General features: G+C 60.9%; 51 protein-coding genes and 4 pseudogenes (2 of these 55 cut by a window edge). 18 read left to right on the forward strand and 37 right to left on the reverse strand.

The window, feature by feature from the left end; translation table 11 throughout:
- Together ELQ88_RS33270 and ELQ88_RS34935 are read left to right on the forward strand one after the other, a co-directional pair.
- A protein-coding gene (locus ELQ88_RS33270) for an L-cystine transporter (protein WP_128873558.1) crosses the window boundary here: on the forward strand, positions 1-1,018 show its 3' portion. It extends 374 nt beyond the left edge of the window; only the last 1,018 of its 1,392 coding nucleotides appear in the window; its start codon lies beyond the left edge, outside the window; the stop codon is at positions 1,016-1,018.
- Positions 1,019-1,073: 55 nt separating this feature from the next.
- Positions 1,074-1,244: pseudogene (locus ELQ88_RS34935) on the forward strand (DUF3482 domain-containing protein); the annotation flags it as partial.
- 6 nt (positions 1,245-1,250) lie between these two features.
- Here ELQ88_RS34935 and ELQ88_RS33280 read toward each other — a convergent pair.
- Both ELQ88_RS33280 and ELQ88_RS33285 read right to left on the reverse strand, forming a co-directional pair.
- Entirely contained in the window at positions 1,251-1,784 is a 534-nt protein-coding gene (locus tag ELQ88_RS33280) for a hypothetical protein (protein ID WP_138969413.1), read from the reverse strand.
- A 346-nt stretch (positions 1,785-2,130) separates the two neighbouring features.
- On the reverse strand, positions 2,131-2,643 hold the full coding sequence (locus ELQ88_RS33285) for a dihydrofolate reductase (protein WP_138969414.1): 513 nt from the start codon (positions 2,641-2,643) through the stop codon (positions 2,131-2,133).
- A gap of 85 nt (positions 2,644-2,728) precedes the next feature.
- Here ELQ88_RS33285 and ELQ88_RS33290 point away from each other — a divergent pair, with 85 nt between their 5' ends.
- On the forward strand, positions 2,729-4,099 hold the full coding sequence (locus ELQ88_RS33290) for a DUF2868 domain-containing protein (protein ID WP_138969415.1): 1,371 nt from the start codon (positions 2,729-2,731) through the stop codon (positions 4,097-4,099).
- On the forward strand, positions 4,092-5,468 hold the full coding sequence (locus ELQ88_RS33295) for a GTPase/DUF3482 domain-containing protein (protein WP_138969416.1): 1,377 nt from the start codon (positions 4,092-4,094) through the stop codon (positions 5,466-5,468). The genes ELQ88_RS33290 and ELQ88_RS33295 overlap by 8 nt, the downstream gene beginning before the upstream one ends.
- A 154-nt stretch (positions 5,469-5,622) precedes the next feature.
- Here ELQ88_RS33295 and ELQ88_RS33300 read toward each other — a convergent pair whose 3' ends face one another.
- From ELQ88_RS33300 to ELQ88_RS33325, 6 genes are all read right to left on the reverse strand, one after another.
- Positions 5,623-6,183: a phosphonate degradation HD-domain oxygenase gene (locus ELQ88_RS33300; RefSeq protein ID WP_128873563.1), complete on the reverse strand. Its 561-nt coding sequence runs from the start codon at positions 6,181-6,183 to the stop codon at positions 5,623-5,625.
- A 138-nt stretch (positions 6,184-6,321) separates the two neighbouring features.
- Complete coding sequence (locus ELQ88_RS33305) at positions 6,322-7,347, reverse strand: putative 2-aminoethylphosphonate ABC transporter substrate-binding protein (RefSeq protein WP_128873564.1); 1,026 nt, start codon at positions 7,345-7,347, stop codon at positions 6,322-6,324.
- 32 nt (positions 7,348-7,379) lie between these two features.
- A complete protein-coding gene (locus ELQ88_RS33310) occupies positions 7,380-9,104 on the reverse strand; it encodes a putative 2-aminoethylphosphonate ABC transporter permease subunit (RefSeq protein ID WP_128873565.1) in 1,725 nt (574 codons plus the stop codon).
- A complete protein-coding gene (locus tag ELQ88_RS33315) occupies positions 9,104-10,180 on the reverse strand; it encodes a putative 2-aminoethylphosphonate ABC transporter ATP-binding protein (RefSeq protein WP_138969417.1) in 1,077 nt (358 codons plus the stop codon). The genes ELQ88_RS33310 and ELQ88_RS33315 overlap by 1 nt, the downstream gene beginning before the upstream one ends.
- 229 nt (positions 10,181-10,409) lie before the next feature.
- On the reverse strand, positions 10,410-11,273 hold the full coding sequence (locus ELQ88_RS33320) for a LysR family transcriptional regulator (RefSeq protein WP_138969418.1): 864 nt from the start codon (positions 11,271-11,273) through the stop codon (positions 10,410-10,412).
- Between the two features lie 16 nt (positions 11,274-11,289).
- On the reverse strand, positions 11,290-13,554 hold the full coding sequence (locus ELQ88_RS33325; RefSeq protein WP_138969419.1) for a heavy metal translocating P-type ATPase: 2,265 nt from the start codon (positions 13,552-13,554) through the stop codon (positions 11,290-11,292).
- An 84-nt stretch (positions 13,555-13,638) separates the two neighbouring features.
- Here ELQ88_RS33325 and cadR point away from each other — a divergent pair, with 84 nt between their 5' ends.
- Positions 13,639-14,088 carry a Cd(II)/Pb(II)-responsive transcriptional regulator gene (cadR, locus tag ELQ88_RS33330; RefSeq protein ID WP_128873569.1) on the forward strand — a complete coding sequence of 150 codons (450 nt, stop codon included), beginning with the start codon at positions 13,639-13,641 and terminating at the stop codon, positions 14,086-14,088.
- A gap of 159 nt (positions 14,089-14,247) precedes the next feature.
- On the opposite strand, the gene ELQ88_RS33340 is transcribed toward cadR, so the two are convergent.
- From ELQ88_RS33340 to ELQ88_RS33350, 3 genes are all read right to left on the reverse strand, one after another.
- A complete protein-coding gene (locus tag ELQ88_RS33340; RefSeq protein WP_138969420.1) occupies positions 14,248-15,219 on the reverse strand; it encodes a thymidylate synthase in 972 nt (323 codons plus the stop codon).
- A 48-nt stretch (positions 15,220-15,267) separates the two neighbouring features.
- Positions 15,268-16,074, reverse strand: coding sequence for a prolipoprotein diacylglyceryl transferase (gene lgt / locus ELQ88_RS33345; RefSeq protein ID WP_128873645.1), 807 nt, complete (start codon positions 16,072-16,074; stop codon positions 15,268-15,270).
- Positions 16,075-16,156: 82 nt separating this feature from the next.
- On the reverse strand, positions 16,157-16,939 hold the full coding sequence (locus tag ELQ88_RS33350; protein WP_128873646.1) for a sulfite exporter TauE/SafE family protein: 783 nt from the start codon (positions 16,937-16,939) through the stop codon (positions 16,157-16,159).
- 133 nt (positions 16,940-17,072) lie between these two features.
- On the opposite strand from ELQ88_RS33350, the gene ELQ88_RS33355 reads away from it, so the two are divergent.
- Positions 17,073-17,819, forward strand: a complete 747-nt coding sequence (locus ELQ88_RS33355; RefSeq protein ID WP_138969421.1) for an NRDE family protein — start codon at positions 17,073-17,075, stop codon at positions 17,817-17,819.
- A gap of 132 nt (positions 17,820-17,951) precedes the next feature.
- Here the strand turns inward: ELQ88_RS33355 and ptsP are convergent, their stop codons facing one another.
- Both ptsP and ELQ88_RS33365 read right to left on the reverse strand, forming a co-directional pair.
- The gene (gene ptsP / locus ELQ88_RS33360; RefSeq protein ID WP_128873648.1) at positions 17,952-20,231 is read right to left on the reverse strand and encodes a phosphoenolpyruvate--protein phosphotransferase; all 2,280 of its coding nucleotides are present in this window, start codon (positions 20,229-20,231) and stop codon (positions 17,952-17,954) included.
- A gap of 22 nt (positions 20,232-20,253) precedes the next feature.
- Positions 20,254-20,733, reverse strand: coding sequence for an RNA pyrophosphohydrolase (locus ELQ88_RS33365; RefSeq protein ID WP_007945562.1), 480 nt, complete (start codon positions 20,731-20,733; stop codon positions 20,254-20,256).
- Between the two features lie 143 nt (positions 20,734-20,876).
- Here ELQ88_RS33365 and ELQ88_RS33370 point away from each other — a divergent pair, with 143 nt between their 5' ends.
- Together ELQ88_RS33370 and ELQ88_RS34940 are read left to right on the forward strand one after the other, a co-directional pair.
- Positions 20,877-21,533: an HAD family hydrolase gene (locus tag ELQ88_RS33370; RefSeq protein WP_138969422.1), complete on the forward strand. Its 657-nt coding sequence runs from the start codon at positions 20,877-20,879 to the stop codon at positions 21,531-21,533.
- 95 nt (positions 21,534-21,628) lie between these two features.
- Positions 21,629-21,706: pseudogene (locus ELQ88_RS34940) on the forward strand (outer membrane lipoprotein carrier protein LolA); the annotation flags it as partial.
- Here the strand turns inward: ELQ88_RS34940 and ELQ88_RS33380 are convergent.
- Both ELQ88_RS33380 and ilvA read right to left on the reverse strand, forming a co-directional pair.
- Entirely contained in the window at positions 21,702-22,127 is a 426-nt protein-coding gene (locus ELQ88_RS33380) for a DUF2269 domain-containing protein (protein WP_128873650.1), read from the reverse strand. The pseudogene ELQ88_RS34940 and the gene ELQ88_RS33380 overlap by 5 nt on opposite strands.
- A gap of 38 nt (positions 22,128-22,165) precedes the next feature.
- Positions 22,166-23,680 (reverse strand): threonine ammonia-lyase, biosynthetic, encoded by a 1,515-nt coding sequence (ilvA, locus tag ELQ88_RS33385; RefSeq protein ID WP_138969424.1) that lies wholly within the window; start codon positions 23,678-23,680, stop codon positions 22,166-22,168.
- Between the two features lie 323 nt (positions 23,681-24,003).
- On the opposite strand from ilvA, the gene rpiA reads away from it, so the two are divergent.
- The gene (gene rpiA, locus ELQ88_RS33395; RefSeq protein ID WP_128873652.1) at positions 24,004-24,678 is read left to right on the forward strand and encodes a ribose-5-phosphate isomerase RpiA; all 675 of its coding nucleotides are present in this window, start codon (positions 24,004-24,006) and stop codon (positions 24,676-24,678) included.
- Between the two features lie 346 nt (positions 24,679-25,024).
- On the opposite strand, the gene ELQ88_RS33400 is transcribed toward rpiA, so the two are convergent.
- From ELQ88_RS33400 to ELQ88_RS33415, 4 genes are all read right to left on the reverse strand, one after another.
- Positions 25,025-25,939, reverse strand: coding sequence for an SdiA-regulated domain-containing protein (locus ELQ88_RS33400; RefSeq protein WP_138969425.1), 915 nt, complete (start codon positions 25,937-25,939; stop codon positions 25,025-25,027).
- A gap of 194 nt (positions 25,940-26,133) precedes the next feature.
- A complete protein-coding gene (locus tag ELQ88_RS33405) occupies positions 26,134-27,063 on the reverse strand; it encodes an SdiA-regulated domain-containing protein (protein WP_138969426.1) in 930 nt (309 codons plus the stop codon).
- Positions 27,064-27,332: 269 nt separating this feature from the next.
- Positions 27,333-27,998 carry a fumarylacetoacetate hydrolase family protein gene (locus tag ELQ88_RS33410; RefSeq protein ID WP_128869373.1) on the reverse strand — a complete coding sequence of 222 codons (666 nt, stop codon included), beginning with the start codon at positions 27,996-27,998 and terminating at the stop codon, positions 27,333-27,335.
- Positions 27,999-28,034: 36 nt separating this feature from the next.
- Entirely contained in the window at positions 28,035-29,429 is a 1,395-nt protein-coding gene (locus tag ELQ88_RS33415; protein ID WP_128869372.1) for an FAD-binding oxidoreductase, read from the reverse strand.
- Between the two features lie 205 nt (positions 29,430-29,634).
- Between ELQ88_RS33415 and serA the strand changes: the two genes are divergently transcribed.
- Positions 29,635-30,864, forward strand: coding sequence for a phosphoglycerate dehydrogenase (gene serA / locus ELQ88_RS33425; RefSeq protein ID WP_128869371.1), 1,230 nt, complete (start codon positions 29,635-29,637; stop codon positions 30,862-30,864).
- Positions 30,865-30,938: 74 nt separating this feature from the next.
- On the opposite strand, the gene ELQ88_RS33430 is transcribed toward serA, so the two are convergent.
- Complete coding sequence (locus tag ELQ88_RS33430; RefSeq protein ID WP_138969427.1) at positions 30,939-31,364, reverse strand: DUF4399 domain-containing protein; 426 nt, start codon at positions 31,362-31,364, stop codon at positions 30,939-30,941.
- A gap of 135 nt (positions 31,365-31,499) precedes the next feature.
- Here ELQ88_RS33430 and ELQ88_RS33435 point away from each other — a divergent pair, with 135 nt between their 5' ends.
- A complete protein-coding gene (locus tag ELQ88_RS33435) occupies positions 31,500-32,087 on the forward strand; it encodes a transporter substrate-binding domain-containing protein (RefSeq protein WP_128869369.1) in 588 nt (195 codons plus the stop codon).
- Between the two features lie 127 nt (positions 32,088-32,214).
- Here ELQ88_RS33435 and ELQ88_RS33440 read toward each other — a convergent pair whose 3' ends face one another.
- Both ELQ88_RS33440 and ELQ88_RS33445 read right to left on the reverse strand, forming a co-directional pair.
- Positions 32,215-32,694: a DUF523 domain-containing protein gene (locus ELQ88_RS33440; protein ID WP_138969428.1), complete on the reverse strand. Its 480-nt coding sequence runs from the start codon at positions 32,692-32,694 to the stop codon at positions 32,215-32,217.
- A gap of 2 nt (positions 32,695-32,696) precedes the next feature.
- Positions 32,697-33,329 (reverse strand): 2OG-Fe(II) oxygenase, encoded by a 633-nt coding sequence (locus ELQ88_RS33445; RefSeq protein WP_138969429.1) that lies wholly within the window; start codon positions 33,327-33,329, stop codon positions 32,697-32,699.
- Positions 33,330-33,437: 108 nt separating this feature from the next.
- On the opposite strand from ELQ88_RS33445, the gene ELQ88_RS33450 reads away from it, so the two are divergent.
- Positions 33,438-34,190 (forward strand): DUF2059 domain-containing protein, encoded by a 753-nt coding sequence (locus ELQ88_RS33450; protein WP_138969430.1) that lies wholly within the window; start codon positions 33,438-33,440, stop codon positions 34,188-34,190.
- A gap of 132 nt (positions 34,191-34,322) precedes the next feature.
- Here ELQ88_RS33450 and ELQ88_RS33455 read toward each other — a convergent pair whose 3' ends face one another.
- Entirely contained in the window at positions 34,323-35,270 is a 948-nt protein-coding gene (locus tag ELQ88_RS33455) for an alpha/beta hydrolase (RefSeq protein WP_128870584.1), read from the reverse strand.
- A 97-nt stretch (positions 35,271-35,367) separates the two neighbouring features.
- Here ELQ88_RS33455 and ELQ88_RS33460 point away from each other — a divergent pair, with 97 nt between their 5' ends.
- Complete coding sequence (locus ELQ88_RS33460; protein ID WP_128870583.1) at positions 35,368-35,949, forward strand: DUF6436 domain-containing protein; 582 nt, start codon at positions 35,368-35,370, stop codon at positions 35,947-35,949.
- Between the two features lie 108 nt (positions 35,950-36,057).
- The gene (locus ELQ88_RS33465) at positions 36,058-38,469 is read left to right on the forward strand and encodes a penicillin acylase family protein (RefSeq protein ID WP_138969431.1); all 2,412 of its coding nucleotides are present in this window, start codon (positions 36,058-36,060) and stop codon (positions 38,467-38,469) included.
- 137 nt (positions 38,470-38,606) lie between these two features.
- Here the strand turns inward: ELQ88_RS33465 and ELQ88_RS33470 are convergent, their stop codons facing one another.
- Positions 38,607-39,572, reverse strand: coding sequence for a GlxA family transcriptional regulator (locus ELQ88_RS33470; RefSeq protein ID WP_138969432.1), 966 nt, complete (start codon positions 39,570-39,572; stop codon positions 38,607-38,609).
- 326 nt (positions 39,573-39,898) lie between these two features.
- On the opposite strand from ELQ88_RS33470, the gene ELQ88_RS33475 reads away from it, so the two are divergent.
- Complete coding sequence (locus ELQ88_RS33475) at positions 39,899-40,540, forward strand: HD domain-containing protein (RefSeq protein WP_138969433.1); 642 nt, start codon at positions 39,899-39,901, stop codon at positions 40,538-40,540.
- Positions 40,541-40,681: 141 nt separating this feature from the next.
- On the opposite strand, the gene ELQ88_RS33480 is transcribed toward ELQ88_RS33475, so the two are convergent.
- From ELQ88_RS33480 to ELQ88_RS33495, 4 genes are all read right to left on the reverse strand, one after another.
- Positions 40,682-41,575, reverse strand: a complete 894-nt coding sequence (locus ELQ88_RS33480) for an ABC transporter permease subunit (RefSeq protein ID WP_128870578.1) — start codon at positions 41,573-41,575, stop codon at positions 40,682-40,684.
- Entirely contained in the window at positions 41,572-42,492 is a 921-nt protein-coding gene (locus ELQ88_RS33485; protein ID WP_138969434.1) for an ABC transporter permease subunit, read from the reverse strand. The genes ELQ88_RS33480 and ELQ88_RS33485 overlap by 4 nt, the downstream gene beginning before the upstream one ends.
- Positions 42,489-43,631, reverse strand: coding sequence for a polyamine ABC transporter ATP-binding protein (gene potA, locus ELQ88_RS33490; protein ID WP_128870576.1), 1,143 nt, complete (start codon positions 43,629-43,631; stop codon positions 42,489-42,491). Before potA ends, ELQ88_RS33485 begins: the two co-directional genes overlap by 4 nt.
- 72 nt (positions 43,632-43,703) lie before the next feature.
- Positions 43,704-44,801 (reverse strand): polyamine ABC transporter substrate-binding protein, encoded by a 1,098-nt coding sequence (locus ELQ88_RS33495; protein ID WP_138969435.1) that lies wholly within the window; start codon positions 44,799-44,801, stop codon positions 43,704-43,706.
- 153 nt (positions 44,802-44,954) lie between these two features.
- Between ELQ88_RS33495 and ELQ88_RS34945 the strand changes: the two are divergent.
- Positions 44,955-45,032 (forward strand): annotated as a pseudogene (locus tag ELQ88_RS34945) (outer membrane lipoprotein carrier protein LolA); the annotation flags it as partial.
- 11 nt (positions 45,033-45,043) lie between these two features.
- Here ELQ88_RS34945 and ELQ88_RS33505 read toward each other — a convergent pair.
- From ELQ88_RS33505 to ELQ88_RS33520, 4 genes and pseudogenes are all read right to left on the reverse strand, one after another.
- Positions 45,044-46,141, reverse strand: a complete 1,098-nt coding sequence (locus tag ELQ88_RS33505; RefSeq protein WP_138969614.1) for a polyamine ABC transporter substrate-binding protein — start codon at positions 46,139-46,141, stop codon at positions 45,044-45,046.
- Between the two features lie 181 nt (positions 46,142-46,322).
- Positions 46,323-47,687, reverse strand: coding sequence for an aspartate aminotransferase family protein (locus ELQ88_RS33510; protein ID WP_138969436.1), 1,365 nt, complete (start codon positions 47,685-47,687; stop codon positions 46,323-46,325).
- A gap of 59 nt (positions 47,688-47,746) precedes the next feature.
- Positions 47,747-49,105: a glutamine synthetase family protein gene (locus ELQ88_RS33515; protein ID WP_128870573.1), complete on the reverse strand. Its 1,359-nt coding sequence runs from the start codon at positions 49,103-49,105 to the stop codon at positions 47,747-47,749.
- 145 nt (positions 49,106-49,250) lie between these two features.
- Positions 49,251-49,523: pseudogene (locus tag ELQ88_RS33520) on the reverse strand (gamma-glutamyl-gamma-aminobutyrate hydrolase family protein); the annotation flags it as partial.
- Positions 49,524-49,801: 278 nt separating this feature from the next.
- Here ELQ88_RS33520 and ELQ88_RS33525 point away from each other — a divergent pair.
- Both ELQ88_RS33525 and ELQ88_RS33530 read left to right on the forward strand, forming a co-directional pair.
- Positions 49,802-51,178: a glutamine synthetase family protein gene (locus tag ELQ88_RS33525; RefSeq protein WP_054616983.1), complete on the forward strand. Its 1,377-nt coding sequence runs from the start codon at positions 49,802-49,804 to the stop codon at positions 51,176-51,178.
- Between the two features lie 225 nt (positions 51,179-51,403).
- Complete coding sequence (locus ELQ88_RS33530) at positions 51,404-52,042, forward strand: TetR/AcrR family transcriptional regulator (protein ID WP_128870571.1); 639 nt, start codon at positions 51,404-51,406, stop codon at positions 52,040-52,042.
- Between the two features lie 204 nt (positions 52,043-52,246).
- On the opposite strand, the gene ELQ88_RS33535 is transcribed toward ELQ88_RS33530, so the two are convergent.
- The 5 genes in view from ELQ88_RS33535 to ELQ88_RS33555 are tightly spaced (at most 35 nt apart) and all read right to left on the reverse strand, a layout consistent with a single transcriptional unit that may run on beyond the window.
- Positions 52,247-52,462 carry a TOBE domain-containing protein gene (locus ELQ88_RS33535; RefSeq protein ID WP_003229256.1) on the reverse strand — a complete coding sequence of 72 codons (216 nt, stop codon included), beginning with the start codon at positions 52,460-52,462 and terminating at the stop codon, positions 52,247-52,249.
- A gap of 35 nt (positions 52,463-52,497) precedes the next feature.
- A complete protein-coding gene (ssuB, locus tag ELQ88_RS33540) occupies positions 52,498-53,304 on the reverse strand; it encodes an aliphatic sulfonates ABC transporter ATP-binding protein (RefSeq protein WP_128870569.1) in 807 nt (268 codons plus the stop codon).
- Complete coding sequence (gene ssuC, locus ELQ88_RS33545) at positions 53,301-54,083, reverse strand: aliphatic sulfonate ABC transporter permease SsuC (RefSeq protein WP_138969437.1); 783 nt, start codon at positions 54,081-54,083, stop codon at positions 53,301-53,303. Before ssuC ends, ssuB begins: the two co-directional genes overlap by 4 nt.
- Before the next feature lie 8 nt (positions 54,084-54,091).
- Positions 54,092-55,240, reverse strand: a complete 1,149-nt coding sequence (gene ssuD / locus ELQ88_RS33550) for an FMNH2-dependent alkanesulfonate monooxygenase (RefSeq protein WP_128870567.1) — start codon at positions 55,238-55,240, stop codon at positions 54,092-54,094.
- 25 nt (positions 55,241-55,265) lie between these two features.
- Positions 55,266-56,158: the 3' portion of a sulfonate ABC transporter substrate-binding protein gene (locus tag ELQ88_RS33555; protein WP_128870566.1), read on the reverse strand. It continues 73 nt past the right edge of the window; the window shows 893 of its 966 coding nt (coding positions 74-966); its start codon lies beyond the right edge, outside the window; it ends in the stop codon at positions 55,266-55,268.

The following is a 56,158-nucleotide window of genomic DNA, read 5'->3' on the forward strand; positions in this document are numbered from 1 at the left end:
CCTGACCAACCTCTTTGGCCTGACCGCCGAAGGCCTGGTGGCCGGCACTCAGGAAATGGCCCGGCTGCAAACGATCCAGAGCGACTATGCGGGCAAGGTCGCGGACCTGAATGTGCCGCAGCTGTTGCTGTCGTTCATCCCGCAGAACCCGTTCGCCGACCTGGCGCGGGCCAAGCCGACGTCGATCATCAGCGTGGTGATCTTCGCGGCGTTCCTTGGGGTCGCGGCGCTGCAACTGCTGAAGGATGATGTTGAGAAAGGTCAGAAAGTGATCAACGCTATCGACACCCTGCAAGCCTGGGTGATGCGCCTGGTGCGCCTGGTGATGAAGTTGACGCCATACGGTGTATTGGCGTTGATGACCAAAGTGGTCGCCGGTTCCAACCTGCAGGACATCATCAAGCTCGGCAGTTTCGTGTTGGTTTCCTACATCGGCCTGGGGCTGATGTTCGTGGTGCATGGTCTGTTGGTCTCGGCGGCCGGGATCAACCCGCTGCGCTTCTTCCGCAAGATCTGGCCGGTGCTGACGTTTGCCTTCACCAGCCGTTCGAGTGCCGCGACCATTCCGCTGAGCATCGAAGCGCAGACCAGCCGCCTGGGTATTCCACAGTCCATCGCCAGTTTTGCCGCCTCGTTTGGTGCGACCATTGGCCAGAATGGCTGTGCCGGTCTGTACCCGGCGATGTTGGCGGTGATGGTGGCGCCGACCGTGGGCATCAACCCGCTGGACCCGCTGTGGATCGCGACATTGGTGGCGATTGTGACGCTGAGCTCGGCCGGGGTGGCCGGGGTCGGTGGTGGTGCGACGTTTGCCGCGTTGATCGTGTTGCCGGCGATGGGGTTGCCAGTGTCACTGGTGGCGCTGCTGATTTCGGTCGAGCCGCTGATTGATATGGGGCGTACAGCGCTGAATGTCAGTGGTTCGATTGCGGCGGGGGCGATTACCAGTCAGGTGATGCAGCAGACGGATAAAGCGTTGCTGGGTGCGGATGAGCATTCGGCGTTGGCTCACGCCTGAGTGTTTTGTTGCTTGAGCGGGCCTCATCGCATTGCTTTCAGGCCCTCTCAAACCTCAGGTGGCCACGCCCCAGGACAAAACCTGGCGCGACGGCAAACTGCCCGAGGCACTGAACAAGGCTCATGCGCATCCGCAGGGTCGTCGCTTAACCCGCATCCAAAAAATGAGACAGGCGGAACGACAGGAGGAAATCAAAGTGTTGGCCGGAAAAGGCGCCGAACTGTAGGTCCCGTTATTTCCACCTGAACATGAGAAACACATTAGCCAGCGATTGAACGATTACACCGTCGATCTGCTCGATAACGCCGTCGTGATTGGCATCGCCGTTGGCGACGCTCTCCAGCACGCCATCGTTGTTCCCATCAAAGACGCTGTGCCAAGACATCAGGCTCGCAGGCTCGACACCACCCTCGGCATGGTGCAAGTGCAATTTCACGACGTTGGGTGTGCCGTCGGAGTGGACGTCTTCGGCGAAAACCTTCATGTAGCGATCCCTGATTTCTCCGTCGTTGAACCAATTCATCTTGAGATAAGAATTGGCGAAAATTTCCAGCAACCGTTGGTCTATCGAGTTTTCCTTCCCGTTGTGATTTACATCGCCCCTCTTGTAGTCGACTTTGCCGTCGGCGTCGAAATCAACGGCGACGGCCTCGTTGACCACGACACTTTTCATGGTCGGGCCAGGCGCCTGATAAAACTCAAGCATAACCAAATCCGCCCGGCCATCTCCATTACGATCCTGTGCAATCACTTTCAAATAACGCATCCGTGCGCTTCCTTGGGAAAAGCCCAGACTGACCCGTTATCCCAAAGCAATCCATACGCTGTTTCCCTGCGATCTGTCAGACAACTCGGCGCGCCACGTCAGACTTGACCCGATGGACCGGTATTGAACGTCAGCGGGTCGATTGCGGCGGGGGCGATTACCAGTCAGGTCATGCAGCAGACGGATAGAGAGTAGCTGGGTGCGGATGAGCATTCGGAGCGGGCGCACACTTGATCGGCCCTGATAGACCGCTTTCGCTGGCAAGCCAGCTCCTACAGGGGTTGTGTCGTTCGCAAAATCCGCGATCAATACACATTCTGCAGGAGCTGGCTTGCCGGCGAAGCTTTTAAGCTTTTTCCCACACTTCAAAGTTGTAGGCTGGCTTATCCCCTTCCGCCGGATTCGGCACATTCGACACCAGCTTCCACCGCCCCGAATCAACCTCCGGAAACCACGCATCCCCTTCCGGGCTCAGCGCCACACGGGTCAGGTACAACCGATCGGCCTGCGCCAGCCCCTGCGCATACAACTGCGCCCCACCAATCAACATCACCTCATCGACGCCCTGCTCGTTCGCCCATGCTTGCGCGCGAACAATAGCGGCCTCCAGCGACGGATACACCTCGGCGCCTTCCAGCATCAGGTCTGCCTGGCGGCTGACCACGATGTTCAACCGGCCCGGCAGCGGGCGACCGAGGGAGTCCCAGGTCTTGCGCCCCATGATGATCGGCTTGCCGAGGGTGGTGGCCTTGAAGTATTTGAAGTCCCCCGGCAAGTGCCAGGGCATGCTGTTGTCGACGCCGATCACGCGGTTTTCACCGAGGGCTGCAATCAGGCTGAGGGGGAGTGATTTAGTCATGCCGGCGAGGATACCAGAGCCTCCCGTACCCCGATAAGCGTCACAGCGGTTATGCTCACGACTCAATTGAGCGACGGGATGCCGCGTGACTGAACTGAATAACCTCTGGCTGACGGAAACCATTCGCCTGCGCGAAGAACACGCCGGCCCCCTGGATGATCTGGAAGCCAATCGACTGGCCCGTACCGCGGGCGGTGACCTGCCGGCCCGGATTCAACGCCGGGCCCTGTGGCTGGCCGAGCGTGACGGCCTGACCCATGCCCTCCACCACTGGCGGCAAGGTGCGCGACTGGCGCTGCTTGTCATGGCGGTGCTGGCCGTGATCAGCGGCGCCGGCCTGGCATTTGCGGCGCTGGGCGACGGGCAGACTCCGGTGAATGTGTTCTGGGCCCTGGGCAGCCTGCTCGGGCTGAACCTGATTCTATTGCTGAGCTGGGCGCTGGGCCTGGTGTTTGCCGGTGAACACGGCGCAACGCTGGGACGCGTGTGGCTGTGGCTGAGCGAAAAACTCGCTCGTGATGCCAAGGCTGCGCAACTGGCGCCGGCCCTGCTGTTGCTACTGCAACGACAAAAACTCAATCGCTGGGCGCTCGGTGTGCTCGTCAACGGCTTGTGGTTACTGGCGATGCTCAGTGCCTTGGTGATTCTGTTGATGCTGATGGCGACCCGGCGTTACGGCTTCGTCTGGGAAACCACCATCCTCGGTGGCGACACCTTCGTCGCCATGACCCAGGCCCTGGGTGCACTGCCGGCCCTGCTCGGTTTCAGCGTGCCCACCGTGGAGATGATCCGCGCCAGTGGCGATGCCGCGCTGAATATCGACAGCGCCCGCCAGGCCTGGGCGGCGTGGCTGGTGGGGGTGCTGCTGGTCTACGGGGTATTGCCGCGTTTGCTGCTGGCGCTGTTCTGCCGCTGGCGCTGGACAACCGGCCAGGCAACCTTGCAGCTGGATTTGAACCTGCCCGGTTACGCCCAACTGCGCGAACGACTGATGCCCACCAGCGAACGCCTGGGCATCAGCGATGCCGCCCCGGAACAGCTGCATCAGATTGAAAACGGCGTCAGTGACCTGCCAAGCGATGGCGCGCTGCTGGTGGCGATCGAGCTGGACGATCAACGCCAGTGGCCGCCACAACTGCCGAAAACCGTGAGCAATGCCGGCATCCTCGACAGCCGCGAATCCCGCCACAAACTGCTCGAACAGCTGAGTCGATTTCCTCCTGCTCGCCTGGCTATCGCTTGCGATCCGCGCCGCTCGCCGGATCGCGGCAGCCTTGCGCTGATCGCCGAACTGGCTCGCGGCGCCAGCGCCACCCGTGTCTGGCTGCTGCCAGCGCCGCCCGGCGAAGCGCTGGACGCCGAGCGCCTCGGTGACTGGCACGTGGCGTTGCAACAGCTGGAACTGCCGTTCGCCGACAGTGCGCCGATGAACTGGCTGGAGACCGGTCATGACTAAGCCCTGGAAACCGCCGTTGAAGCTCGCCGTGGTCGGCCACACCAACGTCGGCAAAACGTCGCTGCTCCGCACCCTGACCCGGGATGTCGGTTTCGGCGAGGTCTCCCATCGACCCAGTACCACGCGACACGTCGAAGGCGCGCGGTTGTCGGTGGATGGCGAGCCCTTGCTCGACCTGTTCGACACCCCCGGCCTGGAAGACGCCATCGCCCTGCTCGACTACCTCGAACGCCTGGAGCGTCCCGGGGAACGCCTCGACGGCCCGGCACGCCTGGCACGATTCCTTGAAGGCAGCGAGGCCCGGCAGCGTTTCGAACAGGAAGCCAAGGTGCTGCGGCAACTGCTGACCTGCGACGCCGGCCTCTACGTGATCGACGCCCGCGAGCCGGTGCTGTCCAAGTACCGCGACGAACTGGAAGTGCTGGCCAGTTGCGGCAAACCGTTGCTGCCGGTGCTCAACTTCGTCAGCAGCGCCAACCACCGCGAGCCGGACTGGCGCGAGGCGTTGGCGCGCCTGGGTTTGCACGCACTGGTGCGTTTCGACAGCGTGGCCCCGCCGGAGGATGGCGAACGCCGACTCTATGAAAGCCTCGCGCTGCTGCTGGAAAACGCTCGCGGGCAACTGGAACGCCTGATCGCCGATCAGCAAGCACAACGCCTGGCGCGTGAGCAGAGCGCCGCGCAATTGATTGCCGATTTATTGATCGATTGCGCCGCCTGCCGACGTAGCGTGATCAGCAACGCCGAGCAGGAACAGCGAGCCATCGACGAGCTGCGCAAAGCCGTTCGACAGCGGGAACAGCGTTGCGTCGAAGCCCTGCTCAAGCTCTACGCCTTTCGCCCGCAGGACGCGTCGGCCACTGATCTGCCGCTGCTCGATGGCCGTTGGGGTGATGATCTGTTCAACCCGGAAACCCTCAAGCAACTGGGCGTGCGGGTCGGTGGCGGTATCGCGGCCGGCGCGGCGGCAGGGGCCGGGGTCGACTTGCTGGTCGGCGGATTGACCCTCGGTGCTGCAGCGCTGGCGGGCGCCATTGCCGGCGGCGCCCTGCAAACTGCGCGCAGCTATGGCAGCCGGTTAATGGGCAAGATCAAAGGCCAACGGGAACTGACCGTCGATGACAGCGTGCTGCGATTATTGGCGTTGCGTCAGCGCCAGCTGCTGCAGGCGTTGAACGCGCGTGGGCATGCGGCGATGGACAGCATTCAGGTCGCTACCCCACAGGATAAGACCTGGCGCGAAGGCAAACTGCCCGAAGCCCTGAACAAGGCCCGGGCGCATCCGCAATGGTCGTCGCTTAATCCTCATCCGAAGCTGAATCAGGCGGAAAGACAGGAGCAGGTTGAGGTGTTGGCGCGGCAGTTGTAAGGGCCTGAGCTATTTTCTGCGTTGTCGAAACTGGCCCCTTCGCGAGCAAGCCCGCTCCCACATTTGATCTCGGGTGTTCACAAATGCTGTGTTCACCGCAGAACAAATGTGGGAGCGGGCTTGCTCGCGAAGGCCGCACCTCGGTCCCGCTGCCCTACTCGGCCAATAGCCGCAACGCCTTCTCCTTCAATACATCCAGATCTATAACCGGCACCAACATCTCCTTCGCCTGCTCATCCCACTGACGCATCCGCAGACTGACCTCGCACAACGGATCCTGCTCGAAGGCTAAAGCCTCGGCCGCAGTCATCACCCCACCCTGATATTCCAGGGTCCGGCGACTGGCTTCGCTCAAGCGCTCGTAGTACCCGGGCTCTTTGAGCGTCAGATAACGCTTGGCCTGGACGTGGTATTCCACCAGCCGCGCCATGCGTTCGCTGAAGCCTGCGCGGCGCAGGTAGTCCGCACCGAGGCGTTCATGGCTGACTACGCCGAAACCACCCATATTTTCGGCATTCTCGGCGGGACAGATATGGCCAATATCATGAAAGAACGCCGCCAGTACCACTTCGTCATCAAAGCCTTCGGCCATGGCCCGTTCGGCCGCCTGGGACATGTGCTCGATCTGCGACACCGGTTCGCCGATGTAGTCATCGGCGCCGAAACGCTCGTACAGCTCGAACACCTTGGCAACCACTTGTTCGTTGCGGCGCATCAGATGTCTCCCTATGACGTAAATGTCGTTTTGAACTATAGACCGCCATCGCGAGCAAGCTCGCTCCCACAGTTGGAATGCGCTCCCCCTGTAGGAGCTGGCTTGCCAGCGAAGAGGCCCTGTCAGCCAATAAAGACTTTATTTGGCAGCCACTTTCTCCGACTTGCCGTCATACCGCTTGCGCCACTCAGCCAGGATTTCATCGCGATTCTTCGACGCCCAGGCAAAGTCGTTCTTGATCAAACGTTGCTCATAATCCGCCGGCAATTCAGTCTGCGGCTTGGCAATACCCGGCTGGGCGAGGACCGCGAAGTTTTCTTTATAAAGCTCCATCGCCGCCGGACTGGCAGAGAAGTCCGCCAGCTTTTTCGCCGCCTCTTCATGCGGCGTACCCTTAATCACTGCAGTGGCTTCGATCTCCCAGCCCAGGCCCTCTTTCGGCAGGATAATGTCCAGCGGCGCGCCCTGGCGCTTCAGCTGAACGGCCGGATATTCGAACGAAATACCGATCGGGAATTCACCCGAAGCCGCCAGTTTGCAAGGTTTGGAGCCGGAATGAACGTACTGGCCGATGTTCTGGTGCAGGTCGTCCATGTACTGCCAGCCCTGCTTCTCGCCGAAGGTCTGCAACCAGGCACTGACGTCGAGAAAACCGGTGCCGGACGACGCCGGATTGGGCATGACGATCTTGCCTTTGTACTCAGGCTTGGTCAGGTCCTGCCAGCTCACCGGTTTGCTCAGACCCTGCTTTTCAGCTTCGATAGTGTTGAAGCAAATGGTGGCCGCCCACACGTCCATGCCGACCCAGGCCGGTGGGTTGGCGGCATCGCGGTAGTTGACGCCAATCTTGCCCAGGTCCTTCGGCGCATAACTTTGCAGCATGCCTTGCTGATCGAGAATCGCCAGGCTCGACGCCGCCAGGCCCCAGACCGCGTCAGCCTGCGGACGGGCTTTTTCGGCCAGCAGTTTGGCGGTGATGATGCCGGTGGAATCGCGCACCCACTTGATCTCGACGTCCGGGTTGGCTTTTTCGAAGGCTTGTTTGTAGGTCTTCAGTTGTTCGGCTTCGAGGGCGGTGTACACCGTCAACTCGGTTGTCGCCGCGAAGGCGTTCAGGCTGAAAGCGGTGAGGACAGCAGCGGCCAGGGCCAAAGGCTTGAACATGATGCAATTCCTGTATGAGTTGAAGGTATGAATCAATGGCCGGGCGCGGTTTGCCGCCAGGCCTGGGAGCGGCGCAGCAAACCGCGCGAAGCCCAGGCCAGCAGCAGGGACACGCCCGCCGAGGTGAACAGAATCAGGGTCGACATGGCCGCCGCGCCGCCGACGTTGCCGGCGTCATCCATGTTCAGCACTGCCACCGCGGCGAGGATGGTGTCGGGGCTGTAGAGGAAGATCGCCGCCGAGACGGTGGTCATGGCCGAGACGAAGAGGTAGCGCACGATGTCCAGCAGCGCCGGCAGGCAAATCGGCACCGTGACGCGCAGGTAGTGCCGATACAGCGGAGCCTTGAGCGACAGCGCGGCGGCTTCGAACTCGGCGTCGAGCTGACGCAACGCGGTGGTGGCGGTCATTTGCGCAGTGGTCAGATAGTGCGCAATGGTGCAGACCACCAGCAGGGTCATGGTCCCGTAGAGCACATGCAACGGGTTGCCGGTGAGGTTGAAAAAGAAGACGTAACCCAGGCCCAGCACCAGGCCTGGCACGGCCATCGGGACAAAACTGAGCATGCGCAGTGCCAGATTCAGCCCGCGCTGGCCCTTGGTTTTTTCCATCAGGTACGCGCCGGTGAAGATCAGCACACTGCCGATCAACGCCGTGCACAATGCCATTTTCACGCTGTTGCCATAGGCCAGCCAGCCACCGCCGGCCGTGTCGTTGAACTGGTAATGGTTAAGCGACAGCGACAGGTTGTACGGCCAGAATTTGACCAGCGACGAGAACACCGCCATGCCGAACACCAACAGCAATACTGCGCAGATCAGGACCACGATGGCCAGGTAGCAACCGTCGCGCAGCTTCGATGGCGCAGGCTTGAACACCTGTGCACGACCACTCATGGAGTCGCCGTGACGTCGACGCAACCACGCATCGACCCCGAAGCTGAACAGCGCCGGCAACAGCAGCACCATGCCAATCAACGCGCCGCGACCGAATTGTTGCTGACCGACCACGGCCTTGTAGGCTTCCAGTGCCAGCACCTGATAGTCCCCGCCCACCACCACGGGCACGCCGAAGTCGGTGATGGTCAGGGTGAACACCAGACAGAACGCTGCGAACACCGCCTGACGCGTCGCCGGCCAGGTGATGCTGCGGAAGGCTTTGGCCGGACTGGCGCCCATGCTGGACGCGGCGTCGAACAGGCGCGCATCCGCCAGGGACAGGGCCGACAGCAAAATCATCAATGCGTGTGGGAAGGTGTAGATCACCTCACCCAGCACAATGCCCCAGAAGCCGTAGATGTTGTCCGACAGCAAACCGCGCAACATGCCCTGGTTGCCGAACAGATAAACCAGCGCAATCCCCGGCAGCATCGACGGCGCCATCAATGGCAACAACGACATGCCACGCCAGATACCTTTGCCCGGAATCAATGTGCGTTGCAAGGCGTAGGCAAACAGGTAAGCCAGGGGTACGACAATCGCCGCGACACTGAGGGAAACCTTCAAGCTATTACCCAGCAACCAGTGGAAATTGGCACTGGTCACCAACTCTCGAGCGGCGACCAGGCCACCGCCCTGCCCGGCTTCCGAGCTGAACCCGCGCCAGAAGATCGCCAGCAACGGCATCAACACCGCGACGCCGAGCAACCCCAGCAAAAGGACTTTGCCGCCGACCACGAATACCCGGTCGCCGATCTCGGCACGGGAGGCCTGCCGAACCTGTTTGTGCGGCATCGGCAGCGCGATGTTCGCGCTCATCAGGCAAACACCTGCAGGCTGCGCGGAGGCAAGGCGACCATGATCTGCTGCGCACCCAGACGCGGCATGGCTTCCGGCGCCAGTTCCGCCAGCAATGCATGACCTGGCAGTTGATCGAGTTCGAAGCTCATGCGGCAACGGTTGCCGAGGAAGGTGATCTCGCGAACCTTGGCCGGGAACAGGTTTTCTTCATGCACCGGCGGGTTGATGTTGATCGCTTCCGGGCGGCAGAACAGACGACCCGAGGCCGCTTTTGCGCTGCCTTCGGCCAAACGCAGGTTCATCCCGCCGACCTGCGCATGGCTGTCGCTGCTGCGGCTGAACGGCAGCCAGTTGCCCTGGCCGACAAACTCCGCGACAAACGGCGTCGCCGGGCGATCGTAGATTTCCTGAGGCGTGGCGTACTGCTCGACCTTGCCGTTGTTCATCACGGCGATGCGGTCGGCCATCAGCATGGCTTCGTCCTGATTGTGGGTAACCATCAGGGTGGTGATGCCAAGGCTGCGCTGCAACTGGCGCAATTCGGTGCACAGATGCTCGCGGACCCGGGCGTCCAGTGCCGACATCGGTTCATCCAGCAACAACAGGGACGGTGCCGGAGCCAAGGCCCGGGCCAGTGCCACCCGTTGCTGCTGGCCGCCGGACAACTGGCCGGGGTATTTTTTCTCACTGCCGATCAGGCCGACCAATTCCAGCATCTGGCCGACACGCTTGCGCACTTCATCGCGACCGCTGCCGGCGAGGCCGTAGGCAATGTTCGCCTCGACGGTGAGATTGGGGAACAACGCGTAGGACTGAAACAGAATGCCGTAGTCCCGGGCCTGAGGCGCCAGGCGGGACACGTCGCGATCGCCGAGGTACAGCTCGCCGCTGTCTTGCTGCTCAAGGCCGGCGATGCAGCGCAGCAAGGTGGTTTTGCCGCAGCCCGACGGACCGAGCAGACACACCAGCTCCCCTGCGGCCACGTCCAGGGACACGTTATCCAGCGCAGTGAAGGCGCCGAAGCGTTTCTGCACGCCGCGCACTTTCATCGGGGCGCCGGGGTTGGTCAGGGCAGTTGCGATCGAGTGGTTCATGGACAGGCCTCATCAAGCAGATGAAGGCCATCCTAGGGATGTAATGCGAACGTCATGTGGCAGTGAGGCAAAAATGGCTGATAGTGGTATTCGGGGATTTGGGTTCAGGGCTCAGGTCATGTGGTGTCTGTTCCGGCGCCTTCGCTGGCAAGCCAGCGCCTACAGGGGGACGCGATAACCTGTAGGAGCGGGCTTGCCAGCGAAGAGGCCAGTGCAGGCACTGAAGATTTCAGACTGGCGCCATTTCCTGCGCCAACCCCAAAAACGCCGCCGGCAACCGCGCCCCTTTCCTTTCCTTGAGGCAATACAAATACTCAGGAATCTGCGGCGCATTCTCGATGGTCAACACCCGCAACTGCGGATCATGGGGCACTTCCTGCCGGGCAATGATGCTGATCCCGATGTTGCGCAACACGGCCTCGCGAATCGACTCACGGCTGCCGATTTCCAGCAGCGGGCCGAAACTCACGCCGGCGCTGGTCAGCAACTCCTCGGTCAATCGCCGGGTGGTCGAGCCCGATTCCCGCATCAACAGGGTATGCCCGGCCAACGCCGTCAGCGGCACATGATCGTGAACCGCCAGCGGATGATGGCGATGCACCGCCAATACCAGCGGGTCGCTACCGAGCACCCGGCGAATCAGCCGCGCATCATCGAGCAACTGCGATGACGCCGCGACATCCACCCGATAATCTTCAAGCGCCTCGAGCACCTGCTGGGAATTGCCGATTTCCACCGAGACTTCCACCTGCGGCAGACGCTCGCGGAACGTTTTCACCAGATCGAGGATGTAATACGGTGCCGTGGCGGCGATGCGCAACGTGCCCTGCACCTGGCCGCTGTTGCGCAGGAAGAATTCGATGTCGGCTTCTTGCTGCAACAGCGCCTTGACCATCGGCAGCAGCCGCGCACCTTCATCGCTGACGCTGAGGCGGCGCCCGCCGCGGTAGAACAGTTCTACCGAGTACTGACTTTCCAGGTGGCGGATCTGGGTCGTCACCGTCGGCTGGCTAAGGCCAAGCTTTTTCGCCGCCAGGGTTATGCTGCCCAGGCGGGCAACCATGTAAAACGCCTTCAGCTCGGCACTCAGCACTGCCTTCCCTCATTATTTATTTGCGCAACAGGCGCAAACCGTTGAACACCACCAACAGGCTCACGCCCATGTCGGCAAACACCGCCATCCACATGCTGGCGATCCCGGCGAAGGTTACTCCAAGAAAGATCGCCTTGATCACCAATGCCAGCGCGATGTTCTGTTTCAGGATGCTGGAGGTCTGCCGCGACAATCGAATGAAGGCTGGAATCTTGCGCAGATCGTCGTCCATCAGGGCGACATCGGCGGTCTCGATGGCGGTATCGGTCCCCGCGGCGGCCATGGCAAAACCGATCTCGGCCCGAGCGAGTGCCGGAGCGTCATTGATGCCGTCGCCGACCATGCCGACTCTGTGGCCCTGTGCATAAAGTGCTTCGATGGCTTGCAGCTTGTCGGTCGGCAGCAGATCGCCTTGCGCCTGATCGATACCGACTTGCGTTGCAATAGCCTGGGCGGTGTGCACGTTGTCGCCGGTGAGCATCAGGGTTTTGATGCCCAGGTCGTGCAATTGCTGGATAGCCTCGCGGCTGGACTCTTTCACCGTGTCGGCCACGGCGAACAGTGCCAGGGGGCCGGATGCGTCGAGCAACAGCACCACGGACTTGCCCTGTTTTTCCAGAGCGAACAGCTGCTCTTCCAGCGCTGGCGAGCACAGGCCCAGATCTTCCACCAGGCGGTGGTTGCCCAGGTGGTAGGTCTGGCCGTTGATTTCGCCGCGCACACCCCGCCCGCCGAGTGCCTCGAAGTTATCCACAACCAAGGTCGCAGCGTGTTTATCCACAGCTGCATTGGCGATGGCCACCGACACCGGGTGATCCGAGCGGCCGGCCAGCGCCGCGGCAATGGCAGGGGCCGATTCAACTGCCGTCGGATCGAGGGACACATAATCGGTCTGCACCGGTTTGCCGTGAGTCAGGGTACCGGTCTTGTCCAGGGCCAGATAATCAAGTTTGTAACCGCCCTCCAGATACACGCCGCCCTTGACCAGAATCCCTTTGCGCGCCGCCGCCGCCAGGCCGCTGACGATGGTCACCGGCGTGGAAATCACCAGTGCACAGGGGCAGGCGACCACCAGTAACACCAGCGCGCGGTAGATCCAGTCGAACCACAGCGCCTCCATGAACAGCGGCGGAATCACGGCCACCGCGATGGCCAGGACGAACACTGCCGGTGTGTAGATTTTCGAGAACCGGTCCACGAAACGCTGGGTGGGCGCCCGCGCGCCCTGGGCCTGCTCGACGGCGTGGATGATGCGTGCCAGGGTCGAGTTGTTGGCCGCGGCGGTCACGGTGTATTCCAGGGACCCCGCCTGGTTGATGGTACCGGCGAAGACTTTATCGCCCAAAGCCTTCTCGATCGGCAGGCTTTCGCCGGTGATCGGTGCCTGATCGATGGTGGAAGTGCCTGCAACGACTTCACCGTCCAATCCAATCCGCTCACCCGGCCGCACGCGTACCCGTGCCCCCAGCTCAACGATTTTGACGTCCTGCGCAACCCAGCTGCCGTCGGCCAACTGCACCGTGACCTGTTCCGGGGTCATCTGCATCAGGCCGCCAATGGCATTGCGTGCCCGGTCCAGCGACCTGGCTTCGATCAGTTCGGCCACGGTGAACAGGAACATCACCATCGCCGCTTCCGGCCACTGACCGATCAGGATTGCGCCTGTCACCGCGATGCTCATCAGCGCGTTGATGTTCAGGTTGAGGTTTTTCAGGGCAATCCAGCCCTTCTTATAGGTACCGAGGCCGCCACTGAGGATCGAGACCAGCGCGATGATCGCCACGACCCAATCGGGCGCGGCACTGGTGAAGTGGATAACCTCGGCAGCCACCGCGCTGACGCCGGACAGCGCCAGCGGCCACCAGGGCTTTTTCCCGGCAGCCGGCGCCGGCGCTTCAACGCCCGGCTCCAGCGGCTCGGCCTGCATGCCAAGGGACTTGATCGCGTCGATGATCGGCGCGGTGCTCGCCAGGTTGTGGGTCACCCCCAACACGCGGTTGATCAGGTTGAATTCAAGCTGTTGCACACCCGCCAGCTTGCCCAGTTTGTTCTGGATCAGCGTCTGTTCGGTCGGACAGTCCATTGCATCGATACGGAAACTGTTCACCCGCGCATCGGCACTTGGCGCTTCGCTCAACTGGACCAGCGCAGGCGCCGCTGCTGTAGACGAACAGCAGGTATCACCATGAGCGCCATGCACATGTTGAGGAACGGGCTTGAGTTTGCTGCTGCAGCAATCGTCTGCGGCATCGGGTTTGTGGGTATGCAGGGAATCGCTCATTGGTCACGTCCATGAAGGTGCCTGTTGCCAAGTAAAGACCCTGTAGCCACTATAGGGTCAAGCATCCTTTTGGAGATTGTCGCGATGAAGATTGGAGAACTGGCCAGACTCACCGACTGCGCCGTGGAAACCATCCGCTACTACGAGCGGGAAAACCTGCTGCCGGAACCGGCCCGCAGCGACGGCAACTACCGCGTCTACACCCAGGCCCATGCCGAGCGCCTGACTTTCATCCGCAACTGCCGCACCCTCGACATGACGCTGGAAGAAATTCGCAGCCTGCTGGCCTTGCGCGACAGCCCGCAGGATCAATGCGAAAGCGTGAATGCGCTGATCGATGAACACATCCATCACGTCAAGGCGCGGATCGATGGGTTGCTGGCGTTGCAGACACAATTGATCGACCTGCGCCAACGCTGCGGCGAGGGGCCGGATATTGATCAGTGCGGGATATTGCAGCGGTTGGAGGTGAGTGGCGGGGTCGTGGCGACGGAGACGGAGCATTCCCATGTGGGCCGTAGTCACGGCCACTAAACACGCCACAGATAAAATGTGGGGCTTGCTCGCGAAGAGGGAGTGTCAGACAACATTTCCGTCGACTGACACTCCCTCTTCGCTGGCAAGCCAGCTCCTACATGGTTCGGTGACCTGTAGGAGCTGGCTTGCCAGCGAACACCGCGAAGCGGTGCCTGCTTAGACCGCCATCGGCGCCGTCATCGGCGCATGGTGTTCGTAGCCTTCCAGCGAGAAATCGCCCGGCTCGATCAATTCCAGCCATTGCGGCTGATACACACCGGTCTTGGCAAATTCCGGCACACGATCACTGATCACCAGTTTCGGCATCGGGAACGGCTCGCGCTTGAGCTGCTCATTCAGCATGTCCAGGTGGTTTTCGTAGACGTGGGCGTCGCCGATGAAATAGGTGAACCAGCGCGGCGTGTAACCGGTCAGGCGACCGATCAGGCTCAGCAGCGCGGCACCTTCGGTGAGGTTGAACGGTGTGCCCAGGCCCAGGTCGTTCGAGCGAATGTAGAGGGTCAGGGAGATCTCTCTGGTCTCGACATTCGGATGGAACTGATACAGCAAATGGCACGGCGGCAGGGCCATCTCATCGAGCTGGGCGACGTTCCAGCCGTGGAACAAGATGCGGCGGCTGCCCGGGTCCTTGATGATGGTGTCGACGCATTGGCGGATCTGGTCGATCGCCTTGTACAGCACCACGTACGCCTGGCCCTCTTCTTCGCCTTCGGCGATCTGGCGATAGCCTTGGCTCAGGGTCTGCTCGATAGCGGCCTGGTTGCTGACCGGGATCTGCTTGTACGCCGGCCATTTTCGCCATTGCACGCCATAGATCTCGCCGAGGTCGTCTTCGCCCTGGCGGAACGGGTTAGCCAGCCACTGGGCGTTTTCGTTGGCGTTCTGGTCCCAGACCTTGCAGCCCAGGGCTCGAAATTCGGCGGCGTTGTTCACCCCGCGCAGAAAACCGCACATCTCGCCAATGGCCGATTTGAAGGCCATCTTGCGGGTAGTGATCGCCGGGAAACCTTCTTTCAGGTCATAACGCAGCATCGCACCGGGAAAACTGATGGTGTTCACGCCGGTACGGTTGGCCTGTTTGGTGCCGTTCTTGATGACGTGGGCGACCAGATCGAGATATTGCTTCATGAGTTACCTGTGTCCTTGAACCCGGGGTCGTCACCCCGGGGTTCGAATTTATACAGCGGCCGCGGGGGCCGCCGGCGCGCGATGATAGGCCAGCCAGATCAGGAACAGGCCGCCGACAATCATCGGTATGCACAGTACCTGGCCCATGGTCAGCCAGTTCCAGGCCAGATAGCCCAGCTGCGCGTCCGGAACCCGAACGAATTCGACGATGAAGCGGAAGATGCCATAGAACAGCGCGAACATCCCGGACACCGCCATGGTCGGCCGCGGCTTGCGCGAGAACAGCCAGAGGATCGCGAACAACGCCACGCCTTCGAGCGCGAACTGATACAGCTGCGACGGGTGGCGCGCCAGTTGCGCCGGGTCGGTCGGAAAGACCATTGCCCACGGCACGTCGGTCGCCTTGCCCCACAACTCGGCATTGATGAAGTTGCCGATACGCCCGGCACCCAGGCCGATCGGCACCATCGGTGCGACGAAGTCCATCAGCTGGAAGAACGACTTGCCGTTCTTTTTACCGAACCACAACGCCGCCAGCATCACGCCGATGAAGCCGCCGTGGAACGACATGCCGCCTTTCCACACCTCGAAGATCAGCGTCGGGTTGGCCAGGTATGCGTTCAGATCGTAGAACAGCACATAACCCAGGCGGCCGCCGACAATGACGCCCATCGACATCCAGAACACCATGTCGGAGAGCTTCTCCTTGCTCCAGGTCGGGTCGAAGCGGTTCAGCCGGCGGGACGCCAGCCACCACGCGCCGCCGATGCCGATCAGGTACATCAGGCCGTACCAGTGGATTTTCAGCGGACCGATGGCCAGGGCCACCGGGTCGATCTGCGGGTAAGGCAGCATTGCGACTCCTCGTTAGAGTTGAAACCTTCAAAATTCCCGGGGACGCTGTCACGCCAGGATTAAGCCAGCATTGCGGCGCGGGTCAGAGCAGGAAACTCAGGCCTACGCAAAACAGCAAAGCGGCGAACAGTCTTTTCAGCAAGCGCGGCGACAGGCTATGGGCCAGTCGAGCACCGAGGCGGGCGAACACCATGCTGGTCAGGGCGATCCCCAGCAACGCCGGCAAATAAATAAAACCGAGACTATGGGCCGGCAACAACGGATCGTGCCACCCCAGAATCATGAAACTTAATGCACTGGCCAACGCGATCGGCAGCCCGCAGGCGGAAGATGTCGCCACCGCTTGCTGCATCGGCACGCTGCGCCAGGTCAGGAACGGCACGGTCAACGAGCCGCCGCCAATCCCGAAAATCGCCGAAGCCCAGCCAATCACACTGCCGGCCACGGTCAGACCGACCTTGCCCGGCACCGTGCGGCTGGCTTTTGGCTTGACATCCAATGCCAGCTGAACCGCGATGATCAGCGCAAATACGCCGATGATTTTCTGCAGGTTCGGCCCGGAGATCGCTTCGGCGGTCAGCGCACCGAAACCGGCGCCGATGAGAATACCGACGGTCATCCAGGCAAAAATCGGCCAGCGCACGGCGCCCCGGCGATGATGCTCGCGGATGGCATTGATCGAGGTAAAGATGATCGTCGCCAGCGAAGTGCCGACCGCCAGGTGGGTCAGAATTGATGCATCGAAGCCCTGCAAGGTGAAACTGAACACCAGTACCGGGACGATGATGATTCCGCCCCCCACCCCGAACAGCCCGGCCAGCACGCCTGCACAGGCGCCCAGCGCCAGGTACAGTAGAAATTCCATGGCCGTCCCCGCCCGCTTCCCAAAAATAGGAGCGGCATGGTAACGGATGCATGGCCTCAAGCTCCACTGGATGGCGATGGATACCCGCACGATGACTGCGTAGAGTGGGCAAAAAAACCCCAAGGACCTCCTTATGTGCCTGATTGTCTTTGCCTGGCAGCCCGGCCACGCGCAGCCGCTGATCGTCGCCGCCAACCGTGACGAATTCTACGCCCGCCCCAGCCTGCCGCTGGCGCAATGGCCGGAATCGCCGCAAGTTTATGCCGGTCGAGATCTGGAGGCCGGCGGCACCTGGCTGGGTGTCGGTGCCGATGGACGCTTCGCTGCGCTGACCAATATTCGCAATCCGCATCAACCGCCCGCGCGAAAATCGAGGGGTGAACTGGTAGCGCGATTTCTCGCCGGGGAAATGCCCATTGATGACTATTTGAGCGACGTTGTTGCACGTTCCCTCGAATATGCCGGATTTAACTTGCTGATCGGCAACGCCAACGAGCTGTGGCACTTCAATGCCCGGGCGGCTGAGGCGGTGATGCTGCCAGCGGGAGTTTATGGCTTGTCGAACGCCGGCCTGGATACGCCGTGGCCGAAATTGCTCAAGGCGCGCGCAGCATTGAGCCAGGTGCTGGACGATCCGCAGCCTGAGGCGCTGTTGGCGTTGTTGAACAATGCGCAACCGGCTCCGTTTGCCGAGTTGCCGGATACCGGGGTGGGGTTGGCCACCGAGGCGTTGCTGTCAAGCGTGTTCATTGCCAGCCCGACTTACGGGACGCGGGCGAGCACGGCGTTGATTGTGCATGCGGATGGGACGCGGCATATGGTCGAGCGGAGTTTCGGGCCGTATGGCGGGCATTTGGGGGAAGTGGAGATCAGGGTTTAGATTGGCGTCGCCGGGACTGACGCCTTCGCGAGCAAGCCCGCTCCCACATTGGATCTGCGTAGTACACAAAGCCTGTGTGCGCTGGAGATCTACTGTGGGAGCGGGCTTGCTCGCGAAGGGGCCAGTACAGGTTTAGAGGGTTTTGGCCGAAGCCGGATTGATCATCCGCGCCAACCCAAGGTTCTTCAACGCCAGCTGCAGCGAGCTGTGGATCACTTGCGGGTTGTCGATGGTCATCAACTCCGCCAGCAATTCCTTGGCCTTGCTCAGATTGATCTGACGCAGCATCCATTTCACTTTCGGCAGGTTGGTGGCGTTCATCGACAGGCTGTCGAAACCCATCGCCATCAATAGCACCGCCGCTGCCGGATCACCGGCCATTTCGCCGCAGATGCTCACCGGCTTGCCTTCGGCATGGGCATCGCGCACCACGTTCTGCAGCGCTTGCAGTACTGCCGGGTGCAGGTAGTCGTAGAGGTCGGCCACTCGCGGGTTGTTGCGGTCCACGGCCAGCAGGTACTGGGTCAGGTCGTTGGAGCCGACTGACAGGAAGTCCACTTGCCGCGCCAGTTCCTTGGTCTGATAAACCGCTGCCGGAATTTCGATCATCACGCCGATCGGTGGCATCGGCACATCGCAGCCTTCATCACGCACTTCACCCCAGGCCCGGTGGATCAGGTGCAGGGCTTCTTCCAGCTCGTGGATGCCGGAGATCATCGGCAGCAGAATCCGCAGGTTGTTCAGGCCTTCGCTGGCCTTGAGCATCGCGCGGGTCTGGACCAGGAAGATTTCCGGGTGATCGAGGGTGACGCGAATGCCGCGCCAGCCGAGGAACGGGTTGTCTTCCTTGATCGGGAAGTACGACAGCGACTTGTCGCCACCGATGTCCAGGCTGCGCATGGTCACCGGCTGCGGGTGAAACGCGGCGAGTTGCTCGCGATAGATCGCCAGTTGCTCTTTTTCGCTGGGAAAACGCTGGTTGATCATGAACGGCACTTCGGTGCGGTACAGACCGACACCTTCAGCGCCACGCTTCTGCGCCCGGGCCACGTCCGCCAGCAGGCCGGTGTTGACCCACAGCGGCATGCGGTGGCCGTCAAGGGTGATGCACGGCAAATCCCGCAGCGCATCCAGCCCGAGGGCCAGTTGCTTCTCTTCCTCGACCACTTCGGCGAACTGCTTGCGCAGCAGTTCGCTGGGGTTGGTGTAGACCTCGCCGTGATAGCCGTCGACGATCATCTGGATGCCGTCGACCTTGGAATACGGCAGGTCGACCAGGCCCATCACCGTCGGGATGCCCATGGCGCGCGCGAGGATCGCCACGTGGGAGTTGCCGGAACCGAGTACCGAGACCAGGCCGACCAGCTTGCCTTCCGGCACCTCGCCGAGCATCGCCGGCGTCAGTTCTTCGCTGATCAGAATGCTGTTGTCGGGGTAGACCAGGGTCTGCTGGCGTTCTTCCTGCAGGTAAGCCAGCAAGCGCCGACCGAGATCCTTGACGTCGGAGGCACGTTCACGCAGGTAGGCGTCGTCCATCAATTCGAAGCGGTTGACGTGCTCGGTGACCACTTGGCGCAACGCGCCCTGGGCCCACTGGCCGGTCTTGATCACGGTGGTAATTTCGCTGCCGAGCGAGGCATCGTCGAGCATCATCAGGTAGACGTCGAACAGCGCGCGCTCTTCCGGGCGCAACTGGTTCGCGAGCTTGGCCGACAAGGCGCGCATGTCGGCGCGCACGCCTTCGATGGCGGTCTTGAACAGCCCGAGTTCGGCGGTGATGTCAGTGATGGTCTTGTCGGGCACTACATCCAGATCGGCCGGCGGCAACATGACCACCGCGGTACCGACCGCCGCACCCGGCGAACCCGGCACACCGACGAACTTTGCTTCCTGGATGCCCTTGCCCTGACGCCCCAGGCCACGGATCGAACCGGTTGCCTCGGCGTGGGCGATAACGCCGGCGAGCTGCGCGCTCATGGTGACGAGGAAGGCTTCTTCTCCCTCATCGAACTGGCGGCGTTCCTTTTGCTGGATGACCAACACGCCGACGACGCGGCGGTGGTGAATGATCGGCGCCCCGAGGAACGAGGCAAAGCGCTCTTCACCGGTCTCGGCGAAGTAGCGATAGCGCGGGTGATCCGCGGCGTTTTCCAGGTTCAGGGGTTCTTCACGCGTGCCGACCAGACCGACCAGACCTTCGTTGGGCGCCATGCTGACTTTGCCGATCGAGCGCTTGTTCAAGCCCTCGGTGGCCATCAGCACGAAGCGGTTGGTCTCGGGGTCGAGCAGATAGACCGAACAGACCTGGCTGCCCATGGCCTCTTTGACGCGCAACACAATAATCCCCAACGCCGCCTTGAGATCCTTGGCGGAGTTAACTTCCTGGACGATCTTGCGCAGCGTATTGAGCATGGCTCGGGGTCGAACTCCGTCGTCAGTCGCGCGTTAAAAGGCGCGGGGCAAGCTCTTTGAGAGCGCGTCGATACACCTCGCGCTTGAATGTCACCACCTGGCCCAACGGATACCAATAACTGACCCAGCGCCAGCCATCGAATTCCGGTTTACCGGTCAAATCCATCCGCACCCGCTGCTCGTTGGAGATCAGGCGCAGGAGAAACCATTTCTGTTTCTGGCCGATGCACAGCGGCTGGCTGTGCGTCCTGACCAGACGTTGCGGCAAACGATAGCGCAACCAGCCCCGAGTGCAGGCGAGTATTTCAACATCTTCGCGTTCCAGGCCCACTTCTTCGTTCAACTCGCGGTACAAGGCGTCTTCCGGGGTCTCTTGGGGGTTGATTCCCCCCTGCGGAAACTGCCAGGCATCCTGATTGATACGGCGAGCCCATAGCACCTGGCCGGCATCATTCGTGAGAATGATCCCGACATTGGGGCGAAAACCATCGGGGTCGATCACGGCAACAACCTCGCAAACGCATGTCGCCGCATTGTTCCACAAAGGTTGTGAAAGCAGCAACGAGCCGGCCTACCTTATGTGCACTCTTGTGAAAAGTACGTATTCTGGACGCCTTTCTACAGACTTTTCAGCGAGTAACTGCAATGCGCCTGGCTTTATTCGACTTGGACAACACGCTTCTGGGCGGTGACAGTGACCACGCCTGGGGCGATTACCTGTGCGAGCGCGGCTTCCTCGACGCCGTCGCCTACAAGGCACGCAACGACGAGTTTTATCAGGATTACCTGGCCGGCAAGCTGGACAACGATGCGTACCTGAACTTTTGCCTCGAAGTCCTCGGTCGCACGGAGATGGCCACGCTTGACGAATGGCACCTGGATTACATGCGCGATTGCATCGAACCGATCGTGTTGCCCAAGGCCATCGAACTGTTGGCAAAGCACCGCGAGGCCGGCGACAAACTGGTGATCATCACCGCCACCAACCGCTTCGTCACCGGACCGATTGCCCAGCGACTCGGTGTCGACACCTTGATCGCCACGGAATGTGAAATGGTTGATGGCCGTTACACCGGGCGCAGCACCGACGTCCCGTGCTTCCGTGAAGGCAAGGTGACGCGGCTGAATCGCTGGCTGGAAGAGACCGGGCATTCGCTGGAAGACAGTTACTTCTACAGCGACTCGATGAATGATTTGTCGTTGCTGGAGCAGGTGGCGAATCCGATCGCTGTCGATCCGGACCCGAATTTGCGTGCTGAGGCCGAGAAGCGTGGGTGGCCGGTAATGAGTCTGCGCGGCTGATGACGCCTTCGCTGGCAAGCCAGCTCCTACAGGGTTTTGCGTTGAACACCAAATTTCGGCACTACGCATTACATGTAGGAGCTGGCTTGCCAGCGATGGTCGTTAACGATAACGCGGGGCAACTGACTCCCCGCGGCGACCTTGAGTTTTTCGCGAGCAAGCTCGCGCCTACACTGGCTTGGCGCCCATCAACCCCGCAATGGCGATAAAACAGACGAAGCTGAACAGTGCCAGGGCGAAGGTGAACTTGCCGCTGCCTCCCGCCCCCTTGCGCACCTTGTTAAGCCGCACCACCACCCAGAACCAACCCAGCGCCGCCACGGTGTAAAGCACACTCGAAGCCAGCAACCAGGTCTGCCCCAACGGCCAGCCCACCAGATGCACCATCCACCACCCGGTGAACGGCATGCTCAGCAATGCCAGCCCCATCAACACCCAGATAAACACCCCCGGTCGCTGCAACGTGCGAGTGTGGGCCGTCGCATCACCGTTGCCCCGCGCACGCCAGACCCAGACCGCCAGCCCCAGTGCGCTGATCAACAGCAGCACCGTTGCCACGATGTGCGCCACTTTCAGGGCGGTTAACGTTTCCATTGCTCGATTCCTTGTAGGCTGGCCATCAGCGTAGCCCCTCAGCCGAGAAACAGCTGATAGGCCGGATTGTCGCTTTCATCCCAGTATGGGTAGCCGATTTCTTCCAGTGCCGCCGGCACCAGATGACGTTCGTCATGGGGTACTTGCAGCCCGGCGACCACACGGCCATCGGCCGCTCCGTGGTTGCGGTAGTGGAACATCGAGATGTTCCAGCGCCCGCCGAGCTTGTTGAGGAAGTTGAACAGCGCACCGGGCCGCTCCGGGAATTCAAAGCGCAGCACCAATTCATCGACGACATGCGCCGCACGCCCGCCGACCATATGGCGGATATGCAACTTGGCCAGTTCGTTGTCGGTCAGGTCGATTACCGGGAAACCCTGCTCGGTCAGGCTGGCAAGCAGCGCGCTGCGCGGATCGTTTTCCGGGTGCGTCTGCACGCCGACGAAGATATGGGCTTCGCTGCCGGTGTTGTAGCGGTAGTTGAACTCGGTGATCTGGCGTTTGCCGATGGCTTCGCAGAACGCCTTGAAACTGCCCGGCCTCTCGGGGATGGTCACGGCGATGATGGCCTCGCGGCCCTCGCCCAGCTCGGCACGTTCGGCGACGTGGCGCAGGCGGTCAAAGTTGACGTTGGCCCCGGAGTCGATGGCGACGAACGTATGCCCGGTGATGCCATGTTGCTCGACGTACTTCTTGATCCCGGCGACGCCCAAGGCGCCGGCAGGTTCAGTGATCGAGCGGGTATCGTCGTAGATATCCTTGATCGCCGCGCAGATCTCGTCGGTGCTGACGGTGATCACCGCATCGACATGGTCCTTGCAGATATCGAAGGTGTGCTGGCCGATCTGCGCCACCGCAACGCCGTCGGCGAAAAGGCCCACGGTCGGCAGCACCACCCGCTCGCCGGCGGCCATGGCGGCTTGCAGGCAGTTGGAATCGTCGGGTTCGACGCCGATGATCTTGATTTCAGGACGCAGGTATTTCACATACGCGGCGATCCCGGCAATCAGCCCGCCCCCGCCTACCGGAACGAAAATCGCATCCAGGCGCCCCGGGTGCTGACGCAGAATCTCCATCGCCACCGTGCCCTGCCCGGCAATGGTATGGGGATCGTCATAGGGGTGAATGTAGACGTAGCCTTTTTCATCGACCAGTTTCAGCGAGTAAGCCAGGGCTTCCGGGAACGAATCGCCGTGCAGCACGACTTTGCCGCCACGGGAGCGCACGCCTTCGACTTTGATTTCCGGCGTGGTCTTGGGCATGACGATCGTGGCTTTCACACCCAGCACCTTGGCCGCCAGGGCCAGGCCTTGCGCGTGGTTGCCCGCCGAAGCGGTCACGACGCCGCGGGCGCGTTCCTCATCGGAAAGCTGGGTGAGCTTGTTATAAGCGCCGCGAATCTTGAACGAGAACACCGGCTGCAAGTCTTCGCGCTTGAGCCAGATATTGTTGCCCAGCCGCTCGGAAAGCTGGCGGGCAGTCTGCAAAGGGGTTTCTACGGCAACGTCATAAACGCGCGAGGTGAGGATCTTCTTGACGTACTGTTCGAGCATCGGAAAGCATCACTGAGCGGGTTGGGCAGGGTCAAGGAGTCTAACCCGGCTTTCGGGCGGACGACCACACTAAACAGGTGGTTTTTAAGGCACCGGAAGTACTCGGTACCTGCAGGAGCGAAGCTTGCTCGCGAAAAACCCAGGGGCGCCGCTGGGTATCCGGTTTTACGCGTTATCGTTCACGAGCATCGCGAGCAAGCTCGCTCCTACAATTGTCGGGAGTGCAGGTATGCGCATTCGAGCTGCCAATCGGGCAATGACCTTCCCCGCCCCGAAGCCTATAATGCCGGCCTTTCGTTCCCCTTCGGCACCTCGGAGCCCGCATGACCCAGGATCAACTCAAACAGGCAGTGGCTCAGGCCGCCGTCGACTTCATCCTCCCGAAACTCGACGACAAGAGCATTGTCGGGGTCGGCACCGGCTCCACCGCCAACTGCTTCATCGACGCCCTGGCCCGGCACAAAGGCGCGTTCGACGGCGCGGTCGCCAGCTCCGAAGCCACTGCCGCGCGCCTCAAGGGCCATGGCATTCCGGTGTATGAATTGAACACGGTCAGCGACCTGGAGTTCTACGTCGACGGCGCCGATGAAAGCGATGAGCACCTGAACCTGATCAAGGGCGGCGGTGCAGCCCTGACCCGCGAGAAGATCGTCGCGGCCGTGGCCAAGACCTTCATCTGCATTGCCGACGCCAGCAAGCTGGTGCCGGTGCTCGGCGCGTTCCCGCTGCCGGTGGAAGTGATCCCGATGGCCCGCAGCCACGTGGCCCGCGAGCTGGTGAAGCTGGGCGGCGACCCGGTTTACCGTGAAGGTGTGTTGACCGATAACGGCAATATCATCCTCGACGTGTTCAACATGCAGATCACCAACCCGGTGGAGCTGGAGACGCAGATCAACGCCATCGTTGGCGTGGTCACCAATGGGTTGTTCGCGGCACGTCCGGCGGATCTGTTGCTGCTGGGTACCAGCGAAGGCGTCAAAACCCTGCGCGCCAGGTAAGCCGTACGCAAACCCCCTGTAGGAGCTGGCTTGCCAGCGAAGGCGGCGTAACATTCAACATCGATGTTGAATGCCATGACCTCTTCGCTGGCAAGCCAGCTCCTACAAGGGCGAAAGCGGTGTCACCGCCAACAATGATGTTGAATGTGATGGCCTCTTCGCTGGCAAGCCAGCTCCTACAAGGGCGAAAGCGGTGTCACCGCCAACAGTGATGTTGAATGTGATGGCCTCTTCGCTGGCAAGCCAGCTCCTACAAGGGCGAAAGCGGTGTCACCGCCAACAGTGATGTTGAATGTGATGGCTTCTTCGCTGGCAAGCCAGCTCCTACAGGGGGCGTGTTTGAGCTTCAGGGTTGTGGTTTCTTGAAGACGTAGAACAGGTTCGGCTCGCTCACCAGGTACATCGTGCCGTCGTCATCCATCGCAATCCCTTCCGCTTGCGGCACCGTTTTTTGCAACCCCTGGCGCCCCTTGCTCAATGACATGGTGCTCAGCGGTCGCCCATCCACGTCCAGTTCCAGAATCAGCCGCGACTCGTCGGACAACGCCAGCAAGTGTCCGCTGCGCTCGTCGTACTGCAGGCTCGACAGGTCCCGCACGAACATCCCGGCATCGCGCTTGGGGTTGTTGACCACGTGTACCGCATAGGATTTTTCCGGGTTGTAATGCGGGAAGCCCTGCACTTCGTAGATCAGCATCGGGTCGCGCTCCTTGGCCACGAACAGGCGCTTGCCCACCGAGTCATAGGCCAACCCCTCAAAACCCTTGTTGCTGCTCATGTGCACGCCCAGGGAGATCTGTTCGGCATCTTGCGCGTCGAGAAAGGTCGTGTCCTTTTCCAGGTGAATCTTGATCAGTCGCTGCGTACGCTCGTCGGTGACCACGTAAGTGTCGGCACTGATGAACTCCACCGCCTCCGGATCGCCGAAGCCGACCAGCGCCACGCGCCGGATGATCCGGCCGTCCAGGGACAATTCAATCAGTTCGGAGTTTTTGTTGGTGACCGTGAACAGGCTCTTGCGCACCGGATCGAACGTCAGCGCGGACACATCGTCGTCCAGGCCTTCGATGACGCGTGCCTCGAGCGTGACCTGATAACGATCCAGGCCGATAGATTGCGCACTTTCCGGTTGCCAAAGCGTGTACAGGTTGAACCAGGCGCGCTCGAACAGGCGCAGGTATTGGCCGAACGCAACCAGCACGATCAGCGCAATCGCCAGGAACATGAGAATCAGGGGTTTGGGACGGGCAAGTCGGCGCATTCAAGTGGGCTCGGGTTCAAGACAGGCTGATGAAATATCACGGCAGTCTGAATTGAAGCTTAATGGCCAGTGGCCTTGCACCACAACGTCTGTATTGAATCGGCGTAGGAGCTGCCGAAGGCTGCGATCTTTTGACGTTGTCTTTTAAGATCAAGCTCAAAAGATCGCAGCCAGCGGCAGCTCCTACCGGGGCGTTATTTCTGTTTTTCGAAACGGTAGAACAGGTTCGGTTCGCTCACCATGTACAGGGTGCCAGCCTCGTCCATGGTCACGCCTTCAGCGCGCGGAATGGTCTGCTTCAAGCCGTTGAAACCGCCCAGCAGGGTCATGAAACTGACCTGCTCGCCCTTCTCGTCCAGCTCCAGCAACAGGTGAGAGTCGGCGGACAACACCAGGGTGTGACCGGTGCGCGGGTCGATGGCCAGGGCCGACAGGTTGCGGATGTCCAGCTCATCACTGACGAGTTTCTGCTTGTCGCCCGTGAGAGTCTGGCTGCCATCGCTTTTCCAGCTGAACAATGCCGGCGGGCGCTCTTCCCCCAGCAGCAATTGCCGGTTGCGCGGATCCCAGGCGATTGCCTCGAAGGCCTTGTTCTGGTTTTTCGAAGGGCCGAGGTCGTATTTCGGGAAGTTGGCGATGTTCAGCTCGCGGGTGTCGGCATCGACCTTGACGATGGAGAGCAGGTGCTCGCGCTCATCGACAATGGCCAGCAGACCGTTGCCCATCGCGGTCACCCCTTCCGGATTGCTCCAGCCCACCAAGGGCATTTTGCGCAGGACATCCCCCTGTAACGTCAGCTCGACCAGGAACGGTTTATTGCCCATGACCGAAAACAGGGTTTTGGTCTGCGGGTCGTAGGCCAGGTCCGAAGCCTCGTCCTTCTCCATGCCCGGCAGCACCTTGGCATCGATCACCGCGTGGTAATCCGGCAACCAGATGCTCTCCTGGCGCTCAGCCGGGCTTTCGAAACGTTCCAGCACCCAGAGCACGCCCCGGTCATCCCAATGCATCGCGAATGCTAGGCCATACGCGGCGGCTGCCACGAGTAACAGCCAGGAATACCAACGCATGAAAAAGCGCGGACGGCGGGCAGGTTTGAGCGTGGGCAGCGGTTGGGATGGCATCAAGGAAAACGTTCCGAAAATTCAGACAAAGGGTAATAGCATAATTGGGATCAGCGCAGATTCCGCAAGCCCCTGAATTATCCAGACAGGATGTGAAAAAAACGGAAAATGGCGGGATTGCCCTGCGTAGGCGCCGCTTTCTTTGGGACAGAAACACAATCCCCCTGTAGGAGCTGGCTTGCCAGCGAAGAGGCCATCACATTCAACATCTATGTTGACTGTTACGCCGCCTTCGCTGGCAAGCCAGCTCCTACAGGGGTTGTATTGGATCAGCGGACGCTGCTGGTGAAGCTGCTGGCGCCCGGCAATTCCAGCACCAGGTCGTCACCGACATTCAACGGACCAACGCCCACCGGCGTGCCTGTGAGGATCACGTCACCGGCCTGCAACGAGAAGCAGCCAGCCATGTACTGGATCATCGGCACGATCGGGTTGAGCATGTCTTTGCTGTTGCCATCCTGGCGCACTTCGCCATTGATGGTCAGGCGAATGCCAATGTCGGCCAGGTCGGCAAAGGTGCTGCCGGACACGAACGGTGCAATCACCGCCGCCCCGTCGAACGACTTGGCGATTTCCCAGGGCAGGCCCTTGGCTTTCAGTTCGGCCTGCTTGTCGCGCAGGGTCAAGTCCAGGGCCGGGGCGAAACCGGAAATCGCGTCGAGCACTTCTTCACGGCTCGGCCTGGTCGACAGAGGCTTGCCGATCAACACCGCGATTTCCGCTTCGTAATGCACCGAACCGCGCTCGGTCGGAATGCTGAAACTGCCTTCCAGCGGCACCACACAACTGCCCGGCTTGATGAACAGCAGCGGTTCCGTAGGCACCGGATTGTCCAGTTCTTTAGCGTGTTCGGCGTAGTTGCGGCCGATGCACACCACCTTCCCCAAGGGGAAGTGAATACGCGTACCGTCGACATACTGGTGCTGATAGCTCATTACCGACTCCTGTTTCGTAGCGCTTAAATTCAACAGTCAAACAGCGAAGATTTTGCCCGGGTTCATGATGCCGTTCGGGTCGAACACCGCTTTGACGGCTTTCATGTACTCGATCTCGACCGGGGAACGGCTGTAGGTCAAGTAATCACGCTTGGTCATGCCCACGCCGTGCTCGGCGGAAATCGAGCCGTTGTACTTCTCGACGGTTTCGAACACCCACTTGTTGACGGTCGCGCACTTGGCGAAGAACTCGTCCTTGCTCAGGTTTTCCGGCTTGAGGATGTTCAAGTGCAAGTTGCCGTCGCCGATGTGGCCGAACCAGACGATTTCGAAGTCCGGATAGTGTTCGCCGACGATCGCGTCGATTTCCTTCAGAAATGCCGGGACTTTCGACACAGTCACCGAAATGTCGTTCTTGTACGGCGTCCAGTGGGAAATGGTCTCGGAGATGTATTCCCGCAGCTTCCACAGGTTCTGCAACTGAGTTTCGCTCTGGCTCATCACGCCGTCCAGGACCCAGCCTTGCTCGACGCAGTGCTCGAAAGTTTCCAACCCGTGGTTGGCCACTTCTTCGGTGGTCGCTTCGAATTCCAGCAGCGCGTAGAACGGGCAATCGGTTTCGAACGGCGCCGGCACGTCGCCACGGGCCATGACCTTGGCCAGGGCTTTGTCGGAGAAGAATTCGAAGGCGGTCAGGTCGAGTTTGCTCTGGAACGCGTGCAGTACCGGCATGATCGAGTCGAAATCGGCGGTGCCAAGGACCATGGCGGTGAGGTTTTTCGGCGCCCGGTCGAGGCGCATGGTCGCTTCGACGACAAACCCGAGGGTGCCTTCGGCGCCGATGAACAGCTGACGCAGGTCGTAGCCGGTGGCGTTCTTGATCAGGTCGCGGTTCAGCTCCAGCAGATCGCCCTTGCCGGTGACGACCTTCATGCCGGCCACCCAGTTGCGGGTCATGCCGTAGCGAATGACCTTGATCCCGCCGGCATTGGTGCCGATATTGCCGCCGATCTGACTGGACCCTGCCGAAGCGAAGTCCACCGGGTAGTACAGGCCTTTTTCTTCAGCCACGTTCTGCAAATGTTCGGTGACCACGCCTGGCTGGCAGACTGCAGTGCGGTCGGTCAGGTTCACGTCGAGAATCTGGTTCATATAGTCGAAAGACACGACCACTTCGCCATTGGCCGCCACGGCAGCGGCAGACAGGCCGGTGCGCCCGCCGGACGGTACCAGCGCCACCTTGCGCTCGTTGGCCCAACGCACAATGGCCTGGACCTGCTCGGTGGTCTTGGGAAACACGATGGCCGTCGGGGCCGGGGCGAAATGCTTGGTCCAGTCCTTGCCGTAAGCATTCAGGGAGTCGGCATCGGTCAGCACCTTGCCAGGCTCAACCAGGGTCTTCAGCTCATCAATCAGGGCAGGATTGGTCATCGACAGAACTCTCGAACAATTCATGGTCATCCTGAGAACGCTTCACGTCGCAGGAATGGGTGTTTAGCGGGGCGCTTATGCTAGCATACCGACCCCGCAGGAGAGTGCCCAATGGCTGTTCTGCGGCGACGGCTTTCTTGCCGCTCGGGTCAGCGTCTGCTGGCTACTTCCCTGCCAATTTTCTCCGGGATACAGGTTTACGCAGATGAGCAAGACTTCTCTCGATAAGAGCAAGATCAAGTTCCTTCTTCTCGAAGGCGTCCACCAATCGGCTGTCGACGTTCTCAAGTCGGCTGGCTACACCAGCATCGAGTACCTCACCGGTTCTCTGCCGGAAGCCCAGCTCAAGGAAAAGATCGCTGATGCGCACTTCATCGGCATTCGCTCTCGCACCCAACTGACCGAAGAGATCTTCGATCATGCGAAGAAACTGGTGGCTGTCGGTTGTTTCTGCATCGGCACCAACCAGGTTGACCTGAACGCGGCTCGCGAACGCGGGATCGCGGTGTTCAACGCGCCGTACTCCAACACGCGTTCCGTTGCCGAGCTGGTGCTGGCCGAAGCGATCCTGTTGCTGCGCGGTATCCCTGAGAAGAACGCTTCCTGCCACCGCGGCGGCTGGATCAAGAGCGCAGCCAACTCCTTCGAAATCCGTGGCAAGAAGCTGGGCATCGTCGGTTACGGCTCGATCGGTACCCAACTGTCGGTCCTGGCGGAAGGCCTGGGGATGCAGGTGTATTTCTACGACACCGTGACCAAGCTGCCACTGGGCAACGCCACTCAAGTGGCGAGCCTGACCGAACTGCTGGGCATGTCCGACATCGTCACCCTGCACGTTCCGGAAACCGCTGCGACCCAGTGGATGATCGGCGAGAAGGAAATCCGCGCCATCAAGAAAGGCGGGATCCTGATCAACGCGGCTCGCGGCACCGTGGTCGAGCTGGACGCCCTGGCGGACGCGATCAAGGACAAGCACCTGATCGGCGCAGCCATCGACGTGTTCCCGGTGGAGCCACGCTCCAACGAAGAAGAGTTCGAAAGCCCGCTGCGCGGCCTGGACAATGTGATCCTGACCCCGCACATCGGCGGTTCCACTGCTGAAGCGCAAGCCAACATCGGCCTGGAAGTGGCAGAAAAACTGGTCAAGTACAGCGACAACGGTACCTCGGTATCGTCGGTGAACTTCCCGGAAGTGGCCCTGCCGGCTCACCCTGGCAAGCACCGCCTGCTGCACATCCACGAAAACATTCCGGGTGTGATGAGCGAGATCAACAAGGTCTTCGCCGAAAACGGCATCAACATCTCCGGTCAGTTCCTGCAGACCAACGAGAAAGTCGGCTACGTCGTGATCGACGTCGATGCCGACTACTCGGAAATGGCGCAAGAGAAGCTGCAGCACATCAATGGCACCATTCGTTGCCGTGTGTTGTTCTGATAGTGACTTGAGTGACAAAAAAAGGAGCCCCTCGGGGCTCCTTTTTCATGTTCGCGGTTCTTTATTCCGAACAGTTACTTCACGTTGACGGTGATCTTCTCCGACACGACTGGCGGATCGAAGGCCATATGGTTCATGTCGCCCAACTCCAGCTGCAAGGTATGCTTGCCTGGCGTCAGCGTCACCTCGGTTTCTGTCTGCGCCTTGCCGAAATGAACGTGATTGGCATCTACCGGGATGACCGCCCCTGCGGCAACCACATCCTTCGCATCGATTAGCAGATGGTGGTGGCCGGTGTTCTTGGTGGTATCGCCTGCTGGCGCCAATGCAACGTTCTCGACAGCGAATTTGATTTTGAACGTTTGCGGGACAGTCCCACCATCTTTAGGAGAAACGATGGACACTTCAGCACCCTTGGGTGCCGGCGTAGCCGCACTGGCCAGCACCGAAACGCCCATCAGCAGACCGGTCAGCGCAGCACGTGACATAAAGGTTTTCATTCTCTTCTCCAGTTTTTCCATAAAATCGGCGCGGCCATGACAACTTCACGGCCATTCGTTGTCGAAGGCTCTCGACAACCATAGCAAAGCGAGCCCGACCCAGAGCATCGCGATAATGAATTCAAAGGAGTGACCATGCGTTTTTTGCCTGGCCTGATCTGCCTGCTACCCCTTTTGAGCCCCTTGGCTCATGCCGAACTGATTGACGATGTAAACGACCGTGGCGAATTGCGCATTGCCCTTGAGGCTAATACACCACCCTTCAATTTCAAGGACGATGGCAAACTGACGGGCTTCGAAGTCGAATTGGGTCAGTTGTTGGCCCAGGAACTGGATGTGCGGTCCGACTTCGTCATTACCGATTCCGGCGACCTGCTGGCCGGTGTCGAAAGCGGCAAGTACGACGTCGCCATCAACCACATAGCAATGACCCCGGATCTCAAGGATCGTTTCGACTTCAGTGCACCTTACATTCGCACGGATGCGCAATTGATCGCGCAGAAAGACGAGCAACCGCGTTCAATTCTGTTGGTGCAGTCGCTGACGGGAGAAAAGCCGAAAGCGGCCCCGGCGGTGGACCTGGCGATTCCATTTCAGAAGGGTAACCCGGCGTTTCACGCCAGCCTGGAGAATGCGCTGCAGCGGATCAAGGCGGATGGGCGGCTGGAGGCGTTGGAGCAGAAGTGGTTCGGGGCGGATACGAGCGTGGCGCCCAAACCCTGAAGCCGCTGACGGGCCCCTGTAGGAGCTGGCTTGCCAGCGAAGGCGGCGTAACAGTCAACATAGATGTTGGATGTGATGGTCCCTTCGCTGGCAAGCCAGCTCCTACAGGTGGGTTTTGTGTGAGGCGTCAGATCTTCAGGGCGGCAGCGGCTTCAGCCAACTCCAGCTCACTGAAGACTTGAACACCATGGCGCTTTAGCAACGCCGCCGTCACACCTTCACCGCTGACCTTCACCCCACTGAAGGTCCCGTCATACGTCAGCAAATTCCCGCAAGACGGGCTATTGGCCTTGAGCACCGCAATCCGGATGCCGTGCTTTTCAACCAGCTCCAGCGCCTGATAAGCCCCCGCGAGAAACTGCGCACTGACATCCGCGCCCTCGGTGGTGATCACCGGCGCCTGCCCATCCAGCACCTCACCACCCTGCCCGCCGGGAATTTCCGCCGCAGCCCTGGGCGTCGGCAACCCGCCGGCCACCTCCGGGCACAACGGCACGACCCGACCTTCGTCGAGCCACTGCTGGAGCTGATCGAACGGCCCGCTGGCCCCGCCGTCGTAACGTACGCGGTGCCCCAGCAGACAACGGCTTACCAGAACTTTTTGCATGATCAGAACGGCTCGTTGCCGCGACGCCGGAACCAGCCGGTCAACGACAGGCGCTCTCGCATCGCGGGCAGGACTTCGTGTGGCACCTCACCCGACAGGAATACCACCAGGCATCCGCCGACAGGCACCACATCGTATTCGCCCCCCTCATCCAGGTACATGCGCAGCTGACCGCCGTGCTCGGGCAGCCAGTCGTCATTGAGGTAAACCACCGCCGAGACCATCCGCCGGTCGTCGTCGCGGAAGCGGTCGAGATGCTTGAGGTAGAAAGCACCGGGCGGGTACAGGGCGAAATGGCTTTCGAAATCTTCCAGGCCCAGGTACAAGCCGCGATTCATCGCTTCGCGCAGGCTGTCCATCAGCACCAGATAACTGTCGCAAGCCAGCGCCTGCCCTGGCTCGATCCACTGGATATGGTCGCCGCGAATGCCCTCGCGCACCTCCGATGTCGGCCCGCGGCCCACGGCGGCCGGGGCCAGTTCACCCTCGGCCGCACGTTTACGGCACTCGGCCGCCAGTTCCCGGGTCAGACCCAGTGGCAGGAAAATATTCTGCTGCGACCAGCCCCGCTCGGCCAGGTCGTCGACGATACGTAACAGCAGCGGGTGATCAGAGGGTATTTGCATGGCGCGCATAGTATTCCTGTGCCTGAAAATCCGACAGAGCCACGCAGCGGGTTGATACGAATTCTCGACAAGTACCCATGCCCCACGGAGAATAGTCGCCTGCCGACAGGAGCCCCTATGCGTCGTTTGCTTTTCTCACTGCTGATGTTCTGCGTTATGCCCGCCTGGGCAGACGGCCACGACCAGTTGTACAAGGTCGCCGGCTGGCCGGAACAACGCGCGCATTTCAACGACGCTCTTTCGGCCGCTCAACAGCGCTACCAGAACAGCCTGCCGCCGGCGGTGTTCCAGGCGCTGGTCAACAACAGCAATCAACGCTTTGCCCCCAAGGCCGTGGACCAGCGCGCCGAAGCGCAACTGCGCAAGACCCTCGTCGATCCGAAACCGGCGCTGACGTTTTTCCAGTCACCCCTGGGCAAAAAAATCGTCGCCGCCGAACTGCTGGCGACCCGTCGCGACCAACTGGCAAAAAACGCCAAGGGTTTACCGAAGATTCAGGCCAGTGACAGCCGCCTGCTGATCATCGGTCACCTGGCCCAGGCCTTGCCCGCTCGCGAGGCCGGCGCCGAAGTCAGCCTGGCGATTGCCGGTGTCGCGGCCGACAGCCTGAGCTCGATGATCCCCGGCCTGCTCGGCGGCGGTCAGGCGCAAGACATGTTGAACGGCCAGCGCCAGCGCTTGATGGACCAGATCGGCAGCGATTTGAACAACACGCTGTTGTATGTCTATCGCGATCTGTCGGACAACGAACTGGAGGAGTTCGCCACCTTTGCCGAGTCGGCGGAAGGCCAGGCTTATTATCAGGCGGCGTTGGCGGCGATTCGGGCGGGGTTGGCGGTGGGGCAGGATACTTCCACGCTTAGCCAGTAATCTCTGGCGCCTGCAAGGGCCCCTTCGCGAGCAAGCCCGCTCCCACATTTGATCGCTGCCGTACACAAAATCAGTGTTCGCTGCAGATCCAATGTGGGAGCGGGCTTGCTCGCGATGGGGCCCGAACTGACGCTAAAGATTCCGCCCCTTGATCCGCTTGCTCAAAAACCCGAAATACTCCCCCCGCAACGCCAGCGTCTCATTCGCCAGATGATGCCGCGCCTGCGGCAGCATCAACACCTGCGGCCGATCGAACTTGGCCTTCAACACGGCAAGGTTATGCTGCCAGTCCACCGTCATATCCGCCTGCCCCTGCACAATCAGCGGCCGCCGCGTACTGCCCGGCGCGGCCTCGATGCGCTTGATCCACCGCGCCAGCGCACCGACCCAGGCGGTCGGCAACCGTAGCGGCTGCAACGGATCAGCCTGCAAAAACGGCAAGAAATCCGGGTCGTTGGAGTTTTCGCTGAAGCGCCGCGCGATGGCTTTGACGAAAGGCCTGAGCAGGTAATAGCTCAGTTGCGACCAGCCCCAGGCCCGGGGCCGCACCAACGGCGACAGCAGGATCACCAGCCCTTGTGCCGGACTGCTCGCCCCCGCGTTGAGCACATGATCGATCACGATCGCGCCGCCAGTGCTTTGCCCGCACAGGTGCCACGGCTGCGGCAGATCGAGGGCGCGCGCCTCGGCGAACAACCCTTGCAGCGTGTCCTGATACTCGGCGAAATCCTTGATGCTGGCGCGTTCACCGCTGGACAGGCCATGCCCTGGCAAGTCGCAGGCAATCACCGCAAACCCCTGGTCCAGCGCCCACTCGATCACATGCCGGTAGAGCCCGGTGTGATCATAAAAGCCGTGGAACAAAAACAGCGTCGCCCTGGCCTGCTGCGGCCACCAGAACTGGCAGACCACGTCATAACCATCCACCGCGAAACGACCCAGGCCGCTGCGCAGATGTCGCCCCGCAAAATCGAGCCCATAAAAACACTGGTAGGCCAACGCCTCCACCGACAGGGGCTGCGCCTCAGCCAGTGGCCGCAGACTGGCACGCAGATGATCGGGGTCGAAAGTGGCAGGCATGGACGATTCCAGAGCATGAAACGGACTTTATAAGCCTGCGATATTCTTCTGTCGCGGCAAGCATGGCAAGCTGGGCGACCTTCGAGGATTGAAACCCATGCGTTCGCCCTACCGCACCCCACTGCTTGCCTGCCTGCTCGCCCTGGTGTGTGCCGGTGTGCTTTGGGCCGCTTATGACTGGTTTCAGGGACGCTACCTGCGCGCGTTCAGTTCACACACCGCCGTGTTTTCCGGCGACCCGCTGCGCCTGCCCGACAACCTGGCCGGCCCCGGCGCCATCCGCCTGGTGCACTTCTGGGACCCGGCCTGCCCGTGCAACGTCGGCAATCAACAACACCTGGGCGAACTGGTCGAGCAGTATGGACCCCAGGGCGTAGAGTTTTACTCGGTACAAAAACCCGGCAGCCACGGCCAGTTGCCGAGTACCTTGAGCAATTTGAAAACCATCACCGTCCTGCCAGGTTCCGAACAGATCCCCGCCAGCCCGGCCGTGGCGATCTGGGATCGCAACGGCAAGCTGGCGTATTTCGGCCCGTACAGCGAAGGCCTGACCTGCAATTCCAGTAACAGTTTTATCGAGCCGATCCTGCAGGCGTTGAACCAAGGCCGGACAGTGGATGCCACGCACACACTGGCGGTGGGGTGTTACTGCCCGTGGCCTGTCGATACCACGAAATAGGGAAAAACCCCGCCATACGAATCCCTCCTAAGGGCGATGGGCCAATTCGCCGAGCCGTGTTAAACAGTGGCGCCAGGGAACTGCTGCCACTAATAACAAGGAGTCACCATGAAACGTAGCCTGACCGTCGTCGCCCTGCTGATTGTCGCGCTCGCCGCGGGCGCCGGCTGGTACGTTTACAGCAAGCAGCCGACACGCCAGGGCATGGTCGAGCTGCAACACCTGCAAGGTTCGGTCACCGTGCGCTATGACGAGCGCGGCATCCCGCACATCCGCGCGGAAAACGAACCGGACCTGTACCGCGCCCTCGGATACGTGCACGCCCAGGATCGGCTGTTTCAAATGGAGGTCCTGCGCCGCCTCGCTCGCGGGGAACTGGCCGAGGTGCTGGGCCCGAAATTGCTCGATACCGACAAGCTGATGCGCAGCCTGCGCATTCGCGAACGGGCCGAAACCTACCTGGCGAACCTGGACCAACAGTCGCCGGCCTTTATCGCCATGCAGGCCTATCTGGACGGCATCAACCAGTATCAGGACAGCCATCCGGCACCCGTGGAGTTCGATGTGCTGGGCATTGCCAAGCGCCCGTTCACCGCCCAGGACACCATCAGCATCGCCGGGTACATGGCCTACAGTTTTGCCGCAGCGTTTCGCACCGAGCCCTTGTTGACTTACGTGCGCGATCAGTTGGGGGCCAACTACCTGACTGTCTTCGATCTCGACTGGCAGCCCAAAGGCGTGCTGGCGAAGACGCCCGGCGGCGCCGTGCCGTCCCTGGGCAGCGTCGACTGGAAAGATCTCAACGCCCTCGCCCGCCTCAGCGAACAGGCACTGGCCGACAACGGCCTGCCGCAATTCGAGGGCAGCAACGCCTGGGTGGTCTCGGGCAATCGCACCAAAAGCGGCAAGCCGCTGTTGGCCGGTGACCCGCATATCCGCTTTTCCGCGCCGTCGGTGTGGTACGAAGCGCAGCTATCGGCGCCGGGCTTCGAGCTCTACGGTCATTACCAGGCGTTGATGCCGTTCGCCTCCCTCGGGGTGAACCGCGACTTCGGCTGGAGCATCACCATGTTCCAGAACGACGACTTGGACTTGATCGCCGAGAAGGTCAATCCGCAGAATCCGAATCAGGTGTGGTATCGCGGCAAGTGGGTCGACATGGTGAGCAGCGAACAGCAGATCGCGGTCAAAGGCCAGGCGCCCGTGACGCTGGTGCTGCGCCAGTCGCCCCACGGTCCGATCGTCAATGATGCACTGGGCAACAGCGTCGGCAAAACGCCGATCGCCATGTGGTGGGGCTTTCTCGAAAGCCAGAATCCGATCCTCGAGGGTTTCTACCAGCTCAACCGCGCCGACACCCTGGCCAAGGCGCGCAGTGCCGCCGCCAAGGTGCAGGCACCGGGCCTGAACATCGTCTGGGCCAATGCCAAGGGCGATATCGGCTGGTGGGCGGCCGCGCAATTGCCCAAACGTCCGGCGGGTGTGCGGCCGTGGTTCATCCTCGACGGCAGCACCGCCGAAGCGGACAAGGAAGGCTTCCACCCGTTCAGCGCCAACCCGCAGGAAGAGAACCCGGCGCGAGGCTATATCGTCTCGGCCAACTTCCAGCCGCCATCGCCCTCCGGGATGGAGATTCCCGGGTACTACAACCTGGCCGATCGCGGTCAGCAGCTCAATCGCCAGCTCAGCGACAAAACCATCAAGTGGGACCTGGCCGCCAGCCAGAAGCTGCAGCTGGGCACCACCACCGCCTATGGCCCGCGCTTGCTCGCGCCGTTGTTGCCGGTACTGCGCGAAGTGGTGAGCGATCCGGCCGAACTCAAACTGGTGGAGCAACTGGCCCAGTGGCCAGGCGATTACCCGCTCGAGTCCACCAGCGCCACGCTGTTCAACCAGTTCCTGTTCAACCTGGCTGACGCATCTATGCACGATGAGCTGGGCAATGATTTCTTCGAAACGCTGCTCTCGACCCGGGTGATCGACGCTGCACTGCCGCGCCTGGCCGCGACCGCCGACTCGCCGTGGTGGGACAACCGCAACACCCTTGGCAAAGAAACCCGCGCCGATACGGTCAAGGTCGCCTGGCAAGCGAGCCTCGCGCACCTCAAGACCACCTTGGGTGCGGATTTCGCGCAATGGCAATGGGGCAGGGCGCACACCCTGACCCATGGCCATCCACTGGGGCAGCAGAAGCCGCTGGATCGGGTCTTCAACGTCGGCCCGTTCGCCGCGCCCGGCGCGCATGAAGTGCCGAACAACCTCTCTTCCAAAATCGGCCCGGCCCCGTGGCCGGTGACCTACGGGCCGTCGACCCGTCGCCTGATCGACTTCGCCGACCCGGCCCACAGCCTGACCGTCAACCCGGTTGGCCAGAGTGGCGTGCCGTTTGACAGGCATTTTGATGACCAGGCGGAGGCGTATATCGAAGGGGTGTATTACCAGGCTTACATCAACGACGAAGAAGTTACCGCCAATACCCGCAGCACGTTGAAGCTGTTGCCGGCGCGGGCTGCGCGATAGATTTTTGTTGCCTGGGCTGACGTCTTCGCGGGCAAGCCTCGCTCCTACAGGTTAGTGGTTATCTCATGATCGAAACATGATCTGTAGGCGCGAGGCTTGCCCGCGATGAGGCCCTGGCAGGCAACAACAATCTCAGCTCACACCACCGCCGCAAAATTCAGCCTGAACTGCTGCGGCGTCACCCCAAGCCGGCGGTTGAACACGCTGCGCATGTGCTGGGCATCGCGAAACCCGCACTGGTAGGCCACGGTCTTGAGCGGCGAATGGGTGCTTTCAAGCAGTACCCGCGCCGCATCTACCCGCGCCCGTTCGACGAATTCCGCCGGGGTGATTTTCGCCTCCCTGGCAAACACCCGGGAAAAGTTGCGGGCGCTCATGTTGGCGGCGTTGGCGAGGTCGGCAATCGTCAGGTCGCCGGTGAGGTTGGCCAGCACATAGTGCTGAACCAGGGCCACCGCCGAGGTCGGTTCAGCGTGTGGCGTGAGGAATGGGCTGAACTGCGATTGCCCACCCGAGCGCTGGGTGAATACCACCAGCCGCTTGGCCACGCTCAGGGCCACTTCCGGCCCATGGTCCCGACCCAGCAGGTACAACGACAAGTCGATCCCCGCCGTGACCCCCGCCGAGGTGTACAACTCGCCATCCTGCACGTACAGGCGATCGGCCTCGACCCGGGTCGAAGGGCATAACGCAGCCAGTGCCGCAGCATCGCCCCAATGGGTGGTCACCGTTCTTCCATCGAGCAAGCCGGCCCGGGCGAGGATGAAGGCGCCGTTGCAGATCGAGCCAAAACGTTGCGCCGACGCACTGGCATCGCGCAGCCAGGCATCGAATGCCGCGCCGAAATTCATGAACGGCAACTGCGGCCCACCGGCCACCAACAGCAAGTCATAAGCCTGCTGCGCCTCGCTGAAATGCCGATGGGCGTTGAGCGACAAACCGTTGGAGCACGCCATCACCCCGCGCTCGACGCCGATCACTTCCAGGCGATAGTGATCTTCCGGCGCCAGGAAGCGATTGGCTTCGCAGAACACATCCATGGGACCGGTGACGTCCAGGGACTGGACGCCGGAAAACACCACGATGGCGACGGTTTTCTGCATGGTTCAAAACGCCCTCGATGGGTTGATCACGTAGCTGAGACAAACACAAAACCTTGTGGGAGCGGGCTTGCTCGCGAAGGGGCCGTGTCAGTAAATAGAGATGCTGACTGAAAGACCGCCTTCGCGAGCAAGCCCGCTCCCACATGAACCGTGCGTAGCCTCTCAACATCGCCAACCCTAGCCAATCCGCGCGCAACAAGCGAGGCTGGCGCGATATGCCTGCTCATTGGCAAGGATCGCAGCCATGGATCGATTGTCCGGCTCGGGGTGCCGGAACAGACTGGATTCCTCAGCGCCGCCACGGCGTTCTCCACGAGGAAAGCAGCATGAGCAGCACCATCGCCGGCATCAAAATCCCCGACAGCGCCTTGGCCCGGGCCACCACCGAATACATTCGCGACGTCGAGTCAGACCTGCTGTACCACCACTCGCGCCGGGTGTTCCTGTTTGGTGCCTTGAGCGGTGAGCGCAAGCAACTGGCCTACAACCCCGAGTTGTTGTACGTCGGCGCGATGTTCCATGACCTGGGGCTGGTGGAAGGTCATCGCACGCAGGACGAGCGCTTTGAAGTCGACAGCGCCAACGCCGCCACAGCGTTTCTGCAGCCTTATGGTTTATCGGACGACGATATCGAGCAGGTGTGGTTGTCGATTGCCTTGCACACCACACCGGGTGTGCCGCAACACCTGCGTCCCAACGTGGCGCTGGTCACGGCCGGGGTTGAAATGGATGTGCTGGGTATCGACTATGCCGCGTTCCCGACGGCGCAGCGTGAAGCGGTGGTGCATGCGCATCCACGGGGTGACGGGTTCAAGGCGTGCATCCTGTGTGCTTTTGCCAATGGCTTCAAGCACAAGCCGGACACCACGTTCGGGACTGTGAATGCGGATGTGCTGGTGGACAGTGAGCCGGGGTTCAAGCCGATGAATTTTGTCGAGGTTATCCGCAGATCTCCCTGGGTTGCCTAGACCCCTGTGTCGGAGCTGGCTTGCCAGCGAAAGCGGTGTGTCAGCCAACATTGATGTCGGCTGGAAGGGCCTCTTCGCTGGCAAGCCAGCTCCTACAGGGGATCGGGTTGGCCACACCAAGGTGGTCAACCCGACGTCAGCTCAAACCGCTTCCGGCGCCTGCTGTGCGCGACGTGCGTCCGGTTGTCGCCAGGAGTCGGCAGCGCCTTCCTCGATCGCCTGCTGGATCGCACGCTTGCGACTTTCTTCGGCGCGGCGGCTGAAGAACCAGACCAGGAACGTCATCAACGATACCGCCAGCAGAATCAGGCTGGCCACGGCGTTGATCTCCGGTTTGACCCCCAGGCGCACCGCCGAGAACACTTCCATCGGCAAGGTAGTCGAACCGGGCCCCGAGACGAAACTGGCCAACACCAGGTCATCCAGCGACAGCGCGAAAGACATCATGCCGCCCGCCCCCAGGGAGGGCGCGATCATCGGGATGGTGATCAGGAAGAACACCTTCCACGGCCGTGCACCGAGATCCATCGCCGCCTCTTCAATGGACAGGTCCAGCTCGCGCAAGCGCGCCGACACCACCACCGCCACGTATGCCGCACAGAACGTGGTGTGGGCGATCCAGATGGTGACGATGCCGCGTTCCTGTGGCCAACCGATCATCTGCGCCATCGCCACGAACAGCAGCAACAGCGACAGACCGGTGATCACTTCCGGCATCACCAACGGCGCGGTGACCAGGCCACCGAACAGCGTACGCCCCTTGAAATGGGTGATACGGGTCAGCACGAACGCCGCCAATGTACCCAGCGCCACCGCCGCCACCGCCGTGTAGCAGGCGATTTCCAGCGAGCGCACCACCGAGCCCATCAGTTGGGTGTTGTCCATCAACCCGACATACCACTTGATCGACCAGCCGCCCCAGACCGTCACCAGCTTGGAGGCGTTGAACGAGTAGATCACCAGGATCAGCATCGGCGCGTAGATGAACAGCAAACCTGCTATCAGCATGAAACTCGAGAAACGGAAGCGCTTCATTCCTTGCCCTCCATTTCTTTGGCCTGGCTACGGTTGAACAGGATGATGGGCACGATCAGGATCAACAGCATGACCACCGCCAGGGCAGACGCTACCGGCCAGTCACGGTTGTTGAAGAACTCTTGCCACAGCACTTTACCGATCATCAGGGTTTCCGGGCCGCCGAGCAGTTCCGGGATCACGAACTCGCCCACCACCGGGATGAACACCAGCATGCAGCCGGCGACGATGCCGTTCTTGGACAGCGGGATGGTGATCTTCCAGAAGCTGTTGAAGGTACTCGAACCCAGGTCGGACGCAGCCTCCAGCAGGCTGTTGTCGTGCTTCACCAGGTTGGCGTAGAGCGGCAGGATCATGAAGGGCAGGTACGAATACACCACGCCGATATACACGGCGAGGTTGGTGTTGAGGATCTGCAGCGGCTCATCGATCCAGCCCATGGTCATCAGGAAGCCGTTCAGCAGCCCGTTGTTGCTGAGGATGCCCATCCACGCATACACGCGGATCAGGATCGCGGTCCAGGTCGGCATCATGATCAGCAGCACCAGCACCGTTTGCATCTCTTTGCGGGCACTGGCAATCGCGTAGGCCATCGGGTAACCGATCAGCAGACAGAGGACGGTACTGATCAGCGCCATCTTCAACGAGCCGAGGTAAGCGGCGATGTACAACTCGTCGTCGGCCAGCATCGCGTAGTTGCCCAGGTTAAGCAGCAACTGCACCTTCTGGTCGAGGTAGCTGTAGATCTCGGTGTACGGCGGAATGGCCACGTCGGCTTCGGCAAAGCTGATCTTCAACACGATGAAGAACGGCAACATGAAGAACAGGAACAGCCAGATGAAGGGAACCCCGATGACCAACTGGCGGCCACCGGGAATTATTCGATTGAGGCGGCGTTTGAATTTGCGCATGTTCATGAGCGAAGTACCACGCCGCTGTCGTCTTCCCAGTACACGTAGACCTGGTCACCCCAGGTTGGGCGCTGCCCGCGGCGCTCGGCGTTGGCGACGAAAGACTGGACGATCTTGCCGCTCGGCAACTCGACGTGGAACACCGAGTGACCGCCCAGGTAGGCGATGTCGTGCACCTTGCCGCTGGACCAGTTGTATTCGCAGGTCGGCATGGTCGGGGTCACCAGCAGTTTTTCCGGACGGATCGCGTAGGTGACCGACTTGTCCTGCACCGAGGTGCTGATGCCGTGACCGACGTAGATGTTGCGGTCCAGATCCTTGCAAGTGATCAGCGCATGGCCTTCGGCGTCGTCCACCACTTCACCGTCGAAGATATTGACGTTGCCGATGAATTCGCAGACCAGGCGGCTGGTCGGGGTTTCGTAGATGTCGATCGGGCTGCCGATCTGGGCGATCCAGCCCAGGTGCATGATCGCGATGCGCTCGGCCATGGTCATGGCCTCTTCCTGGTCGTGGGTCACCATGACGCAGGTCACGCCGACCCGCTCGATGATCTCGACCAGCTCAAGCTGCATTTGCGAGCGCAGCTTCTTGTCCAGCGCCCCCATCGGTTCGTCGAGCAGCAACAGCTTAGGACGCTTGGCCAGGGAACGCGCCAGGGCCACCCGTTGACGCTGGCCACCGGACAACTGATGCGGCTTGCGCTTGGCGTATTGCGTCATCTGCACCAGCTTGAGCATGTCCGCCACACGGGCATCGACTTCCGCGGCGGGGATTTTGTCCTGCTTGAGGCCGAAGGCGATGTTCTGCGCCACGGTCATGTGCGGGAACAAAGCGTAGGACTGGAACATCATGTTGATCGGCCGCTCGTACGGCGGCATGTCGGTGATGTCTACGCCATCGAGGAAAATGCGTCCCTCCGTGGGTCGTTCGAAGCCTGCGAGCATGCGCAGCAAGGTGGATTTGCCCGATCCCGAACCGCCGAGCAGGGCGAAAATTTCGCCTTTCTTGATTTCCAGGGACACATCGTCCACGGCAATCGTCTCGTCGAACTTCTTCGTGACCCGGTCGATTTTGACCAGCACCTGTTTAGGTGACTGGTCGCCCTCGAGGGCTTTCTTATAGGCGCCGGAGGCAACTGCCATTTACGAAACTCCCAAAAAAAAGAGTGCAGTTCGCTCAAGGTGAGCCAACCTTGGATAGTTTGAGCCTTGCAGCTATTTACCCGACTTGACCTTGGTCCAGCTGCGGGTCATCAAACGTTGAATCTTCGGTGGTAACTCGATGGACACGTAAGTCTTGTCGAGGACTGCCTGTGGTGGATAAACCGACTCGTCGGTGCGAATGGACTGCTCCATCAACTTGTCCGACCCGGGGTTCGGGTTGGCATAGCCGACATAATCACTGACCTGGGCGATCACCTCCGGTTTCAGCAAATAATTGATGAACGCGTGGGCTTCCTTCACGTTGGCCGCATCCTTGGGGATTGCCAACATGTCGAACCACAGTGCGCCGCCTTCCTTGGGAATCGAGTAGGCGATGTTCATGCCTTTGCCGGCTTCAGCCGCGCGGGCCTTGGCCTGGATCATGTCGCCGGAAAAACCGATCGCGACGCAAATATCGCCGTTAGCCAGGTCCGCGATGTATTTGGAAGAGTGGAAGTAGGTCACGTAAGGGCGCACCGCGAGCAACTTGGCTTCGGCCTTTTTATAGTCTTCGGGGTTGGTGCTGTTGGCGTTGAGGCCCATGTAGTTGAGGACGGTGGGCATCATTTCATCGGCAGAGTCGAGGAACGCCACGCCGCAGCTGTGCAGCTTCTTGATGTTCTCCGGCTCGAATACCACATCCCAGGAGTCGATCTTGTCCAGGCCCAGCACGGCCTTGACCTTGTCGACGTTGTAACCGATGCCGTTGGTGCCCCACAGGTACGGCACGGCGTACTGGTTGCCCGGGTCGTTCTCCTCCAGGCGCTTGAGCAGCACCGGGTCGAGGTTGGAGTAGTTGCTCAGCTGCTTCTTGTCGAGCTTCTGGAACGCGCCGGCCTTGATCTGCTTGCCAAGGAAGTGGTTGGACGGCACCACCACGTCATACCCGGTGCGCCCGGCCAGCAACTTGCCTTCCAGGGTTTCGTTGGAGTCGAACACGTCGTAGACCGGCTTGATCCCGGTCTCTTTCTCGAAGTCGACCAGGGTGGTCTCGCCGATGTAGTCAGACCAGTTATAAATATGCACGGTGCCGGCCGCCTGGGCACCGACGGCAATCGTCAGGCCGGCGCCGACCAGCAGGGCATTGCGCAACAAAGAAAAAATAGGCAAGTGGAGGTCCTCTAAAATTAGTTGGGCCCAAGTTGCCCCGCGTTACATGACAGCCATGGCTGCCCGGCAACAAAACCGGCGCGCAACTTACCCTCGAAAAACCATTCCAGCAAAACTTTTATACAGACACCTGTAGGAGCGAGCTTGCTCGCGATGGTCGTCAACGATATCGCGTGGTGCCTGACACCCCGCGGTGTTCCCGTTATTTTCGCGAGCAAGCTCGCTCCTACAAAAGTTACGACTTACTTACCGGATTTGATCTTGGTCCAGCTGCGAGTCAGGATCCGCTGGGTGGCGGCCGGCAAGTCGGCAATCGCGTACAGCTTGGCCAGCACGTCGGCCGGCGGGTAGATGCCCGGGTCGGCGGTGATGTCTTTATCGACCAATGGGGTGGCCGCCGCGTTACCGTTCGGGAAGCGCACCGCGTTGGTGATCTCAGCCATGATTTCCGGCTTCTGCAGGAAGGTCATGAACTTGTAGGCGCCTTCGACGTTTTCGGCATCTTTAGGGATGGCGACCATGTCGTAGAAACTGCCCGCACCTTCTTTCGGAATGTTGTAGCTGACCTTGACCTTGTCACCGGCTTCAGCCGCGCGGGTCTTGGCCTGGTAGATGTCACCCGAGTAACCGATGGCCACGCAGATGTTGCCGTTGGCCAGGTCGGAGATGTACTTGGACGAGTGGAAGTAGCCGATCGAAGGGCGGACCTTCAGGAACAGCGCTTCGGCTTCAGCCAGTTGTTTTTTGTCCTGGCTGTCGGTTGGATAGCCCAGGTAGTGCAACGCCACCGGAATCATCTCGGTTGGCGAGTCAAGGACACTGATACCGCACGACTTCAACTTCGCGGCGTTTTCAGGTTTGAAGATCAGGTCCCAGGAATTGGTGGGTGCATCGGCGCCCAGTGCAGCCTTGACCTTCTCGGCGTTGAAACCGATGCCGATCGAACCCCACATGTAAGGGAAGGCGTGTTCGTTGCCCGGGTCGCTCACCGAGACTGCTTTAAGCAGGTCAGTGTTCAGGTTCTTCCAGTTGGGCAACTTGGACTTGTCCAGCTTCTGGTAAACGCCGGCCTTGATCTGCTTGGCCAGGAAGTTGTTCGACGGTACGACGATGTCGTAGCCGGACTTGCCTGCCAGCAACTTGGCTTCGAGGGTTTCGTTACTGTCGAATACGTCGTAGACCACCTTGATCCCCGACTCGGCTTCGAACTTCTTGACGGTATCCGGTGCGATGTAATCGGACCAGTTGTATACGTGAAGAACCTTGTCATCCGCCTGAACTACGCCTGCCATCACGCCCATCAGGGACATGGCGAGGAGGGTCTTGCCAGCGATCTTCATACCTAATGCCTTCATGGGTAATGCTCCAATTTTTCTTTTTAGCCAACTGTCCGGCGGCCGTTCCCGTGCATCCGGACAAGCGGTAGTCTGGCAAGATCCAAGGCAGGCTTTCAAGGAAAGACCCATCCTTTGTTTGCACTGAGCGAAGTGCACACGTCACACCCCGCCCAGAGCCTAGCACTTAGCCCTGCAACGCACTCAAGGTCAGGTCCAGACACTTGCGTGCCTTTGTTATCAGCTCATCGATTTCAGCCGGTGTAATCACCAGGGGCGGAGCGATGATCATGGTGTCGCCGACGGCGCGCATGATCAGGCCGTTTTCGAAGCAGAACGTGCGGCAGATCATGCCAACGCCCTTGCCCTCGTAACGTTTGCGAGTGGCCTTGTCCTGAACCAGTTCGATGGCCCCCAACAGACCAACGCCGCGCACTTCACCCACCAGCGGGTGATCGTTCAGCTCCCGCAGACGCTTCTGCAAATAGGGTGCCGTTTCTGTACGAACGCGCTCGACAATTTTTTCTTCGCGCAGGATGCGGATATTTTCCAGGGCCACCGCAGCGGCCACCGGGTGCCCGGAATAGGTGAAGCCGTGGTTGAAATCGCCCCCTTCGTTGAGCACCGCCACCACTTCGTCACGCACGATCAGGCCACCCATCGGGATGTAACCGGAGGTCAGGCCTTTGGCGATGGTCATCATGTCGGGCTTGAGGCCGTAGAAATCGGTACCGAACCACTCACCGGTGCGACCAAACCCGCAGATCACTTCGTCCGCCACGAACAGGATGTCGTACTTGGCGAGGATTGCCTTGATGCGCGGCCAGTAGGTGTCTGGCGGAATGATCACGCCGCCGGCACCCTGGATAGGCTCGGCAATAAAGGCCCCGACGTTGTCGACGCCGACTTCCAGGATCTTCTCTTCCAGCTGATTGGCGGCCCAGGTACCGAACTCATCCGGCGTCATGTCGCCACCTTCACCAAACCAGTACGGCTGGGCGATATGGACGATGCCCGGGATCGGCAAATCGCCCTGTTCGTGCATGTACGTCATGCCACCCAGGCTCGCGCCGGCCACGGTCGAACCGTGATAGCCATTCTTGCGGCTGATGATGACCTTCTTCTTCGGTTGGCCCTTGATCGCCCAATAGTGCCGAACCATACGCAACATGGTGTCGTTGCCTTCGGAACCGGAACCGGTGAAGAACACATGATTCATGCCTTCAGGCGCGATGTCGGCGATGGCCTTGGCCAGTTCCAGCACCGGCGGGTGAGCGGTCTGGAAGAACAGGTTGTAATAAGGCAGTTCGCGCATCTGTTTGCTGGCGGCATCGGCCAGTTCATCGCGACCGTAGCCGATCGCTACGCACCACAGGCCGGCCATGCCGTCGAGGATCTTGTTGCCTTCGCTGTCCCAGAGGTAAACACCCTTGGCGCTGGTGATGATCCGCGGGCCTTTCTCTTTCAGCTGCTTGAAATCGCTGAACGGGGCCAGGTGGTGATCGTTGCTCAGGGTTTGCCATTCACGGGTTTGCGGGTTGTTGCTGGTCATGCGAACTCTCCTAAGATTTTCAGTGAAGGGCGCGGCAATTTCCCGCCGCGCCCGGCGCATCAGACGGCAAAGAGCAGGAATTCCCGCTCCCACGAACTGATCACGCGCTTGAAGTTTTCATGCTCGGCCCGCTTGACCGCGACGTAGCCAGTGATGAATTTCTTGCCCAGGTATTTCTCGACGGTCGCGCTGTTTTCCATGCGCTCCAGCGCGTCCTCGATGGTCAGCGGCAGGCGCAGGTTGCGGCGTTCATAGCCGCGCCCCACGACCGGCGCACTTGGGTTCAGGCCTTCGACCATGCCGATGTAACCGCACAGCAGGCTCGCGGCGATGGCCAGGTACGGGTTGGCATCGGCCCCCGGCAGGCGGTTTTCCACCCGACGGTTTTGCGGCCCCGCATCCGGAACCCGCAGGCCCACGGTGCGGTTCTCTTCGCCCCACTCCACGTTCACCGGCGCCGAGGTGTCCGGCAGGAAGCGGCGGAACGAGTTGACGTTCGGAGCGAACAGCGGCAACAGCTCGGGGATCAGTTTCTGCAAGCCACCGATGTGGTTCAGGAACAGCTGGCTCATGGTCCCGTCTTCATTGGAGAAGACGTTCTTGCCGGTCTCGATGTTGATGATGCTCTGGTGCAAATGCATCGCGCTGCCCGGCTCGCCGGTCATCGGCTTGGCCATGAAGGTGGCCGCCACGTCATGCTTGAGTGCGGCCTCGCGCATGGTGCGCTTGAACACCAGGATCTGGTCGGCCAGGGACAGGGCATCGCCGTGACGGAAGTTGATTTCCATCTGTGCGGTGCCGTCCTCGTGGATCAGCGTGTCGAGGTCCAGCTCCTGCAGCTCGCACCAGTCGTAGACGTCTTCGAACAGCGGATCGAACTCGTTCGCCGCCTCGATCGAGAACGACTGGCGACCGGTTTCCGGGCGGCCGGAGCGGCCAATCGGCGGTTGCAGCGGATAGTCCGGGTCCTCGCTGCGCTTGGTCAGGTAGAACTCCATTTCCGGCGCCACGATCGGCTGCCAACCGTGGTCGGCATAGAGTTTCAGGACCTTCTTGAGCACGTTGCGCGGCGACAGCTCGATCGGGTTGCCTTGCTTGTCGTAGGTGTCGTGGATCACCTGGGCAGTCGGCTCGATGGCCCAGGGCACCAGGAACACCGCATTCGCGTCCGGCCGGCAGATCATGTCGATGTCGGCCGGGTCGAGCAGTTCGTAATAGATGTCGTCTTCGACATAGTCGCCGGTCACGGTCTGCAACAGAACGCTCTCGGGCAGGCGCATGCCTTTTTCGGCAATGAACTTGTTGGTCGGCGAAATCTTGCCCCGGGTGATCCCGGTCAAGTCGGCGATCATGCATTCGACTTCTGTGATCTTGTGGTCTTTCAACCAATCGGTGAGCTGGTCGAGGTTGTGACTCATAAATGCCTCTTAGGCTGAGTTTCCTGACTCTTATAAGTCAGGCGTTGTTTGACGCATCGGCGTCGCTTGGTACAGATTGCCACTGCAAGGGCCGCGCACAAAGGCCCACCTCGACAATGTCATGGGTCAACCAGCGTGTAGAGGGGCGTGCAGAATCATGAGCAGGTCTCGGCACATTGGCCGGGCCACTAGCGTAAAACGGTTCTATATTAGAAACAGAGCCGGTAAAGAGAATGGCATCCGGACCGTCCAGAATATCGGACAGGGACGGCACATCCGGCAGGGATGGAACAATCAACGGCACGCCCTTGGCCGCGGAGGCTGCGGCGTGGACGTAAGTGTCGCCACTGATGTGATAAGCATGCAGACCGATCTGCCCGGGGCAGAGGGTGACGCCGATTAACGGCAGGCGAGACATGAAGCACCCCGGTATTATTGCTGTTATGGGTTTGAATCGAGCTTAGCCTTGTTCATTTTTTTACACAACACCCCCGTAAAAAATACAACACGGCCCGCTCAAGCCCGCGGCCGGCAAAGCGCTCAAAGGCATAAAAACGCGCCAAACTGCCGCAAAAAAGCCTTACGAGCGCTTTTTTAGGGCAAAAAAGGCCTTACTTGACTTCGGCATGCCGTTCGGGTTGACTGGAAACCGAAGAGATCAATGATTGATATTTTTAACAACAAAGGTGTTGCATCATGTCGGTACCCCCGCGTGCCGTTCAGCTTAACGAAGCGAACGCGTTCCTTAAGGAACATCCTGAGGTTCTGTACGTTGACCTTCTGATTGCGGATATGAATGGTGTGGTGCGCGGCAAGCGCATTGAACGCACCAGTCTCCACAAGGTTTACGAGAAAGGCATCAACCTGCCGGCCTCTCTATTTGCTCTGGATATCAATGGCTCGACGGTGGAAAGCACCGGCCTGGGCCTGGACATCGGCGATGCTGACCGAATCTGCTATCCAATCCCTGACACCCTGTGCAACGAGCCCTGGCAGAAGCGCCCTACCGCGCAACTGTTAATGACCATGCACGAACTCGAAGGTGAACCTTTCTTCGCGGATCCCCGTGAAGTCCTGCGTCAAGTTGTTACCAAGTTTGACGAGATGGGCCTGACCATCTGCGCCGCGTTCGAACTGGAGTTCTACCTGATCGACCAGGAAAACGTGAACGGCCGTCCACAGCCGCCACGCTCGCCAATCTCCGGCAAACGCCCGCATTCGACTCAGGTGTACCTGATCGACGACCTCGACGAATACGTCGACTGCCTCCAGGACATTCTGGAAGGTGCGAAGGAGCAAGGCATCCCGGCCGACGCCATCGTCAAGGAAAGTGCCCCGGCGCAGTTCGAAGTGAACCTGCACCACGTGGCCGACCCGATCAAGGCCTGCGACTACGCGGTCCTGCTCAAGCGCCTGATCAAGAACATCGCCTACGACCATGAAATGGACACCACCTTCATGGCCAAGCCTTATCCGGGCCAGGCGGGCAACGGTCTGCACGTCCACATCTCGATTCTCGACAGAGACGGCAAGAATATTTTTGCCAGCGAGGATCCCGAGCAGAACGCCGCACTGCGTCACGCGATCGGCGGTGTGCTCGAGACCCTACCGGCGCAGATGGCTTTCCTCTGCCCGAACGTCAACTCCTACCGTCGTTTCGGCGCACAGTTCTACGTGCCGAACTCGCCGTGCTGGGGCCTGGACAACCGTACCGTGGCGATCCGCGTCCCGACCGGTTCTTCCGATGCCGTGCGCATCGAACACCGTGTAGCCGGCGCCGATGCCAACCCGTATCTGTTGATGGCTTCGGTCCTGGCAGGCGTGCACCACGGCCTGACCAACAAGATCGAGCCGGGCGCACCCGTGGAAGGCAACTCCTACGAGCAGAACGAGCAGAGCCTGCCGAACAACCTGCGCGATGCACTGCGCGAGCTGGACGACAGCGAAGTCATGGCCAAGTACATCGATCCGAAATACATCGATATCTTTGTCGCTTGCAAGGAGAGTGAGCTGGAAGAGTTTGAACATTCCATCTCCGACCTTGAGTACAACTGGTACCTGCATACCGTTTAAGCGGTTGCAGTGAAAACAACGCCGCCGGCCTCACAGCCAGCGGCGTTTTTTTATGGCCGCCTTCGGCGGTTCGCTGGCAAGCCAGCTCCTACAGGGGATCTTTAGCGAATACAGATCTTGTGCTCGACACACAACCTGTAGGCGCCGGCTTGCCGGCGAAGGCGTCCTGGAAGACAACACACAACCCTGCTCGTACAATGCCCGCTGCCCCCGCAGGAGACTTCAATGACCCGACTCGCCACCCCACGCAAACCCCGCGCCCGCAGCCAGGCCCGGATCGATTCGATCCTCGATGCCGCCCGCACGCTGCTGGCTGCCGAAGGCGTGGCCAGTCTGTCGATCTACAGCGTCGCTGAACGCGCGCAGATCCCGCCCTCCTCCGTCTACCACTTCTTCGCCAGCGTCCCTGCCCTGCTCGAAGCCCTGACCGCCGACATCCACGCCGCCTTCCGCGCTTGCCTGCAAGCGCCCATCGACCACGGCGCCCTCAGCGGCTGGCGCGACCTGTCGCGGCTGGTGGAACAGCGCATGCTCGAGATCTACAGCGAAGACGCCGCAGCCCGGCAACTGATCCTCGCCCAGCACGGCCTGACCGAAGTCACCCAGGCCGACCGCCAGCATGACATCGAGCTCGGAGACCTGATGCACAAGCTGTTCGATCATCACTTCGAACTGCCAAGGCTGCCGAGTGAAGTCGATGTGTTTGCACTGGCCATGGAGTTGGGGGATCGGGTGTATGCGCGCTCGGTGCAGCAGCACGGGCAGATTACGCCGCGGATGGCGGAGGAAGGGATGCGGGTGTTTGATGCGTATCTGGGGCTGTATTTGCCGCCGTATTTGCCGAAGCGCGCTATATCGACCTGATTTTTTTGTTGTCCGTGCGGGCCTCTTCGCGAGCAAGCCCGCTCCCACACTAGACCGCTGCCATGCGCAAAATTTTTTGTACACCACAGATCAAATGTGGGAGCGGGCTTGCTCGCGAAGGCCGCACCACCGCACTCACTGATTCACACCCACAAAAAACCCCAAAGGGCTCACGCCCTCCGGAGTCGGGTGCACCGCATGCGCTCACAACTTGGCGATCGACACCTCGGTGGATTTCACAAACGCGATCACTTCGCTGCCAACCACCAGCTCCAGCTCTTTTACCGAGCGCGTGGTGATCACCGACGTCACGATGCCGGAAGCGGTCTGCACGTCGATTTCCGAAAGGACATCACCCAGGACGATTTCCTTGATCGAGCCCTTGAACTGGTTGCGAACGTTGATGGCTTTGATAGTCATGATGTTGATTCCTGTCTTAGAGGTGAGGCTTTGAGTTATTGCGCCCAACGCAATTGCGTAGGCAACGGTGAAACAGGTTCCGGCTCCGGCGGCTGTCCGGGCAGCGCCAGGACGCGGTTGAGCACTTCGGTTTCCAGTGCCGCCAGCCGATGGGAGCCGCGCACCCGAGGGCGTGGCAGTTCCACGAGCAAATCGAGACCGACTTCACCGTCTTCGATCAGGATCACCCGATCGGCAATCGCCACCGCTTCACTGACGTCGTGGGTCACCAGCAACACGGTAAAGCCGTGCTTTTGCCAGAGGCGTTCGATCAGCTGCTGCATTTCAATGCGAGTCAAGGCATCCAGGGCGCCCAGGGGCTCGTCCAGCAACAGCAAGCGCGGTTGGTGGATCAGCGCGCGGGCCAGGGCCACACGTTGCTTCTGCCCACCGGACAAGGCCGCCGGCCACTCGTTGGCGCGGTCCGCCAGGCCTACCGCTTCCAACGCTTCCAACGCTTGCGGCCGCCAATTGCCCTTGAGCCCGAGACCGACGTTGTCGATCACCTTCTTCCAGGGCAATAGACGCGCTTCCTGAAACATCAGCCGGGTGTCTTCCCGCGCCTCGCTCAGCGGCGCGGAGCCGGCCAGCAATTCACCGCCCGTGGGTTTGTCGAGCCCGGCAAGCAAGCGCAGCAAGGTACTTTTGCCACAGCCGCTGCGACCGACGACCGCGACGAATTGACCGGCTGGAATATGCAGGTCGATCTCGCGCAACACTTGCCGCGAACCAAAGGTTTTTTGCAGCTTGCGCACCGCCAGCGGAATACCGCGCAGCAGGCGTGGAGGTTGTTGAGCAGTCATGCGGCACCTCCTTTAACGACCTGGTAGGCCGGATGCCAGCGCAGCCACACACGTTCAAGCCCACGGGCCGCGAGGTCGGCGAGTTTGCCGAGCACCGCGTACAGCAGAATCGCCAGCACCACCACGTCGGTCTGCAGGAACTCCCGGGCATTCATCGCCAGGTAGCCTATGCCGGAGCTGGCGGAGATGGTTTCCGCGACGATCAGGGTCAGCCACATGAAGCCCAGGGCGAAGCGCACACCGACCAGAATCGAAGGCAGAGCACCGGGCAGGATCACCTGACGGAACAGGCTGAAACCGGACAAGCCATAACTGCGGGACATTTCCACCAGCGCCGGGTCGACGTTGCGGATGCCGTGATAGGTGTTGAGGTAGATCGGGAACAACGTGCCCAGGGCGACCAGGAAAATCTTCGCCGACTCGTCGATGCCGAACCACAGGATCACCAGCGGAATCAACGCCAGGTGCGGTACGTTGCGGATCATTTGCACCGAGCTGTCGAGCAGGCGTTCACCCCATTTCGACAGGCCGGTGATGAAACCCAGGGTCAGGCCGATGCCGCCGCCAATGGCGAAACCCAGCGCCGCACGCCAGCCGCTGATGGCCAGGTGAGTCCAGATTTCACCGCTGCGGACCAGGCTCACGCCGGATTCGATGACGGCAATGGGCGCGGGCAGGATTCGCGTCGACAACCAGCCCGCCGACACCGACAGCTGCCATACCGCCAGCAGCAACACCGGCAACGCCCAGGGCGCGAGGCTATGAATAAGTTTCTTCATGGCCCGCCTCAGCTCTGGGACGCGGCTTTGGGAAGAATGTCGTTGGCGACCATTTCACCAAACGGGCTGACATACCCGCCGCTTTTCGGCAATTCCGGACGTTCGATGTCCAGGTGCGGGAACAGCAATTCGGCGACGCGGTAGGATTCTTCCAAGTGGGGATAACCGGAGAAGATGAAGGTGTCGATGCCCAGCTCCGCATATTCCTTCACGCGGGCGGCCACGGTCGGGCCGTCGCCCACCAGTGCCGTACCGGCACCACCGCGCACCAGGCCAACGCCGGCCCACAGGTTGGGGCTGACTTCCAGGTTGTCGCGACTGCCGCCATGCAGTGCCGCCATGCGTTGCTGGCCGACCGAATCGAAGCGTGCCAGGGAAGCCTGGGCGCGGGAGATGGTTTCGTCGTCCAGGTGCGAGATCAAGCGATCGGCCGCTTGCCACGCCTCGGCATTGGTTTCACGCACGATCACATGCAGGCGAATGCCGAAACGCACGGTACGTCCGAGCTTCGCGGCTTTGGCGCGTACTTGTTCGATCTTCTCGGCCACGGCCGCAGGCGGCTCGCCCCAGGTCAGGACCATTTCGACCTGCTCTGCCGCGAGGTCTTGCGCCGCTTCCGAAGAACCGCCGAAGTACAGCGGCGGACGCGGTTGCTGGATCGGTGGATAGAGCAGCTTGGCACCCTTGACGCTGATGTGCTGACCGTCGTAATCGACGGTTTCCCCTTCCAGCACCCGACGCCAGATGCGGGTGAATTCCACCGAAGCCTGGTAGCGCTCTTCGTGGGTCAGGAACAAACCGTCACCGGCCAGTTCGTCCGGGTCGCCACCGGTGACCAGGTTGAACAGTGCACGACCGCCGGACAGGCGATCCAGGGTCGCGGCCTGACGCGCCGCCACCGTCGGGGAAATGATCCCGGGGCGCAGGGCGACAAGGAATTTCAGGCGCTGGGTCACCGGAATCAGCGACGCCGCCACCAGCCACGAGTCTTCGCAGGAGCGCCCGGTGGGGATCAACACCCCGCCGAAGCCCAGGCGATCCGCCGCTTGCGCGACTTGCTGCAGGTAACCGTGGTCGACGGCGCGAGCGCCTTCGGCGGTGCCAAGGTAATGGCCGTCGCCGTGGGTAGGCAGGAACCAGAAAATATTGAGGCTCATGGAGTGGTCTCCTTAGGAAATCGGATTATTGCGTTTTGGCAACGGCCGCCGGCGGCGTCCAGATCACGTCTTTGATGCTCAGCGGCTTGGGAATCAGCTTGAGCTGATGGAAGCTGTCGGCAATTTTCTGTTGGGCGGCGACCACTTCAGGGGTCAGGAACAGTGCGCCGTAGCCCTGGCGTTTCACCGAGGTCAGGGTGATGTCTTCCGGCAGGCCGAGCAGCGGCGAGACCTGTTTGGTCACCTCGACGGGATTGGCCTTGGACCATTCACCGACCGCGCGCACTTCTTCCACCAGGGTCTTGATCACCTCGGGATTTTTCTGCGCGTAGGGTTTGGTCGCCAGGTAGAACTGATGGTTGTCGACGATGCCTTGGCCATCACGCAGGGTGCGGGCTTGCAACTGCTGTTCGGCAGCCGCCTGGTACGGGTCCCAGATCACCCAGGCATCGACGCTGCCACGCTCGAACGCGGCGCGGGCATCGGCCGGTGGCAGGAACACGGTCTGGATGTCGGTGTATTTGAGGCCGGCGTCTTCCAGCGCACGGACCAGCAGGTAGTGCACGTTGGAGCCTTTGTTCAGGACGACTTTCTTGCCCTTGAGCTCCTGTACCGATTTGATCGGCGAGTCCTTCGGCACCAGGATCGCTTCGCTGTGCGGCGCCGGTGGTTCATAGGCGACGTAGAGCAGATCGGCGCCGGCCGCCTGGGCGAATACCGGTGGCGTTTCGCCGGTGACGCCGAAGTCGATGGAGCCGACGTTCAGGCCTTCCAGCAGCTGCGGGCCACCGGGAAATTCGGTCCATTGCACGTCCACGCCTTGGGCGGCGAGGCGTTTTTCCAGGGTGCCTTTGGCTTTGAGCAGCACCAGGGTGCCGTACTTTTGATAACCGATCCGTAAGGTCTCGGCCTGAGCTT

The organism is Pseudomonas sp. MPC6 (genome assembly GCF_006094435.1).
GTDB lineage: Bacteria > Pseudomonadota > Gammaproteobacteria > Pseudomonadales > Pseudomonadaceae > Aquipseudomonas.

Excerpts from the sequence above, each read along its gene's own strand:
- serA (WP_128869371.1), top strand. The coding sequence starts at position 29,635 with ATGAGCAAGACTTCTCTCGATAAGAGCAAGATCAAGTTCCTTCTTCTC.
- ELQ88_RS33510 (WP_138969436.1), bottom strand. The coding sequence starts at position 47,687 with ATGACCAGCAACAACCCGCAAACCCGTGAATGGCAAACCCTGAGCAAC.
- ELQ88_RS33525 (WP_054616983.1), top strand. The coding sequence starts at position 49,802 with ATGTCGGTACCCCCGCGTGCCGTTCAGCTTAACGAAGCGAACGCGTTC.
- ELQ88_RS33295 (WP_138969416.1), top strand. The coding sequence starts at position 4,092 with ATGACTAAGCCCTGGAAACCGCCGTTGAAGCTCGCCGTGGTCGGCCAC.
- ELQ88_RS33340 (WP_138969420.1), bottom strand. The coding sequence starts at position 15,219 with ATGAAGCAATATCTCGATCTGGTCGCCCACGTCATCAAGAACGGCACC.
- ELQ88_RS33460 (WP_128870583.1), top strand. The coding sequence starts at position 35,368 with ATGCGTTCGCCCTACCGCACCCCACTGCTTGCCTGCCTGCTCGCCCTG.
- ssuC (WP_138969437.1), bottom strand. The coding sequence starts at position 54,083 with ATGAAGAAACTTATTCATAGCCTCGCGCCCTGGGCGTTGCCGGTGTTG.
- cadR (WP_128873569.1), top strand. The coding sequence starts at position 13,639 with ATGAAGATTGGAGAACTGGCCAGACTCACCGACTGCGCCGTGGAAACC.
- ELQ88_RS33410 (WP_128869373.1), bottom strand. The coding sequence starts at position 27,998 with ATGAGCTATCAGCACCAGTATGTCGACGGTACGCGTATTCACTTCCCC.
- ELQ88_RS33480 (WP_128870578.1), bottom strand. The coding sequence starts at position 41,575 with ATGAAGCGCTTCCGTTTCTCGAGTTTCATGCTGATAGCAGGTTTGCTG.
- lgt (WP_128873645.1), bottom strand. The coding sequence starts at position 16,074 with ATGCTGCCTTACCCGCAGATCGACCCGGTGGCCCTGGCCATCGGTCCG.
- ELQ88_RS33465 (WP_138969431.1), top strand. The coding sequence starts at position 36,058 with ATGAAACGTAGCCTGACCGTCGTCGCCCTGCTGATTGTCGCGCTCGCC.
- ELQ88_RS33535 (WP_003229256.1), bottom strand. The coding sequence starts at position 52,462 with ATGACTATCAAAGCCATCAACGTTCGCAACCAGTTCAAGGGCTCGATC.
- ELQ88_RS33405 (WP_138969426.1), bottom strand. The coding sequence starts at position 27,063 with ATGCCATCCCAACCGCTGCCCACGCTCAAACCTGCCCGCCGTCCGCGC.
- ELQ88_RS33350 (WP_128873646.1), bottom strand. The coding sequence starts at position 16,939 with ATGGAATTTCTACTGTACCTGGCGCTGGGCGCCTGTGCAGGCGTGCTG.
- ELQ88_RS33430 (WP_138969427.1), bottom strand. The coding sequence starts at position 31,364 with ATGAAAACCTTTATGTCACGTGCTGCGCTGACCGGTCTGCTGATGGGC.
- ELQ88_RS33415 (WP_128869372.1), bottom strand. The coding sequence starts at position 29,429 with ATGACCAATCCTGCCCTGATTGATGAGCTGAAGACCCTGGTTGAGCCT.
- ELQ88_RS33435 (WP_128869369.1), top strand. The coding sequence starts at position 31,500 with ATGCGTTTTTTGCCTGGCCTGATCTGCCTGCTACCCCTTTTGAGCCCC.
- ELQ88_RS33325 (WP_138969419.1), bottom strand. The coding sequence starts at position 13,554 with ATGAGCGATTCCCTGCATACCCACAAACCCGATGCCGCAGACGATTGC.
- ilvA (WP_138969424.1), bottom strand. The coding sequence starts at position 23,680 with ATGCTCGAACAGTACGTCAAGAAGATCCTCACCTCGCGCGTTTATGAC.
- ELQ88_RS33315 (WP_138969417.1), bottom strand. The coding sequence starts at position 10,180 with ATGAACCACTCGATCGCAACTGCCCTGACCAACCCCGGCGCCCCGATG.
- ptsP (WP_128873648.1), bottom strand. The coding sequence starts at position 20,231 with ATGCTCAATACGCTGCGCAAGATCGTCCAGGAAGTTAACTCCGCCAAG.
- ELQ88_RS33280 (WP_138969413.1), bottom strand. The coding sequence starts at position 1,784 with ATGCGTTATTTGAAAGTGATTGCACAGGATCGTAATGGAGATGGCCGG.
- ELQ88_RS33305 (WP_128873564.1), bottom strand. The coding sequence starts at position 7,347 with ATGTTCAAGCCTTTGGCCCTGGCCGCTGCTGTCCTCACCGCTTTCAGC.
- ELQ88_RS33300 (WP_128873563.1), bottom strand. The coding sequence starts at position 6,183 with ATGCGCCGCAACGAACAAGTGGTTGCCAAGGTGTTCGAGCTGTACGAG.
- ELQ88_RS33310 (WP_128873565.1), bottom strand. The coding sequence starts at position 9,104 with ATGAGCGCGAACATCGCGCTGCCGATGCCGCACAAACAGGTTCGGCAG.
- ELQ88_RS33475 (WP_138969433.1), top strand. The coding sequence starts at position 39,899 with ATGAGCAGCACCATCGCCGGCATCAAAATCCCCGACAGCGCCTTGGCC.
- ssuB (WP_128870569.1), bottom strand. The coding sequence starts at position 53,304 with ATGACTGCTCAACAACCTCCACGCCTGCTGCGCGGTATTCCGCTGGCG.
- potA (WP_128870576.1), bottom strand. The coding sequence starts at position 43,631 with ATGGCAGTTGCCTCCGGCGCCTATAAGAAAGCCCTCGAGGGCGACCAG.
- ELQ88_RS33450 (WP_138969430.1), top strand. The coding sequence starts at position 33,438 with ATGCGTCGTTTGCTTTTCTCACTGCTGATGTTCTGCGTTATGCCCGCC.
- ELQ88_RS33505 (WP_138969614.1), bottom strand. The coding sequence starts at position 46,141 with ATGAAGATCGCTGGCAAGACCCTCCTCGCCATGTCCCTGATGGGCGTG.
- ssuD (WP_128870567.1), bottom strand. The coding sequence starts at position 55,240 with ATGAGCCTCAATATTTTCTGGTTCCTGCCTACCCACGGCGACGGCCAT.
- ELQ88_RS33400 (WP_138969425.1), bottom strand. The coding sequence starts at position 25,939 with ATGCGCCGACTTGCCCGTCCCAAACCCCTGATTCTCATGTTCCTGGCG.
- ELQ88_RS33380 (WP_128873650.1), bottom strand. The coding sequence starts at position 22,127 with ATGGAAACGTTAACCGCCCTGAAAGTGGCGCACATCGTGGCAACGGTG.
- ELQ88_RS33515 (WP_128870573.1), bottom strand. The coding sequence starts at position 49,105 with ATGAGTCACAACCTCGACCAGCTCACCGATTGGTTGAAAGACCACAAG.
- ELQ88_RS33370 (WP_138969422.1), top strand. The coding sequence starts at position 20,877 with ATGCGCCTGGCTTTATTCGACTTGGACAACACGCTTCTGGGCGGTGAC.
- ELQ88_RS33485 (WP_138969434.1), bottom strand. The coding sequence starts at position 42,492 with ATGAACATGCGCAAATTCAAACGCCGCCTCAATCGAATAATTCCCGGT.
- ELQ88_RS33470 (WP_138969432.1), bottom strand. The coding sequence starts at position 39,572 with ATGCAGAAAACCGTCGCCATCGTGGTGTTTTCCGGCGTCCAGTCCCTG.
- ELQ88_RS33440 (WP_138969428.1), bottom strand. The coding sequence starts at position 32,694 with ATGCAAAAAGTTCTGGTAAGCCGTTGTCTGCTGGGGCACCGCGTACGT.
- ELQ88_RS33445 (WP_138969429.1), bottom strand. The coding sequence starts at position 33,329 with ATGCGCGCCATGCAAATACCCTCTGATCACCCGCTGCTGTTACGTATC.
- ELQ88_RS33455 (WP_128870584.1), bottom strand. The coding sequence starts at position 35,270 with ATGCCTGCCACTTTCGACCCCGATCATCTGCGTGCCAGTCTGCGGCCA.
- ELQ88_RS33530 (WP_128870571.1), top strand. The coding sequence starts at position 51,404 with ATGACCCGACTCGCCACCCCACGCAAACCCCGCGCCCGCAGCCAGGCC.
- rpiA (WP_128873652.1), top strand. The coding sequence starts at position 24,004 with ATGACCCAGGATCAACTCAAACAGGCAGTGGCTCAGGCCGCCGTCGAC.
- ELQ88_RS33285 (WP_138969414.1), bottom strand. The coding sequence starts at position 2,643 with ATGACTAAATCACTCCCCCTCAGCCTGATTGCAGCCCTCGGTGAAAAC.
- ELQ88_RS33355 (WP_138969421.1), top strand. The coding sequence starts at position 17,073 with ATGTGCCTGATTGTCTTTGCCTGGCAGCCCGGCCACGCGCAGCCGCTG.